General features: G+C 73.3%; 39 protein-coding genes (1 of these 39 running past the window's edge). 22 read left to right on the top strand and 17 right to left on the bottom strand.

What is annotated here, in order from left to right; translation table 11 throughout:
- From CG747_RS27840 to CG747_RS27825, 4 genes are all read left to right on the top strand, one after another.
- Positions 1-242, top strand: partial view of an ABC transporter substrate-binding protein gene (locus CG747_RS27840; protein ID WP_100604711.1) — the final stretch only. 1,093 nt of this gene lie to the left of the window's left edge; the window shows 242 of its 1,335 coding nt (coding positions 1,094-1,335); its start codon lies beyond the left edge, outside the window; it ends in the stop codon at positions 240-242.
- A 61-nt stretch (positions 243-303) separates the two neighbouring features.
- Positions 304-1,728 (top strand): carbohydrate ABC transporter permease, encoded by a 1,425-nt coding sequence (locus CG747_RS27835; protein ID WP_100604598.1) that lies wholly within the window; start codon positions 304-306, stop codon positions 1,726-1,728.
- Positions 1,725-2,660 (top strand): carbohydrate ABC transporter permease, encoded by a 936-nt coding sequence (locus CG747_RS27830; protein ID WP_180985728.1) that lies wholly within the window; start codon positions 1,725-1,727, stop codon positions 2,658-2,660. Before CG747_RS27835 ends, CG747_RS27830 begins: the two co-directional genes overlap by 4 nt.
- 272 nt (positions 2,661-2,932) lie before the next feature.
- The gene (locus CG747_RS27825) at positions 2,933-3,880 is read left to right on the top strand and encodes a class I SAM-dependent methyltransferase (protein ID WP_100604597.1); all 948 of its coding nucleotides are present in this window, start codon (positions 2,933-2,935) and stop codon (positions 3,878-3,880) included.
- A 45-nt stretch (positions 3,881-3,925) separates the two neighbouring features.
- Here the strand turns inward: CG747_RS27825 and CG747_RS27820 are convergent, their stop codons facing one another.
- A complete protein-coding gene (locus CG747_RS27820; protein WP_100604596.1) occupies positions 3,926-4,615 on the bottom strand; it encodes a bifunctional 2-polyprenyl-6-hydroxyphenol methylase/3-demethylubiquinol 3-O-methyltransferase UbiG in 690 nt (229 codons plus the stop codon).
- Between the two features lie 253 nt (positions 4,616-4,868).
- Here CG747_RS27820 and CG747_RS27815 point away from each other — a divergent pair, with 253 nt between their 5' ends.
- The 3 genes from CG747_RS27815 to galE all read left to right on the top strand — a co-directional run bounded on the left by CG747_RS27815 (position 4,869) and on the right by galE (position 11,585).
- Positions 4,869-8,567: a CDP-glycerol glycerophosphotransferase family protein gene (locus tag CG747_RS27815; RefSeq protein ID WP_100604595.1), complete on the top strand. Its 3,699-nt coding sequence runs from the start codon at positions 4,869-4,871 to the stop codon at positions 8,565-8,567.
- 307 nt (positions 8,568-8,874) lie between these two features.
- A complete protein-coding gene (locus CG747_RS27810) occupies positions 8,875-10,554 on the top strand; it encodes a glycosyltransferase family 2 protein (protein ID WP_100604594.1) in 1,680 nt (559 codons plus the stop codon).
- 44 nt (positions 10,555-10,598) lie between these two features.
- Positions 10,599-11,585, top strand: coding sequence for a UDP-glucose 4-epimerase GalE (gene galE, locus CG747_RS27805; RefSeq protein ID WP_100604593.1), 987 nt, complete (start codon positions 10,599-10,601; stop codon positions 11,583-11,585).
- A gap of 90 nt (positions 11,586-11,675) precedes the next feature.
- Here the strand turns inward: galE and CG747_RS27800 are convergent, their stop codons facing one another.
- Positions 11,676-13,304 (bottom strand): CocE/NonD family hydrolase, encoded by a 1,629-nt coding sequence (locus tag CG747_RS27800; protein WP_257980790.1) that lies wholly within the window; start codon positions 13,302-13,304, stop codon positions 11,676-11,678.
- Between the two features lie 104 nt (positions 13,305-13,408).
- Here CG747_RS27800 and CG747_RS27795 point away from each other — a divergent pair, with 104 nt between their 5' ends.
- The gene (locus CG747_RS27795) at positions 13,409-14,119 is read left to right on the top strand and encodes a TetR/AcrR family transcriptional regulator (RefSeq protein WP_100604591.1); all 711 of its coding nucleotides are present in this window, start codon (positions 13,409-13,411) and stop codon (positions 14,117-14,119) included.
- A gap of 53 nt (positions 14,120-14,172) precedes the next feature.
- Here the strand turns inward: CG747_RS27795 and CG747_RS27790 are convergent, their stop codons facing one another.
- Positions 14,173-15,240, bottom strand: a complete 1,068-nt coding sequence (locus CG747_RS27790) for a serine aminopeptidase domain-containing protein (RefSeq protein WP_107490324.1) — start codon at positions 15,238-15,240, stop codon at positions 14,173-14,175.
- Positions 15,241-15,616: 376 nt separating this feature from the next.
- Complete coding sequence (locus CG747_RS27785; RefSeq protein WP_100604589.1) at positions 15,617-17,596, bottom strand: glycosyltransferase; 1,980 nt, start codon at positions 17,594-17,596, stop codon at positions 15,617-15,619.
- A gap of 147 nt (positions 17,597-17,743) precedes the next feature.
- Between CG747_RS27785 and CG747_RS50755 the strand changes: the two genes are divergently transcribed.
- From CG747_RS50755 to CG747_RS27770, 3 genes are all read left to right on the top strand, one after another.
- Positions 17,744-20,425, top strand: a complete 2,682-nt coding sequence (locus tag CG747_RS50755; protein ID WP_100604588.1) for a YfhO family protein — start codon at positions 17,744-17,746, stop codon at positions 20,423-20,425.
- A 61-nt stretch (positions 20,426-20,486) separates the two neighbouring features.
- Positions 20,487-21,473, top strand: coding sequence for a glycosyltransferase family 2 protein (locus CG747_RS27775; RefSeq protein ID WP_100604587.1), 987 nt, complete (start codon positions 20,487-20,489; stop codon positions 21,471-21,473).
- Positions 21,473-21,922 carry a GtrA family protein gene (locus CG747_RS27770; RefSeq protein ID WP_100604586.1) on the top strand — a complete coding sequence of 150 codons (450 nt, stop codon included), beginning with the start codon at positions 21,473-21,475 and terminating at the stop codon, positions 21,920-21,922. The genes CG747_RS27775 and CG747_RS27770 overlap by 1 nt, the downstream gene beginning before the upstream one ends.
- On the opposite strand, the gene CG747_RS27765 is transcribed toward CG747_RS27770, so the two are convergent.
- Positions 21,880-24,051, bottom strand: a complete 2,172-nt coding sequence (locus CG747_RS27765; protein WP_100604585.1) for a PIG-L family deacetylase — start codon at positions 24,049-24,051, stop codon at positions 21,880-21,882. The genes CG747_RS27770 and CG747_RS27765 overlap by 43 nt on opposite strands.
- 305 nt (positions 24,052-24,356) lie before the next feature.
- On the opposite strand from CG747_RS27765, the gene CG747_RS27760 reads away from it, so the two are divergent.
- Entirely contained in the window at positions 24,357-26,030 is a 1,674-nt protein-coding gene (locus CG747_RS27760; RefSeq protein ID WP_100604584.1) for a serine/threonine-protein kinase, read from the top strand.
- A gap of 88 nt (positions 26,031-26,118) precedes the next feature.
- Here the strand turns inward: CG747_RS27760 and CG747_RS27755 are convergent, their stop codons facing one another.
- A complete protein-coding gene (locus tag CG747_RS27755) occupies positions 26,119-26,754 on the bottom strand; it encodes a TetR/AcrR family transcriptional regulator (protein WP_100604583.1) in 636 nt (211 codons plus the stop codon).
- A 159-nt stretch (positions 26,755-26,913) separates the two neighbouring features.
- Between CG747_RS27755 and CG747_RS27750 the strand changes: the two genes are divergently transcribed.
- A complete protein-coding gene (locus CG747_RS27750; RefSeq protein WP_100604582.1) occupies positions 26,914-27,861 on the top strand; it encodes an ABC transporter permease in 948 nt (315 codons plus the stop codon).
- A 4-nt stretch (positions 27,862-27,865) separates the two neighbouring features.
- Positions 27,866-28,666, top strand: a complete 801-nt coding sequence (locus tag CG747_RS27745; protein WP_100604709.1) for an ABC transporter ATP-binding protein — start codon at positions 27,866-27,868, stop codon at positions 28,664-28,666.
- A 205-nt stretch (positions 28,667-28,871) separates the two neighbouring features.
- On the opposite strand, the gene CG747_RS27740 is transcribed toward CG747_RS27745, so the two are convergent.
- The 3 genes from CG747_RS27740 to CG747_RS27730 all read right to left on the bottom strand — a co-directional run bounded on the left by CG747_RS27740 (position 28,872) and on the right by CG747_RS27730 (position 35,568).
- Positions 28,872-33,833, bottom strand: a complete 4,962-nt coding sequence (locus tag CG747_RS27740) for an NAD-glutamate dehydrogenase (RefSeq protein WP_100604581.1) — start codon at positions 33,831-33,833, stop codon at positions 28,872-28,874.
- A gap of 461 nt (positions 33,834-34,294) precedes the next feature.
- Positions 34,295-34,957: an HAD family hydrolase gene (locus CG747_RS27735; protein WP_100604580.1), complete on the bottom strand. Its 663-nt coding sequence runs from the start codon at positions 34,955-34,957 to the stop codon at positions 34,295-34,297.
- 104 nt (positions 34,958-35,061) lie between these two features.
- Positions 35,062-35,568, bottom strand: a complete 507-nt coding sequence (locus CG747_RS27730) for a hypothetical protein (RefSeq protein ID WP_100604579.1) — start codon at positions 35,566-35,568, stop codon at positions 35,062-35,064.
- A gap of 280 nt (positions 35,569-35,848) precedes the next feature.
- On the opposite strand from CG747_RS27730, the gene CG747_RS47460 reads away from it, so the two are divergent.
- Positions 35,849-36,631, top strand: a complete 783-nt coding sequence (locus CG747_RS47460) for an Rv3235 family protein (RefSeq protein ID WP_146022164.1) — start codon at positions 35,849-35,851, stop codon at positions 36,629-36,631.
- 99 nt (positions 36,632-36,730) lie between these two features.
- Here the strand turns inward: CG747_RS47460 and secA are convergent, their stop codons facing one another.
- Positions 36,731-39,571, bottom strand: coding sequence for a preprotein translocase subunit SecA (gene secA / locus CG747_RS27720; protein ID WP_100604578.1), 2,841 nt, complete (start codon positions 39,569-39,571; stop codon positions 36,731-36,733).
- A gap of 320 nt (positions 39,572-39,891) precedes the next feature.
- Here secA and CG747_RS27715 point away from each other — a divergent pair, with 320 nt between their 5' ends.
- Positions 39,892-40,524 (top strand): GNAT family N-acetyltransferase, encoded by a 633-nt coding sequence (locus CG747_RS27715; protein WP_100604577.1) that lies wholly within the window; start codon positions 39,892-39,894, stop codon positions 40,522-40,524.
- Between the two features lie 76 nt (positions 40,525-40,600).
- Positions 40,601-41,854, top strand: coding sequence for a winged helix-turn-helix domain-containing protein (locus tag CG747_RS27710; protein WP_100604576.1), 1,254 nt, complete (start codon positions 40,601-40,603; stop codon positions 41,852-41,854).
- Positions 41,855-41,926: 72 nt separating this feature from the next.
- On the opposite strand, the gene CG747_RS27705 is transcribed toward CG747_RS27710, so the two are convergent.
- From CG747_RS27705 to mtnA, 7 genes are all read right to left on the bottom strand, one after another.
- Positions 41,927-42,685, bottom strand: a complete 759-nt coding sequence (locus CG747_RS27705) for a response regulator transcription factor (protein WP_100604575.1) — start codon at positions 42,683-42,685, stop codon at positions 41,927-41,929.
- Between the two features lie 234 nt (positions 42,686-42,919).
- A complete protein-coding gene (hpf, locus tag CG747_RS27700) occupies positions 42,920-43,615 on the bottom strand; it encodes a ribosome hibernation-promoting factor, HPF/YfiA family (protein ID WP_100604574.1) in 696 nt (231 codons plus the stop codon).
- 692 nt (positions 43,616-44,307) lie between these two features.
- Positions 44,308-44,802, bottom strand: coding sequence for a phosphoribosyltransferase family protein (locus tag CG747_RS27695; protein ID WP_308303805.1), 495 nt, complete (start codon positions 44,800-44,802; stop codon positions 44,308-44,310).
- A 627-nt stretch (positions 44,803-45,429) separates the two neighbouring features.
- On the bottom strand, positions 45,430-47,325 hold the full coding sequence (locus tag CG747_RS27690; RefSeq protein ID WP_100604572.1) for an LpqB family beta-propeller domain-containing protein: 1,896 nt from the start codon (positions 47,323-47,325) through the stop codon (positions 45,430-45,432).
- Positions 47,315-49,447: an MtrAB system histidine kinase MtrB gene (gene mtrB / locus CG747_RS27685; protein ID WP_374701823.1), complete on the bottom strand. Its 2,133-nt coding sequence runs from the start codon at positions 49,445-49,447 to the stop codon at positions 47,315-47,317. Before mtrB ends, CG747_RS27690 begins: the two co-directional genes overlap by 11 nt.
- 1 nt (position 49,448) lies before the next feature.
- Positions 49,449-50,126, bottom strand: coding sequence for a two-component system response regulator MtrA (gene mtrA, locus CG747_RS27680; RefSeq protein WP_018542117.1), 678 nt, complete (start codon positions 50,124-50,126; stop codon positions 49,449-49,451).
- Positions 50,123-51,295: an S-methyl-5-thioribose-1-phosphate isomerase gene (mtnA, locus tag CG747_RS27675; RefSeq protein ID WP_100604570.1), complete on the bottom strand. Its 1,173-nt coding sequence runs from the start codon at positions 51,293-51,295 to the stop codon at positions 50,123-50,125. The genes mtrA and mtnA overlap by 4 nt, the downstream gene beginning before the upstream one ends.
- A gap of 152 nt (positions 51,296-51,447) precedes the next feature.
- Here mtnA and CG747_RS27670 point away from each other — a divergent pair, with 152 nt between their 5' ends.
- From CG747_RS27670 to CG747_RS27650, 5 genes are read left to right on the top strand one after another with little or no spacing between them, the layout of a single operon-like run.
- A complete protein-coding gene (locus CG747_RS27670; RefSeq protein ID WP_100604569.1) occupies positions 51,448-53,073 on the top strand; it encodes a hypothetical protein in 1,626 nt (541 codons plus the stop codon).
- A 4-nt stretch (positions 53,074-53,077) separates the two neighbouring features.
- Positions 53,078-53,770 carry a DUF4129 domain-containing protein gene (locus tag CG747_RS27665; RefSeq protein WP_100604568.1) on the top strand — a complete coding sequence of 231 codons (693 nt, stop codon included), beginning with the start codon at positions 53,078-53,080 and terminating at the stop codon, positions 53,768-53,770.
- Positions 53,767-54,996: a DUF4350 domain-containing protein gene (locus CG747_RS27660; RefSeq protein WP_100604567.1), complete on the top strand. Its 1,230-nt coding sequence runs from the start codon at positions 53,767-53,769 to the stop codon at positions 54,994-54,996. Before CG747_RS27665 ends, CG747_RS27660 begins: the two co-directional genes overlap by 4 nt.
- Positions 54,959-55,942 (top strand): MoxR family ATPase, encoded by a 984-nt coding sequence (locus CG747_RS27655; RefSeq protein ID WP_100604566.1) that lies wholly within the window; start codon positions 54,959-54,961, stop codon positions 55,940-55,942. The genes CG747_RS27660 and CG747_RS27655 overlap by 38 nt, the downstream gene beginning before the upstream one ends.
- A 9-nt stretch (positions 55,943-55,951) precedes the next feature.
- Positions 55,952-57,262 carry a DUF58 domain-containing protein gene (locus CG747_RS27650; RefSeq protein WP_100604565.1) on the top strand — a complete coding sequence of 437 codons (1,311 nt, stop codon included), beginning with the start codon at positions 55,952-55,954 and terminating at the stop codon, positions 57,260-57,262.
- The last annotated feature ends 409 nt before the right edge of the window (positions 57,263-57,671 follow it).

Below are 57,671 nucleotides of genomic sequence, written 5' to 3'. Positions count from 1 at the left end.
CCAACAAGGAGTTGGATCAGGCGGCGTACGCGGATGACGTGATGCGGAAGATCGCCAAGGCGTTGGTCGCGGCGGGTGACGACTTCCGGTTCGACATGTCCGACCAGGCGCCCGCTTCGTTCGGTGGCAAGCCGGGGCAGGGTGAGTGGAAGGACCTGCAGGACTTCCTGAAGAGCCCGGGGGACGTGGCGGGTATCCAGCAGCGGTTGGAGCAGGACGCGGCGAAGGCTTTCGGGCACTGAGGTGTCCGTGCACGACCTCGTTGGGTGAAGTACCTCGATCGGGAGCGGGGGTTCGTCGGCGATGAGCGATGCGGGTGCGGGTGCGGGGGCGGACGCGGGGGCGGTGGTCGCGGCGGAGGGGGGCCCTCCGGTCGGGGGCCCGGCGGTCGGGGGCCCTCCGGTCGGGGGCCCGCCGGTCGGGGGCGGGGCGCGGCGGCGTGCGGTGGCGGGGTCGCGGCGGTGGGTCGCGGTGGTGTTCCTGTTGCCGGCGTTGGTGCTGTTGGGTGCGTTGGTGGTGTATCCCATCGGGTTCTCGGTGTACCGGAGTCTTTTCGACGCGTCCGGGAACGGCTTTGTGGGGCTGGGGAATTACGGGGCGATGTTCTCGGACGAGGGCATTCGGACGGCGTTGAAGAACAACGTGGTGTGGGTGGTGGTGGCGCCTGCGGTGTCCACCGCGCTGGGGTTGATCTTCGCGGTGCTGACCGAGCGGGTGCGGTGGGGTACGGCGTTCAAGCTGGTCGCGTTCATGCCGATGGCGATTTCGATGCTGGCGGCCGGGATCATCTTCCGGTTGGTCTACGACCAGGATCCGCAGCGTGGGGTGGCGGATGCGGTGTGGGTGGCGGTGCATGACACGTTCGCGGAGCCGGCGCCGTTCCCGGGGGCCAAGCCGCGGCCGAACGCGGATCTGCGGGCGTCGGGTGGTGGGGCGTTCACCGGGCGGTCGGTGGTGCGGGCGGGGGTGCCGGTGGATCTGCCGTTGGTGGCGGTGCAGTCGTCGGATGTGCGGGGTGCGCGGCCGGCGGTGGCGGCGCGGCCGCGGGCGGGGCAGGTGACCGGTACGGCGTGGCTGGATTTCACCCGTGGGGGCGGGGGGCGGCCGAATGTGATCGATCCGGGTGAGAAGGCGCTGGCCGGTCTGACGGTGGAGGCGGTGAAGGGCGGCCGGGTGGTGGCGTCGGCGGTGACGGCGGCGGACGGGACGTTCGCGTTGCCGGCGGCGGAGGCGGTCGGGGCGCGGGTGCGGTTGCCGGCGGCGAATTTCGCGGCGGCGTACAACGGGGTGGACTGGCTGGGTCCGGCGTTGGTGACGCCGGCGATCATCGGCAGTTATGTGTGGATGTGGGCCGGTTTCGCGATGGTGCTGATCGCGGCGGGGTTGGCGGGGGTGCCGCGGGAACTGCTGGAGGCGGCGCGGGTGGACGGGGCCGGCGAGTGGCAGGTGTTCCGTCGGATCACGGTGCCGTTGCTGGCGCCGGTGCTGGTGGTGGTGCTGGTCACGCTGATGATCAACGTGCTGAAGATCTTCGACCTGGTGTACATCATCGCGCCGGGGTCCAGTCTGCGGTCGGCGAACGTGCTGGCGTTGCAGTTGTTCCAGTCGTCGTTCGGGACGGATGTGGACGAGGGGCTGGGTAGTGCCATCGCGGTGTTCTTGCTGGTGCTGGTGATGCCGGTGATGTACGTGAATCTGCGCCGGATACGGAAGGAGCGCCGTCGATGACGTCGTCGATGTCGGCCGTGGACGGGGCCGCGGGGCCGGCCGGTCGAGGGGTCCGTGCGCGGGGGCGGCGGGCGGGTGGCGGGCCGTCGGTGGCCGCGCGGCTCGCGGCGCGCACCGGGGGCGGTGCGGTGCGGGTGTTCCTGGTGCTGGTGGCGTTGTTCTGGTTGATGCCGTCGGTGGGGCTGCTGCTGTCGTCGTTGCGCAGTCCGGCGCAGATCGCCGAGTCGGGTTGGTGGCAGGTGTTCACCCGGCCCGCGCAGTTGACGTTCGACAACTACAGCCATTTGCTGTCGAACGGGAAGGTGATGGGGTCGCTGGTGACGACGGCGGCGATCACGGTGCCGGCGACGGTGCTGGTGGTGGTGATCGGGTCGTTGGCGGGTTATGCCTTCGCGTGGCTGGAGTTCCCGGGGCGGGATGCCTGGTTCATGGTGGTGGTGGGGCTGCTGGTGGTGCCGGTGCAGGTGGCGCTGATTCCGGTGGCGAAGCTGTTCGGTGCGGTGGGGTTGTTCGAGACGACGGCCGGGGTGGTGCTGTTCCACACGGCGTTCGGGTTGCCGTTCGCGGTGTTCCTGCTGCGGAACTTCTTCGCGGAGATCCCGCGGGAGCTGCTGGAGGCGGCGCGCCTGGACGGGGCGGGTGAGCTGCGGCTGTTCACGCGGGTGGTGATGCCGCTCGGCGGGCCGGCGATCGCGTCGTTGGGGATCTTCCAGTTCCTGTGGGTGTGGAACGACATGCTGATCGCGTTGATCTTCGCGGACAGCGGGCATCCGCCGATCACGGTGGCGTTGCAGCAGGAGGTGCGGCAGTTCGGCAACAACATCGATGTGCTGGCGCCGGGGGCGTTCCTGTCGATGGTGGTGCCGTTGGTGGTGTTCTTCGCCTTCCAGCGGCAGTTCGTGTCGGGGGTGATGGCGGGCGCGGTGAAGTGACCGCCGTGCTCACCGTAGGGCCGCGGCGCTCGCCGTCCGGCCGCGGCGCTCGCCGTCCGGCCGCCGGGTCCGCCGCGGTGGGACGGCGGAGATGACCGGAGCCGGGGGCGCCGCTCACCTTCCGTTCATGTTGCTGCCCCACGATGGCGCCGCTCCGTGAAACGCATGGTGCGACCGGGGTCCTGCGCGCGCGTGGCCGGATTCCGGTGCCGCGCCGCGCCCTCGTGTCGTATATCGCCCTCGATTCCCGACCGTCTGGAGACGGACCGCACATGACTGCCGTGACCGCAGACCAGAGTGCCGACCACCTGCCGCGCCCGACCCGGTTGTCCGAGGTCAAGGGGTGGTTCTTCACCGCCGATCAGCTGCTCTTCGACTGGTTCCTGCGGCATCAGCAGGACGGTGCGGTGGCGGGTGACCTGCTGGAGCTGGGCGCGTACATGGGGAAGAGCGCGATCTTCCTGGGTGCGCGGCTCCGCCCGGAGGAGCGGTTCACGGTCTGCGACCTGTTCGACTCGCCGGCCGAGGACGCCTCGAACTCCCGGGAGATGGCGAAGTCGTACGCGACCCTGACGCGTCGCGCGTTCGAGGCCAACTACCTCTCGTTCCACGAGGAGTTGCCGGTCATCGTGCAGGGGCTGAGCTCCTCGGTGAGCGAGCATGTCGCGGCGGGCAGTGTGCGGTTCGCGCACATCGACGCGTCGCATCTGTACGAGCACGTGCACGGCGACATCCTGGCGGTGCGGGAGCTGCTGACCGACCGGGGGGTGGTGGTGATGGACGACTACCGGGCCGAGCACTGCCCGGGGGTGGCCGCCGCCACGTGGCAGGCGGTGACGGACCACGGGCTGCGGCCGATCTGCGTCACCGGCACCAAGTTCTACGGCACGTGGGGGGACCCGGAGCCGTACCGGGCGGCGCTGCTGGGGTGGTTGGCGGAGCGCGGTGACGTGTGGCACGAGGTGCAGGAGGTCAACGGTGCGCCGCTGGTGCGGTTGAGTGCCAAGGGTGCGAAGGAGCCGGCGCACCCGGTGTCCCGCCACAAGGCGCCGGAGCGGCCGGCGGGGAAGCCGGCGGCGGCGGCCCGGCCGGCCGCCGCGGGTCCGGCGGCGCGGCCGCCGCGGGGTGTGCTGCGGCGGGTCGCGCGGGACGTGCTGCCGCCGATCGTGACCCGGGCACTGGTGCGGGCGCGTGGGCGCTCGGGGCCGGCGGGTCGCTGATCCGTCGGGCGGGCGGGGCGCCGGGGTGGGCCGGGCCGGGCCGGTTCAGCCCCGGGGCACCTGGCCGACCAGGACGAAGGAGTTCGCGCGCAGGACCCGTCCGGCGGTCCGCGGCAGCGGGTGGGAGTAGGTGCGCCGGACCGCGAGCCCGGCGGCTTCGGCGAAGGCCCGCAGCAGGGTGAAGTCGGTGAAGCGGACGGGTTCCGGGCCGGCGCGGTGGCCGGCCTCCTGGGCGGTGATCAGCAGGACGCCGCCGCCGGGCCGGACATAGGGGACGTAGGCGCGCAGCAGGTCCTCGACCTGTTCGTCGTCGAGGTGTTCCAGGACGTGGGCGGTGAGCAGCGCGTCGAAGGCGCCGGGGCGGGCGTGCGGGCCGGCCAGGAAGGCGTCGGCGGTGTAGGCGGTCAGGCCGCGGGCGCGGCAGTGGGCGACGGACCGCGGGTCGTGGTCGATGCCGACGCTGCCGGGGGCGCAGGCGGCGAGGGTGTCGCCGTCGCCGCAGCCGATCTCCAGGACGCGGCCGGGGCCGATCCGGCGCAGTTGCCGGGCGAACGGGGGCCGGGCGGGCAGCAGTCGGGCCAGGCCGCCGCGTTCGTGGAGGACGGGGAGGCGGACGGTGGAGGCGGCCGGGGCGGTGCCGGCCGGGTGCGGGGTGCGGGCGGCGGGGGTACCGGGTGCGGGGGCCGCGGTGTCGGGGCGGTCGGTGGCGGCGGAGCTGTCGGTTCGGCCGGGCATCGCGGGGCGGTCACCTTCCTGGGCGGCGGGCGGTTGCCGGTGTCCGGTGCGCGGGGCGCCGGGCACGCTGTCCCACGGTCTACGCCATCGCGCGGTCACGGGCCGTTCCGCCGCACCTTCGCCTCACCCTTTCAGCGCAGCGCCGGTGACCGGGTCGCCGATGGACGAGTTGAGGGACGAGTCGGCCGCATCGTCCCGTGTGTGCCCCGGGGTTGGTCCCGTGGTCCGCCAGTCCGGAAAGGCTCGTCCGCCCATGAAGCCTCGGCTCACCGTTGTCGTCCCGGTCCCACCCGGTGCGGGGTCCGCACGCCATGTGGAGGAGTGTCTGGAGTCGGTGGCGGCCCAGACGCTGGCGGAACTGGACGTGGTGCTGGTGGACGACGGGCCGCCGGAGGGGTCGCCGCCGGGCCGGTGGCGGCGGTGGGTGGAGCGGGATCCGCGGTTCCGGGTGGTGCACCACGGCGGCGGGGGCCGGGGCGGGGGGTGGAACGCCGGTGCCCGGCACGTCTTTCCGCATACGGAGTACCTGGCGTTCCTGGCGCCGGACGACGTGCTGCTGCCGCGGGCGTACGAGGATCTGGTGGGGTTGCTGGACAAGTCGGGGGCGGATCTGGCGACCGGGAACGTCTACCGGTTGGGGGTGGCAGGGCGGAGCCAGTCGGTGGACCATCCGGCGGCCCGGGAGACGGTGCTGCGCACCCATATCGGTGAGGATCCGGCGCTGCTCGGTGACCACTTCGTACGGAACAAGGTGTTCCGTCGCTCCTTCTGGGAGCGGCACCGGTTCGCTTTCCCCGAGGGGGAGTTGTGCGACGGTGCGGCGGTGGCGCTGCCCGCGCACGTGCTGGCGGAGGCGGTGGACGTGCTGCACGAGCACGTCTGCTACTGGCGGCTGCCGGAGGGTGCGGGGCGGCACCGGCGGCCGAGTGCGCAGGGGGTGCGGGACCGGTTCGCGGCGGTGGCGCGGATGCGGGCGCTGCTGGCCGATCCGGTGCGCCCGGCGTGCGGGCGGCTGCGGGCGGACTACGACCGGGCGCAGTTGACCGAGGGGCTGGTGGACCTGGTGGCGGCGGCGCCGGGGGCGGCGCCGGAGGTGCGGACGGCGCTTCTGGACTGTGCGCGGGACTTCCTGGCGCGGACCGATCCGCGGCTGTTGCGGGCGTTGCCGGTGGAGCTGCGGATGCGCTGGTATCTGGTGCGGGCCGGGCGGTTGGCGGATCTGGGGACGCTGCTGGCGCACGAGGCGCGCAATCCGGGGGGTTTCGCGGTGGTCGGGCCGCCGCTGCGGCGGCGGGTGGCGCCGCCGGTCGCGTTGCCGGCGGGGGTGGTGCGGCTGGAGCGGGCGGACTTCCCGGTGCGGGCGGAGGTCCGGGAGGCGGTGTGGCGGGGCGGGGTGCTGCTGCTGCGGGGGTGGGCCTACGTGCGGAACCTGCCGGCCGGGTCGCGGCACGGTGCGCTGCGGACGGTGGTGCTGTCGTGCGGGCGGCGGCGGATCGTGCTGCCGCTGCGGACGGTGGCGATGCCGGAGGCGACCGCGGCGTCCGGGCAGGAGCTGCACTGCTACGACTGGTCGGGGTTCGAGCTGCGGCTGGATCCGGCGCGGCTGCGGCGGGGCGGGCGGCCGGCGGACGGCGAGTGGCGGGTGGAGGTGCTGGTGGCGTCGGCGGGGGTGGTGCGGTCCGGGGGGTTGGCGGCGCCGGACAGCGGGTCGGGGGCGGCGCCGGGCGGGTACGAGGGCGCGGACGGGGTGCGGGTGACGCCGCGGTATGTGGACGGGCGGCTGCGGATCGCGGTGTCCTGCGGGGTGCGGCGGTTGGCGGAGCCGCCGCGGGTGGTGGGCGGGGCGCTGGAGTTGGCGGTGGCCGCGCCGGGGCCGGCGCCGGTGGCGCTGCGGTTGACGCACCGGGGGACGGGGACGGTGCTGTCGTTCCCGGTGGAGGGGGCGGCGGAGGGGGATGGCGGGGCGGCCCTGACGATCCCGGCTACCTCGGAGGCCCCGGCAGTGACGGCAGTGACGCCGGTCCCGGAGGCCCCGGATGGCGGGGCCCGCGCGGACGCGGCGGGCCCCGACCGGCACGGGGACGGGGACGGGCAGCGGCACGACAGCGGGGACGGGCACGGGTCCGAGCTCGCCGGGGCCGGTGGCGGGCGGTGCGTCGTCCGGGTGCGGTTGGACGTGCTGGCCGCGGCCCGGCCCGCGCGGGACGGTGAGCCGGCCGCGGTCCCGCCGCCGCACACCGAGACCTGGCTGCCGGAGCTGGTGCTGCCCGGCGGCGGCACCGACCCGGTCGTCTGCCCGCCGGGGTCGGCGCCGGTGGCCCATCCGCTGCCGCACGGCCGGGAGGTGGTGGCGGCCGCGTCGCCGGCCGGGGAACTGGTGCTGCAGGACCGGGTCCCGCAGCCGTACGTGGACCGGGTGGTGTGGCGGACGGACGGGACGCTGCTGCTGGCGGGGACGCTGCCGGACGCCGCGCCGCCCGCCCCGGAGCTGGTCCTCAAGCACACCGCGCACGCCACCGAGGCGGTCTTCCCGGCCGTCCACGACAGCGGGCGGTTCCACTGCGCGCTGCCGCTGGCCGCGCTGCCGTCGCTGGCCGGGGAGGTGCCGCTGCGGGAGGGCCGCTGGACGCTGCACCTGCGGGCGCAGGGGGCGGCGGGGTCGCCGCTGGATGCGCCGGTGCGGTACGCGCCGTCGGTCTTCGACGGGCTGCCGGTGACGCGGACGGTGCGCGGCAAGCCGTTCACGGTGGACCGGGTGCGGTACGACGAGGTGTTCGTGGCGGCCGGGCCGGCGGTGCCGCCGGTCGACCGGGGCCCGTACCGGCGTCGGGTGCTGCGCGAGCAGCACTATCCGCTGCACCGCTCGCGGCCGCTCCGGGACACCGTCCTGTACAGCAGCTTCGGCGGCCGGGCGTACGGGGATTCGCCGCGGGCGGTGCACGAGGAGCTGGTGCGGCGGGGGATGGACGTGGAGCACCTGTGGGCGGTGCGGGACGCGCAGACCGCGGTGCCGCCGTCGGCCCGGCCGGTGGTGGTGGGCAGTGCGGCCTGGCACGGGGTGCTGGCGCACAGCCACTGGATCGTCACCAACACCCATCTGCCGCGCTGGTTCGTGCGGCGGGCCGGGCAGCGGGTGATCCAGACGTGGCACGGGACGCCGCTGAAGCGGATCGGGGCGGACCTGGCGGGGACGCTGTGCGGGGGGCTGGCGCACCTGGCGGCGCGGCCGCGGCTGGGCCGGCAGTGGAGCGTGCTGCTGTCGCCGAACGCGGCGAGCACCCCGGTGCTGCGGTCGGCGCTCGGTTACGCCGGGAAGCTGCTGGAGACCGGGCTGCCGCGGACCGACGCGCTGCACGCCCCGGACCGGGACGAGGTGGCCGCCGCGGTCCGCGCCCACCTGGGTGTGCGGCCGGAGCAGCGGGTGGTGCTGTACGCGCCGACACCGCGCGACGACGTGGCGTACGACGCCTCCCACCACCGGCTGCATCTGCCGCTGGACCTGGACGTGGCGCGGGCGGCGCTGGACGGGGACCACGTGGTGCTGGTGCGCAGCCATCCGCAGGTGCCCGACCGGCTGCCGGCGCACCATGCGCCGTTCGCGGTCGACGTGTCGTCGTATCCGGACGCGACCGAGCTGCTGCTGGCCGCGGACGTGCTGGTCACCGACTACTCGTCGTTGGCCGCGGACTTCGCGGGCACCGGCCGGCCGATGCTGTTCCTCACCCCCGACCTGGCGCACTACCGCGACACGCTGCGGGGATTCAGTGTCGACTTCGAGGCGCGGGTGCCGGGTCCGCTGCTGTCGTCGACGGGCGAGGTGGTGGAGGCGCTGGGGGACCTGCCGGGGGTGGCGCGGGCGAGCGCGGAGGCGTATGAGGAGTTCCGGCGGGCGTTCTGCCATCTGGACGACGGCGGGGCGGCGGGGCGGGTCGCGGACCTGGTCATGGAGTGAGGGGGGTGGGCGGGTGGCGGGGCCGCGCGGGTGGCGGCGCGGGTCGGGCCGGTGTGCGGTGGCCGGATCGGCATCTCCCGGCGCCCGCGTCGTTACAGCATGTGCGGGTGCCCTCGCGGAGCGTCCGCGCGGGTTGACGTGCGGCCTCGTCCCGGGGTCCGGTTGGTTACGAGACGGCAATGAGGCGGAAAAAGTAGGCGGCCGCTGCAACCGCTCGGCGGTTTTCGCCCTCTGACCCTGAAGAACTGGGGCCCGAACCCGCCCGCGCCAAGAGCTGCTGTCGACACGAAATGTAGATTTAGTGCTTGTGAATGACGCCCTTGAGTCAGAGCCTGGGCCCGCCCTCACGCCAACCGCGCAGGTCAGCGTCATCGTCATCGCCTTCAACGATGCCGTGCACGTCGCCGACGCGGTGCGTTCGGCGCTCGCGCAGGGGGACGCGGTCGCCGAGGTGATCGCGGTGGACGACGCCTCCACCGACGGCACCGGTGCCGCGCTGGACGCCGTGGCCCGCACCGAGCCGCGGCTGCGGGTCCTGCACCGCGGCGAGAACAGCGGCGGCTGCGGTTCCCCGCGCAACGACGGGCTGCGGGCCGCCACCGGCCGGTACGTGATGTTCCTCGACAGTGACGACGTGCTGCCGCCGGGCGCGGTGCCGGCCCTGCTGTCCGCGGCGCTGCGGCACCAGGCGCCGGTCGCCGCGGGTGCCTGTGTGCGCCGGGAGCTGCCGGCCCGCCGCGATGTGCCCTGGCAGCCGGCCCTCTACCGCGAGCCGGCCGTGTACGACAGCCCCGAGGCCGCGCCGCAACTGGTCCGCGACACGCTCTGCGTCAACAAGCTCTACGCCCGGGAGTTCCTCACCGGCCACGGCATCGCGTTCCCCGAAGGCCGCTACCACTACGAGGACTTCGTCTTCACCGCGCGGGTGCTGGCCACCGCCCCGAAGATCGCCACGGTTCCCGACACGGTCTACGTGTGGCACGTCCGGCGGGCCGCCGCGAAGCAGTCGATCTCCCTGGACCGCAAGGACGTCGCGAACTGGCGGCAGCGCCTGGAGGCGCACCGCACCGTCCTGCGGATCCTCGGCGACGCCGGCCGGAAGGCGCTGACGCAGGCCGCGGCGACCAAGTTCCTCGACCACGACCTGCGGATGTACGTCCGTGAGCTGCACACCCGGAGCGTGGAGTACCGGGCCGAGTGGTGGCAGCTGACCCGTGACCACCTGGCCTCCTTCGAGGAGGCCGAGCTGGCCGCCGCGCACGCCCCGGCCCGCTGGCTGGCCCGCGTCATCCTGGCCTCCACCGCCCCCCGCGACCTGGACCGGCTGACCCAGCTGGCGGCCCGGCCCGGACGGCTGCTGCCCCCGTACGCGACGGACGGCGACGGGGCCCCGGTGTGGTCGGCGGAGCTGCCCGCGGTGCGGTTGGACGGCCTCGGCGCCTTCGACACGGTGGACGCCGCGGACGAGGACGTGCCGGGCACCGACGCGTCCCCGAGCCTGCCGGTGACCGTCGACGCCGATCCGGTGCTGGGCGCCACCGGCGGGCTGCTGCGGCTGCGCGTCCACGACCTGTACGGCCGGCTGGCCGCGGCCGGTCCGGTCGGTGTCGACATCGCGCTGCACCGCCGCCGCGACGACCGCCCCGGCCCGGTGTACACCGCCGCCCTTGAGCCCACCGCCGACGGCACCGCCTGGACGGCCACGGTGGCGCTGGACCTCGCGCCGCTCACCGAGGTGCCCGGATCCCGCCCCGCCGACCCCGAGCCGTGGGACCTGACGGCCCGGCTGACCTGCACGGACGGCACCGCCATCGGGGTGGGGCTGCGGGCCGTGGGGGCCGGTCTGCGGCGCCGGGTGCTGCCCAGCCGGCGCCGGCTGGTGCTGTTGGCGCAGCCGTACTCGACCACCGGTGGTGCGCTGGCACTGCGGGTGGCGTCCGGGCCGCGCAGCGTATGGCGGATCGCCGCCCGGCGGCTGCGCCACTGACCCGCACCCTGTTGTCCCTCTGTTCCCTGCCTAGGATTGGCGCTATGTCTTACCTGATCACGGGTGGTGCCGGTTACATCGGCTCCCATGTCGTAAGGGCCCTGCGGCAGGCCGGCGAGTCGGTCGTCGTCCTCGACGATCTGACGACGGGCGTCCGCGCCCGGGTCCCCGAGGGCGTGCCGCTGATCGTCGGCTCGACCCTCGACCGCGCGCTGCTCGACGCCACCCTTGCCGAGCACGGCATCACCGACGTCGTCCACCTGGCCGCGAAGAAGCAGGTCGGCGAGTCGGTGGAGATGCCGCTGCACTACTACCGCGAGAACGTCCACGGTCTGCAGACCCTCCTCGAAGCGATGGCCGCCGGCGGGGTGCCGCGGTTCGTCTTCTCCTCGTCGGCGGCCGTCTACGGCATGCCGGACGTGGACCTGGTCACCGAGGACACCCCCTGCGCCCCGATCAACCCGTACGGGGAGACCAAGCTCGTCGGCGAGTGGATGGCGCGTGCCGCCGGCAAGGCCCACGGCATCAGCACCGCCTGCCTGCGCTACTTCAACGTCGCCGGTGCCGCCACACCCGAGCTGGCCGACACCGGGGTCTTCAACATCGTCCCGATGGTCTTCGAGCGGCTCACCCAGGGCGCCGCGCCGCGCATCTTCGGTGACGACTACGACACCCCCGACGGCACCTGCATCCGCGACTACATCCACGTCGCGGACCTCGCCGACGCGCACGTCGCGGCGGCCCGCAAGCTCGCCGAGCCGGGCCCGGTGCGGGATCTGACCCTCAACATCGGCCGGGGCGAGGGTGTTTCGGTCCGCGAGATGGTCGACCTGATCGCCCAGGTCACCGGCCACCAGGGCGTCGTCCCGGAGGTCACGCCGCGCCGTGCCGGCGACCCGGCGCGGGTGGTGGCCGCCGCCGACCGCATCGGCAAGGAGCTGGGCTGGGAGGCCCGCCACGACGTCCGCGACATGATCACGTCGGCGTGGGCGGGCTGGCAGCACCACCACCCCGAGTCCCGCCGGGGCTGACGGCCCCGCGTCCGCCGTCCGGGCCGCCCGCTCCCGTTCCCGGGGGCGGGCGGCCCTGCGTTTGCGGGCCCCGCGGTCGGGGTTCCGCGGTCAGGGCAGCTCCAGCACCGACCCGGGGTGCAGGACGACGCGTACCGGGCCGGCCCCGGCCGGGGGCGCGTACCGCGGGAACGCACCCCCGCTGACCTGCAACCGCACCCGGTGCCCGGCCTCGAACCGGTGCGCCGTGGCGGTCATCGGCACCACCGCCTCCAGCGGTTCCGACGCCCCGCCGGGCACCCGCACCAGCCCGTCGCACACATGCACCGAGCGGCCCTGCGGGTCCACGTCGCACAGCCGCGCGAAGACGTCGAAGGCGGCGCCGGCGGCCCCCGGGCCCCGCTCCCCGGTCACCCGCAGCCGCGCCCCGACCGGCCCCAGTACCTCCAGCGGTCCGGCCAGCTCCGGCCCGGTGAAGGTCAGCACGTCCGCCCTGGCCTCCAGCGGCCGGTTGTCGAGGCGTCCGCCGCCCCGGGCGAGCGGCCCGCCGAGGGACGGGGTCGGGTCGGCCGGGTCGTGGCGGAACTCCCCCACCGGCGCGGGGCCGCCCAGGGCCCGTTCCGCGAGCCGGCCGCCCGCGGACAGGTACCAGGGGACCGCCGCGGCGCCCGGGGGCGGCGGCCAGTCGGGCAGGTCCCGCCACTCGCCCCCGCCGCCGGCACCGACGTGCACCCGTACCGGCGTGGGCCGCAGCCCCGCCCGGTCCCCGCCCAGCTGCGCCCGCAGCCACCCCAGACTCTCCGCGAACACCACGGGCCAGCCCTCCTGGAGTGCCGAGGTGTGCGTCCAGGGGCCGACGAGCAGCGCGGTCTCGGAGTCCGCGCTGCGCAGCCGCCGGTACTGTGCGAGGTTCTGGTCGAGGAAGACGTCCTGCCAGCCGCCGATCAGGCAGGTGGGCACCGTCGGGCGTGCCGCGGCCTCCGCCGTCGACGCCCCGTGCCAGTACGGATCGTCCCGGTCAGTATGGGCCAACGCCTCGGCCAGCCAGGGCAGTTCGGCCGCCGGTCCGGTCGGGTACGGCGGCTGCTCGCGGTGTGCGCCGCGGAGCCAGCGCCGCAGCCGCAGCGCCGCCCGCAGCAACGGGCCGACGCCGCGGTGCTGGTGCGCCATCGCGGTCCCCGTCAGCAGGGCGTCCTCCAGGTGGACCGCGCCTCCCGTGTGGAAGTACGCGTACGGATCGTGCAGCCCGATCTGCACCACCATCGCCCGCAGCTCCGGCGGCGGCTCCAGCGCGAGCGCCCATTGCGTGTATCCGAGGTAGCTGGGTCCGATGGTGGCCAGTGTCCCGTCGAACCACGGCTGCTGCCGCAGCCACACCACCGCGGCCCGGCCGTCCGCCGCTTCGTTCCGCCACAGGTGGAAGTCGCCGCCCGATCCGCCCGTGCCCCGGCAGCTCTGCACCACCACGTGGAAGCCCTGCTCGGCGAAGAGGATCCCGTAGAGCGGTGCCCACGGCACTCCCCGGCCGTAGGGCGAGCGCACCAGGAGTGTCGGGAACTCCCCCGGTCCGCGCGGGAAGTAGTGGTCCGTCACGAGCGGGTCCCCGTCGCCGCCCGGCACCGCCAGCCCCGCTTCGCACCCGACCTCGTACGGTCCCGTCGGCACCTTCCGCCACGTCGCCCGCATCCACCGGGCGCTCCGCGCCGGTCGCCCGCCCGGTGCGGTCCATCGCTTGGTCATCGCCGCCCCTCCCACCGAAGACTCATTCTCGTACTGTGTACGAGAATAGCGGATGCTTGGATGTCCCCGGTGGACCGCCCACCCGCGAGAGGAGACCCGCCGCCGTGCCCGCGCCCGCATCCCCCGACCGCCCCCGCCGCGGCCGCCGGCCCGCCTTCACCCGTGAGGAGATCACCGCCGCGGCCGTCGCCCTCGCCGACGCCGAAGGGCTCGACGCGGTCACCATGCGCGCGGTCGCCGCCCGGGTCGGCGCCGGCGTGATGTCGCTGTACAGCTACGCCCCGGACAAGGAGACGCTGCTGGAGCTGATGGTCGACCAAGTCGGCGGCGAACTCCTGCCCCCCGCCCCGCTCGGCGGCGACTGGCGCGCCGACCTCAAGGCCCTCGCCCGCGACCAGCGCGCGCTGATGCTCCGCCACCCCTGGCTGCCGGCCGCCCTGACCACCCACCGCACCGCCCTCGGCCCGAACACCCTGGCCATGCTGGAGCACGCCCTCACCGCGCTCCGCCCCCTGCCCCTGGACGGCGCCGCGAAGCTGGAGGTCTTCAGCCTCCTCACCGGCTTCGTGGCCTCCCACGTCAGCCACGAACTCACCCGCGCCGCGGCCGCCGACGCCCCCGAACGGGCCGCCGCCGAAGCCCGCCGCCTCGCCGCCGTCGCCGCCGACGGCCACCACCCCGAACTCGCCCGGGCCCTCGCCGCCCCCGGCCGCCCCCTCACCCCCGAGGCCACCTTCACCCGCTTCCTGGACCGCCTGGTGGACGGGCTGGACACGCCCCCGGGGGCGGAGACCGGTACGCCGCAGCACGCCTGAGACGCGCCGGCCCCGCCGGACGGGTCCGACGGGGCCGGGCTGCGGGAGGGGGCTCAGCTCGCCGGGGCCTGCCGCCAGGGGCGGACGAAGGCGTGCAGGGCCCGGCGCGCCGCCGGGGCGATCACCGGGGCGTCGGCCGGGGTCCCGGCGGGGTGCAGCAGATGGTCGATACCGGGCAGGACCCGCAGTCCGGGGCCGGTGGTGCGGGCACCGGCGAGCGCGGACAGCAGCGGCGGCACGGTCCGGCACGGCACGTTGGTGTCCTCCGTACCGCAGGTGACGAGCGTGCGCGTGCCCGGTGCGACGCTCCGGGCCACGGACGGCGGGTAGACGGCGTCGTCGCTGCGGACGAAGGCGGCGTTGACCGGCCCGAACATGCCGTCGAGGGCGGCGGCGACGGAGGGCAGCAGTTTCGAGGTGTCCACCGAGCGCCCGGCCCGGAAGTCGGCGATGGCCCGGGTCACGCCGCGCTTGTCCGCCCGCGCCCGCGCCGCGTCGAGCCGTCCGGCCGCGACCGCCCGGTCCAGGGCGCCCGCCAGCTGGAAGTCGACCATGTCCAGCAGCCGCATGTCCTGCGGGGCCAGCAGCGCGAGCCCGGCGGGCTTGTCCCGCACCGCCCGGTCGACGAGCAGCGCCCGGAGGCCGCCCTCGCTGTGCCCGACCACGAGCAGTGCGCGCGGATCGGCTTCCGGCTGGGCGCGCAGGGTGGCGTACGCGGCGACGGCCTGGCGGGTGTAGGCGGCCATGTCGGGGGCGCTGGGCCGGCCGCCCATGCCGGTCCGCCCGGTGCCGTACTTGTCGAACCGCAGGCTCATCACCCCGTCCTCGCCGAGGGCGCCCGCGAGGAGGGACAGGGTGTGCGGGGCGAACCCGGGCGGCGCGTCGCCGTCGCGGTCGGTCGGGCCGCTGCCGGGGATCAGCAGGGCCGCGGCCAGTCTGCGGCCGGCGCGGTGGGCGGGGATGTGCACCGTGCCGTACGCGGTGGTGCCGTCCGCGGTGAACCGGACCTCGCGGTCCACGGCGGGTACGAGGGCGGCGGCCCGGGGGGCCGCGGCCGCCGCGGCCGCGCCTGGTACCGGCCCGGTGGCGACGGCGACCGCCGCCAGTGCCACGGCACACATCCTGCTACGCCAAAGGGGGCGCGAACGCATCGGTTCTCCCTGCGGGTCGAGGTGGTGAGAGGCGGCAGGGAGGAGTGGAGAGCGGACGGTGGTCTGCCGATCCCCCTGTCGACTTGTTCTAGCTTTTATAGAACAAGTTGGCGCCACGGGGCTACGAGGAATACGACAAGAACGCGCCAAAAGCGCGGCGCGGGGCGGGACTTGGCCGCATCGGCGGCCGCCGGACAGCGGGGCGCCGGCGCCTCCGGGAGGCCCGGACGCGCCGCCCTTTGCCCACAAGTCCCCATGCCACCAGGGCGGTTGGCATGCGTCCAGGGACGGCGCGATGACGGCGCCCCCGGGCGGGCGCCCCGCCCGGGGGTGTTCCGTCAGCCGCTCACCCGGGCACCTTGAGCGTCAGCGGCCCCTTGCCGTCCGCGGACCGGACCGGGATCTCCCGGCGGAGGCCGCCCGCGGTCAGGCGGAGGGCGACCCGCCAGGTGCCCGGGGGGCCGCCGCGGAGGCGGGAGCGGGCGCGGTAGCGGTCGCCGGCGGCGCGTTCGACGGTGGTGCGCAGGGCCACGCAGCGGGTGGCGTCGCGCAGCACGAACTGGAGGTCGGCGTCGGCGGGGCAGCCGGGGAGGGTGAGGCGGGCGTCGACCGTGGCACGGCCGGTGCGGCTGCGGGCGGTGGCGCCCCGGAGGTCGGCACCGAGCGGGCGGCGGGCCCCGTCGTGGTCCAGGTCGAGGTGGAGATGGCGGTGCGGGGAGGAGAGGAAGAGGGCGGCGACGGTGGGGCCGGCGGGGCCGTGGCTGACGACGCGGGGGGCGGTGTCGGTGGCCGACTCGCCGCCTTCGGGGACGAGCCAGGCTTCCCGGCGGAGGGCGCCGGAGGGGGTGGCGTCGGCCGCGTCGGGGGCCGGGCCGGTCGCCGCCCCGTGCGCCGTGACCGCGATCTTCAGGCCCCAGATGCCGTCCGTCAGGGGCTCGCCGAGGGCCGCGGTGGCCGGGTCGAGGGCGGCGTGCCAGGTGTCGTCGGGGCCGTAGGCGGCGGGGACGCGGAGGTGGGCGCCGCTGCGGTGGAGGATCAGCTCGACGCGGTCGGCGCCCACCGCGCGCAGGGTGGCGGTGCCGTGGAGGTGGAGGACGCCGCCGACCCATTGGACGCCGGTGAGGCGCTGGCGCACCGCGATGCGGGAGGTGAGGTCGTAGAGGGCGTCCGGCAGGGGGTGGTCCGGGTCGCGGAAGTGGGGGTAGGCGGCGTAGGCGCGGCCGTCCTCGATGCGGGGCGGGCCGGGCGCCGGGGCGGAACCGGGGCCGGAGTCGGCGCGGACGACGGCGGCCAGTTCGGCGTCGAGGCCGGCGCGGAGGCAGTGGGCGCGGAGCCGGAGGCCGGGCGGGAGGGCGGCGAGCACCCCGTCGGTGAGGTAGCGGTCGACCAGGGGGCGGGCGGCCTCGCGCATCGCGCGGCAGCCGGCCTCGTCCCGGGCGAGGTAGGGGGCCGCGAACGGCATGAGTATCTCGCCGTGGAAGTGGCGGACCATGAGTTTGTCGCGGTCGGGGCCGGGCGGGACCTCGGCGGCGACGCCGGTCAGGACGGTGTCGATGTAGGCGAGGTAGGCGGGCCAGTCCATGTCCTGGCGGGAGGCGTTGCTGTCGTCGTCGCGGCCGTGGAGGTAGTAGCAGTCGTAGTCGGCGAGGACCGAGATGGTCTCGGCGCGCAGCAGGGCGGCGATGCCGAAGGGGAGGTCCTCGGCCAGCAGGCGGCCCTCGACGAAGCGCAGCCGGTGGCGCTCGACGAAGGAGCGGCGGAAGAGCTTGTAGGCGGCCAGGCTCCAGTAGACGGGTGAGTCGAAGACCGAGACGCGGGGGTTGGTGGTGCGCAGGTCCACGGGGGCGCCGCGGCCCTCCGCGCCGACGATCCGGCCGTAGACGACGTCGGAGTGGTGCTCCTCGGCCATGCGGATGAGGCGGGCCAGCGCCTCGGGGCCGAGGTGGTCGTCGGAGTCGAGGAAGAAGACGTAGTCGCCGGTGGCGCGGTCCAGGCCCACGTTGCGGGGGCGGCCGGCGCCGCCGGAGGCGGGCTGGTGGACGACGGTGAGCCGGGGGTGGTCGGCGGCGGCCTCGTCCAGCCAGGCGCCGCTGCCGTCGGTGGAGCCGTCGTCGACCGCGATGATCTCGATGCGGTGCGGGTCGAGGGTCTGGGCGAAGACCGAGCCGAGGCTGCGGTCGAGGTAGCGGCGGGTGTTGTGGACCGGCACGATCACGGTGACGGTCGGGGCGGAGCGGTCCGGGCCGTCGGGGTGCTGCGGGCCGTCGGGGCGGCCGGCGCGAGCGGCGTCGGCGGCACCTGTGGGATCGGTGGGGTTGTCGGACACGGGAACAGTGGCCTCCGTTCCTTTCTGCGGGTCCTCGCCCTACCCCGCCCCCTCCGGGGTAAAACGGACTATCAAGACATCAAGCCATATAAATCGTTCGCTGCCTGTCTGCGCGCGGAGTACCGCGCCGACCTCGGAGGAGCGCCGGTGAGCCCGACACCTTCCGCACCCCAAGAGGGGGTCCGGACCCGCGGGGTTGCCCGGACCTCGCCCGGCGCGACATGCGCCACACCCGCCGGCCGGACCCGATGGCGCCGGTCGGCCGCGCCCGGACTGGCGGCGCTGCTGTCCATGGGGGCGTACTGCCTGGCGCTGGCCGCGCACGGCGGCTACCCGTTCGGGCCGCGCTCCCGTGCCGTCAACGACCTGGGCAACCAGTTCGTGCCCTTCCACGCCCGGCTGTGGGACCTGCTGCACGGCACCGCCCACGGGGACCTGTTCTTCAACTGGGGCAGCGGGTACGGCGTGCCGTTCCTGGCGGACTTCGTCACCTATCTGATGAATCCGTTCTCCGTGCTGGTGGGAGTGTTCCCCCGGGCGCTGGTGGATCTACCGGTGTTCCTGGTGACGCTGCTGAGCATCGGACTGGGCGCGGCGCTGATGACCGTCCTGCTGGGGCGGCTGCGGCCCGGACCGGGCGGGCCGCGGGCGCTCCTGGCGGTGGGGTACGGGCTGTGCGCCTGGGTGCTGAACGACGGGGCCGCCGATCCGATGTGGATGTGGGGGCTGGTCTCGCTGCCCCTGCTGGGGATCGCCGCGGACTGGTGCCTGCGGCGGGTGCGCTGGGTGACCGGGACGCTGCTGGTGGCGCTCGCCTGGGCCGGGAACTTCTACACCGCGGCGATGGCCACACTGGCGACCGGCCTGGTGCTGGCGGTGCGGCTGCTGGTGGACGACGGCGACGACGCTGCTGTCGCCGCACCGGCGGGCGGGCGGCGGCGGGCGGCGGGGCGGGCGGCCGCCATGGCGGCGGTCGGGATCGCGCTGGCCGCGCCGGTGCTGACGGTGACGCTGAAGGCCAGCCGGGCCTCGCAGCCGCCGCCCCCGGCGGTGTACGGGGGGCGACCGCCGCTGCTGGACCAACTGGCGCAGCTGCTGCCGGGCGGCCACGGCGCGGTACCGGCGCCGAACATCTTCGTCGGGGTGCCGGCGCTGCTGCTGGTGGCCGCCTTCCCGTTCGTCCGGGCGGTGCCGGCCCGGGTGCGGATCGGCTGGTCGCTGCTGGCGGCGGGGATCGGCGCCTCGCTCGTCTGGAAGCCGACGATCCTGCTGTGGCACGGGCTGGCGCTGCCCAACGGGAGCCCCTACCGGGCCGCCTTCGTCCTCAGCGGCGTGCTGGTGATGATCGCCTGGCTGGCGCTGGCGCACCGCCCGCGGCCGCGCGAGCTGGCCGCGGGGGCGGGGCTGGTCGCGGTGCTGCTGTGGTGCTGCCGGGACCGCAGCGCGGTGAGCGGCCCGACCTGGATCGTGGTGGCCGGCGGCGGGGCGGTGGTGCTGGCGGCGCTGCTGGCCCCGGCCCGCCTCCGGGCGCGGCCCCTGGGGCGGGCGGCGGTCACCGCGGTGCTGGTCTGCGCGACCACGCTGACCGCCGCGTACACGGCGTTCGCGGTGGCGGCCGCGCGGGACGGCATCCCGTGGTTCCAGCCCAAGCTGACCCTGACCGAGGGGGCGCTGGCCACCCGGCGGGGACTGGCCGCCCGCGACGACTGGCCGCGCTCCCGCACGGATCCGGGCCCGCACGAGTTCGCCGACAACGATCCGCTGCTGCTCGGCGGCGAGGGCGGCGCGTACTACAGCAGCTACGTGCCCGCGGCGACCGCCCGGACACTGCACGGGCTGGGCGCCGGCTGGTACATCCGGGGGCGGCACACGCTCAGCTTCGAGGACCCGGTGGGGCGGGCCCTGATGGGGGTGAGCAGCGCGCAGGTGCAGCCGGTGGCGGGCGGGCCGCGCGGCAGCTACTCCGTGTGGCGCGGCCCGGCGGCGCCGCTGCTGACCGTGCGGCGCGGGCCGCTGCCGGGCCCCGGGACCGGCCCGGACACCGTCTTCGCCCGTCAGGAGCGGCTGCTGGGCGCCCGGGTCTACGAGGTGCCGCGGCTGGTGCCCGGCGCGGGGCCGCCCCCGGAGCGGGCGCCCGGCGGCTGGGTGCTCCCGGACCGGCGGCAGCCCACCGTGCCCCCGGGCGCGGTGGCCCCGCAGGCCGGCGGGACGGTCTTCACCGCCCGGTGCACCCCGGGCGGCGAGGCGCTCTGGTACGCGCCGTGGTTCGCGGGCGAGGTCGGCGGGCCGGGGACGACGACCCAGGCGGTGGGCCGGTGGGACGTCACCGCCGGCCCGCTGCGGCGGCTGGGCACCGTACCGGCGGACGGGACGGTGCCGGTGCGGTTCGCCGGGGAGGGCCGCCAGTACGTGCCGGAGCGGGCGGTGGGCTGCCTGCCCCCGGGCCGGCTGGCCGCGGCGCTGCGGGCCCTGGAGGGGCCGGTCCGGCTGACCGCGGGCGGCCACGGCCTGGTGGCCCGGCTGCGTCCGGGGGCCGCCGGGACCGCGGTGCTCGCCCTGCCGGCGGTGTCCGGCTGGGGTTGTTCGGTGGACGGTGGGCCGGTCCGGGCGCCGGGGACGTTCGGCGGGCTGATGACCGTTCCGCTGGAGCCGGGCGCGGCACGGCTGAGCTGCGCGTACACCCCTCCGGGGCTGGCCGCGGGGGTGGCGGTGAGCGGGGCGGGGGTGCTGGCGGTGGGCGCGGTGGCCAAGGTCGGCGCGGTCCGCCGGCGGCGTCCGCGGCCCACTCCACCCGGCCGCCCAAATAGTGCGTTTCATCAGGATTTGTAAAACTGCTTTTCAGGGGACGGCTGCCTCAGCCGCCCCCTGTCCCCGGCGGAAAGGCCCGCCCATGAAGCTCTCCATCGTCGTCCCCTGCTACAACGAAGAAGCCGTGATAGGTCGCTTCGACGCACAGCTGCGCGCGGTACTGGACGGCCTCGCCGTCCGGTACGAGCTGTGCTACGTGGACGACGGCAGCCGCGACGGGACCCTGCTCCGGTTGCGCACCCTGGTCCACCGGCACCGCGGCACCACCCGCTACCTCTCCTTCAGCCGCAACTTCGGCAAGGAGCCGGCGATGCTGGCCGGGCTCAGGGCGGCCACCGGCGACGCGGTGATCATCATGGACGCCGACCTCCAGCACCCGCCGGAGCTGATCGAGAAGATGCTCGACCTCTACCAGCTCGGCCACGACCAGGTCATCGCCCGGCGCAGCCGGGAAGGCGACCGGCGGCTGCGCACCGTGCTCAGCCGCCTGTACTACCGCGCCGTCAACACCTGGATCGACGTCGAACTGGTCGACGGCGCGGGCGACTTCCGGCTGCTGTCCCGCAAGGCGGTGGACGCACTGGTCTCGCTGCCCGAGTACAACCGCTTCTCCAAGGGCCTGTTCTCCTGGATCGGCTTCGACACCGTCAGCTTCGACTACCGCAACGCGGCCCGGGAGGCCGGGGAGACCAAGTGGCGCTTCGGCTCGCTGGTCAACTACGGCATCGACGGGATGATCTCCTTCAACTGCCGTCCGCTGCGCGCCGCCATCTACACCGGACTGAGCCTGGCGTTGTTCGCCACCCTCTACGCCCTGTGGGTGATCGGCGCCGCCGCCGTCGGCGGGGTCACCGCACCCGGCTACGTGACGCTGGTGGCCATCGTCGTGGGGCTGGGCGGCCTGCAGATGGTGATGCTCGGGCTGATCGGCGAGTACATCGGGCGGATCTACTACGAGACCAAGCGGCGGCCGCACTTCCTGGTCAAGGAGAGCGACGGCGCCGCGCCCGCCCCCGTGCACGCGGCGGCCCCGCCCGGGACCGCCGCCGTCGGCCCGCGGCCCCGCTGATGCGCCGGCCGACCGCGGCGGTCCCCTGGGGGCAGATCGTCCGGTTCACCGTGGTCGGCGGCGTCAACACCGCCACCTTCTACGCCTGCTACCTGCCGCTCCACCGCCTGCTGCCGTACTTCGCGGCCTACACCGCCGGCTTCACCCTCAGCCTGGTCGGCTCGTTCTTCCTGAACACCTACTTCACCTACCGCACCCGCCCCACCTGGAAGAAGTTCCTGCTCTTCCCGCTGACCCAGGTCACCAACTACGCGGTGCAGAGCGCCGGTCTGGTGGCGCTGGTGAGCTGGCTGGGGATGAACAGCGTGGCCGCGCCGCTGGCCGCGGCACTCCTGGCGCTGCCGGTCACCTTCGTCGTCTCCCGGCGAATACTCCGGCCCCCGGCCCGCCGCGGCGGGCCGGGCGGTCAGCCCGAGGCGTCGCCGGTGCGCTCCGGCCGGCCGGTCTGACCCCGCCACCCCAGGAACGGCGCGGTCTGCCCGGCCTTCGCCTGCCGGGCCGCGTACAGCCGGCCGTCGTTGCCGAGGGCGACCAGCACCGCCCGCCCGGCCGCGTCGTGGGCCACCCCGGCGGCCGCCGAGTGCGCCAGCCGGCACCGCTGCCAGGGCTTGGGCGCGGCCTGCGCCATCGCCACCCGGACGTCACCGGCGTCGTCCCGGGCGGCCAGCACCATCCGGTCGCCGCTGCCGGCCGGCGCCAGCGCCACCCGCCCGTAGCCGCCGGCCCGCTCGCACTGCCCGGAGACCCGCCAGCTGCCGATCGCCCGCCGCCGCTCGGCGATCAGCACCCGCGCGGTCTGCGACTGCCGGTAGGCGATCCGCACCACACCGCCGGCCAGGGGGGCGATGCTGATCGGCCCGCCCGGCTCCGGCAGGCCGGTGGCCGCGCCCGGCCGGGGCGTCTCCCCCGGCTCCTTCGACACCCAGTGCTGCACCGTCCGGACGCTGGGCGCGACCACGTGGATCAGCCCCCCGGCGTCCACACAGGCGTCGATCCCGTCGACGATCTGCGGGGACGCCTTGAGGGTGCCGACACCGGCCGGTCCCTCCAGGAGGCCCCAGGGCGACCACTGGGCGCCGTGCGGGCCGCTGCGGTGGCCGATCCCGCCGTCCCAGGTCCGTACGAAGACGTGCACCGTGCCGTCCGGGGCGGCCACCGCGGCCGGGAAGCCGATCTCCAGCGTCCGGACCGGGTCCCGCTCCGGGGAGCCCAGCGACTCCCACTCCCCGAAGGCGGGCACCCCGTCCGGGCCGGTGCCGTTCTGCCGCGCGGTGACCAGCTCGCGGTGGTGGTCGACGCCGGGCGCGGGCAGCACCGTCCGGGACCCGAACAGCTGGAGGGTGCCGTCCGGGTGGCGCACCACGTGCAGCTGCCCCTGGAGCAGGTCCCCGCCGATCCGGTGCGGCGCGCCGAACCGCCCGCTGCCCGCCCGGGTCTCCGCCCAGCCGTACGCGGCGCCGCCCCGCACCGCGAAGGCGGTCAGCCGGCCGTCCCGGGCCGGCCGCACCCAGGCGTTGGAGCCGGGCGCGCGCAGCCGGGTGCTGCGGGTCCAGCTCCGCGGGCTGCCGTTGAGGGCGGAGCCGCCGACCTTCAGGTCGCCGCAGCCCGCCGGGTCGGCGCACCGGCGGTGGTCGGCCCAGCCGTAGATGTCCAGCGTCCCGGCCTTGCGGCGGACGGTCGACGGGTCGAGGTCGCCGGGGAGGACGCCGAGTTCGTAGCCGAGGTAGTTCTCCACGACGGTCGGGGCGGGGCTGCCCTGCCCCCAGTAGCGGGCCAGCGCCGCCTGGGTGAAGTGGGCGGAGGCGGTGTGGTCCTGGTGGTCGAAGTAGCGCAGACCGGCCAGCCGGGGATCGGGGGTGGACAGCGGCCGTTTGCCGGAGTGCACCGCGTTGGGGTCCAGGGTGCGCACGACGGTGGGCCGGACCCAGTCCAGGACCGCCGTCAGGGTGTCGGTGACCTGGTCGCGGGTGTAGCGGAACTGCCGCTGGACGGGGCTGCCCTCGGGCCGCAGCGTGGGGATCGAGTCGACCACCCCCAGCCAGAGGCCGCGCAGGCTGACGGCGCGCGGCTGGTACACCGCGCGGGCCTCGACCAGCTCCACGAAGACCAGCTGGTGCTGGGGCGCGGCGCGCAGCGTCTGGACCTCCACCTGGAAGCCGCGGAGCAGGGTGCGGGCCTCGGCGTCCCAGGTGCTTTCCGGGTCGCCGGTGGCCATCTGGGCGTGCGCGGCGAGCAGTCCGTTGACCCGGGCGCGGGCGAACGCCGGCCGGTCGGGGATCACCCGGTGGTGCAGAGCGCTGCCGCGAGGGGCGTTCCGGCCGTCGGACTCGCCGCCCGTCAGGCAGACCGTGACGGTCCGCGCGCCGCTGCGGATGGCCTGCTCCAGACCCGGGTTCATGAAGAACAGGCCGTCGTCGGGGTGCGCGATGACGTGCAGGAACACCTGATCGTCGGGTTCCTCCGCGGACTCCTGCTCGCGGGCCGGCGAGGCCGGGCGCGAGGTGTCGGGGGAGCGCCAGGCCCACACGCCGGCACCCGCGGTGGCTGCGAGAACGGTACCGACGGCGGCCTGCAGCATCCGGCGGCGCGACGTCGACGGTCCTGAGGGTCCTGACCGGGGCACGTCCTCAGTATTTGCGGGCCCCGGCGATCCCGCGCGCCCGACCCGCCCCGTCGCCGCCCCGCCGGATGCCCTTTCGGGTGAAGGCCCGTCAGCCGATCGGCGGCACCGGACTGTTCGCGGCGGAGCCGGAGTTGACGGGCGGACAGCCCCCGGACAGGTGTACGGATAGCATCCCCCGGTAGTTCTCTACCGGGGGGTGGCTCCACATCAGCACGCACGACGACGTCTTCACGCCCCTGCGCCCCGACGACCCGCGGGAGGTGGCCGGCTACCGGCTGCTGGCCCGCCTGGGCGAGGGCGGCATGGGCACGGTGTACCTCACCCGCACCCGCGGCAACCAGCCCGCCGCACTGAAGGTCATCCGCCGGGAGTTCGGCCGGGACCCGGACTTCCGCGGCCGCTTCGTGCAGGAGGTCCGGGCCGCCCGACGGGTGCAGGGCTACCACGTCGTGCCGGTCCTCGACCACGACACCAGCGGCGAACTCCCCTGGCTGGCCACGGAGTTCATCCCCGGACTGCCGCTCGACGAGGCACTGCGGGACGGCCCGCTGCCCCTGCCGGCGGCCTTCCGGCTGATCGGCGCGATCGCCACCGCCCTGGGCTCGGTGCACGCCGCCGGAATCGTCCACCGCGACCTCAAGCCGAGCAACGTCCTGCTCGGCCCGCAGGGCCCCTACGTCATCGACTTCGGGATCGCCCGGGCCGCCGACGCCACCCAGCTCACCCGCAGCGGCGGCTTCATCGGCACCCCGCAGTACATGTCCCCCGAGCACGCCGGCGGCGAGCAGGTCACACCCGCCGCCGACCTCTTCCCGCTGGGCCTGATCGCGGCGGTCGCGGCCACCGGCCGGCACCCGTACGGGGACAGCGCGGCCCTCACCGTCGCCACCCGGATCGCCAACACCGCGCAGGTCCCCCCGGACCTCACCGGCTACCCGGACGCGCTGCGCCCGCTGCTCACCCGCTGCCTGGCCGCCGACCCCCGGCAGCGGCCGACGCCCGCCGAGGCGGCGGAGCTGTGCCGGGCGGCGTCCGGGCGCGGACCGCGGGACTTCGACGACTGGCTGCCGGCCGCCGTGGCCGCCCGGATCGCCCGGCGGGAGCGCGCCGCCGAGGAGCTCCCGGAGCCGCCGCCGGCCGCCGCCCCGCCACCGCCCGGCCACGCGCCGACGCAGGGCCCGCCCGGCTACACCCCCACCCGGGGAACGGGCCCGCACGCCGCCCCGACCCAGGCCGCCACCGGCCCCGCGCCGACACCCGGCGGCCCGCACACGATGCCCACCGCCGGACCCGGCACACCCGCGGCCGGCCCGCGGCGCAGCCCCTTGCTGCGGGCCGCGCTCGGCGCGGTGGCACTGCTCGCCGTGGTCGGCATCACCTGGACCGTGGCGCGCAGCGACGGCTCCGGCGACCAGGCCACCGGCCGGCACGGCACGCCCGCCCCCGCCCCCACCCCCGCGCACGGGAAGAACGGCTCGTCCGCCGCGCCGCCCGCGACGCCGGACGGGAACGCCGGCTACCAAGTCGTCTTCAAGGACCGCCCGTTCGCCCTGCGCGCGCCCTCCATGGCGGGCTTCAACTACATCGACCTGGACGTCCCCAAGTCGGTGCCCGGCGCGCAGATCGACGAGTCCCCGTACGAGATCACCTACAACGGAGTGTCCGGGATCGGCCTGCAGTTCCACACCCCCATGGGCCGCAGTACCGGCCGGACCGCCCAGGCGTGCCTGGACGGCTCGCACGCGGACGTCCTGCCCGACCAGGTGCGCCGCGAGGAACTGGACAAGGGCCAAACGATCCACGTCGGCACCCTGCTGTGCACGGAGACCACCGACGGCAACCTGGCGATGATCGAGGTCACCGGCATGAGCCCGAACCACGAGAGCGACATGCCGGACTTCGCGACCAAGGTGACGCTCTGGAAGAAGGACTAGAGCCGATCGCCATCTTCCCGTCCGCCCCGCCCGGCATGGCGGGCGGCCGCGGCACGGAAGCCCGCCCGCGCCGCCGCGCCCGCGCCGTCTACTCCGCGCCCAGCGCCGCCGTCACCGACCCGGCCAGCGCGTCGAGGTACCCCGCGGGCACCTCGTCGCGGACCACCAGCAGCCGCCAGTACAGCGGCCCGGTCAGCAGGTCGAGCGCCAGTTGGGGATCGACGTCCGCGGGCAGCTCGCCGCGCTCCACCGCCCGCGCCACCACCGCCGCGGCGACGCCCTCCTGGCTGCCGTGCAGCGCGGACTTCAGCGCCGCGGCCAGCTCCGGGCTGCGCGCCGCCTCGGCCAGCAGGTCCGGGATGATCTGCGAGGCCATCGGGTGCCGCAGCGCGCGGGCCGCGACCTCCAGCACCGTCCGGACGTCGCCGCGCAGCGACCCGGTGTCCGGGGCCGGCAGTCCGGCCGCGGCGACCGCCGAGACCACGTCCAGGACCAGGTGCAGTTTGGAGCGCCAGCGCCGGTAGACGGCGGTCTTGCCGACCCCGGCCCGCCGGGCGATGCCCTCGATGGACATCCGGGCGAAGCCGACCGCGGCCAGCTCCTCGAAGACCGCCGCGCGAATCGCGGCGGTCTTGTCCTCCCGCAGCACGGCGGCGCCGGCCGGGGCCCGGCGCGCACCGGTCGCCGCCGGGCCTCTCTCGCTCTCGGTGCCGTCTTTTGCCATGCCTTGATCCTAGCGGCACGACGCTACGGTTGCGTTTCGACGTCGACTCGTCCTACTGTCGACGTCGCGACGATACGGCCCCGTTCCGTCGTCGTGCCGGACCCTGGCGTCCTCCCGACCGGACTCCGACGGCCCCGTACGAAAGCGAAAGCGGCCCCCATGCCCCAGACCCTCGCTCCCCCGCCCCCCGGCCCGGCCCCGGCCCCCGTCCGGCCGTCCGGATCCGGCGGCGCACCCGACCCGGAGCTGCGCGCCCTGGCCGAACGCCATGGCCTGACGATGAGCGGCGCCCGCCCCTCGCTGCCCGAGTACACCCGGCAGCTGTGGCACCGGCGGCACTTCATCACCTCGTTCGCCACCGCCAAGCTGACCGCGATGTACACCACCTCCAAGCTCGGCCAGCTCTGGCAGGTGATCACCCCGCTGCTCAACGCCGGTGTCTACTACTTGATCTTCGGGGTGCTGATCGGCACGCGGAAGGGCGTCCCGGACTACATCCCGTACCTGGTGACCGGCGTCTTCGTCTTCACCTTCCTGCAGAACTCGGTGATGACCGGCACCCGGGCGATCTCCGGCAGCCTCGGCCTGGTGCGCGCGCTGCACTTCCCGCGCGCCTGCCTGCCGATCTCGTTCTGCCTGGCGCAGCTCCAGCAGCTGCTGTACTCCATGGGCGTACTGGTGATCATCCTGCTGTGCTTCGGGCAGGTGCCGACCTGGTCGTGGCTGCTGGTGGTCCCGGCGCTGACGCTGCAGTTCGTCTTCAACACCGGCCTCGCGATGATCATGGCGCGGCTCGGCGCGCGGACCCCGGACCTGGCGCAGCTGATGCCCTTCATCATGCGGACCTGGATGTACGCGTCCGGCGTGATGTTCAGCATCAGCCTCATCCTCAAGGGCAAGAACCTCCCGCAGATCGTGGTGGTGCTGCTGAACGGCAACCCGGCCGCGGTCTACATCGACCTGATGCGCTTCGCCCTGATCGACAGCTTCAAGGCGCACCAGCTCCCGCCGCACGTATGGGCGTTCGCGGCCGGCTGGGCGCTGCTCGCGGGCGTGGCGGGCTATGTGTACTTCTGGAAGGCCGAGGAGCGGTACGGACGTGGCTGAGTTCATGACGGAAAACGAGGGCGGCACCGGCCCGGCGGCGGACGAGGCCCGCGTCCCGACCGTGATCGCCGACCAACTGCACATCGTCTACCGCGTCTACGGCACCGGCGCCGGCAAGGGCAGCGCCACCGCGGCGCTGGGCCGCATCGTCCGCCGCAAGCCCGCCACCAACGTGCGCGAGGTGCACGCGGTCAAGGGCGTCTCCTTCACCGCCTACAAGGGCGAGTCGATCGGCCTGATCGGCTCCAACGGCTCCGGCAAGTCGACGCTGCTCCAGGCGATCGCCGGACTGCTGCCCGCCGAGCGCGGCAAGGTCTACACCCACGGCCAGCCCTCGCTGCTCGGCGTCAACGCGGCCCTGATGAACGACCTGACCGGCGAGAAGAACGTCATCCTCGGCGGCCTGGCGATGGGCATGAGCCGCGAGGAGGTCCGCGAACGCTACGACGGCATCGTCGACTTCTCCGGCATCAACGAGAAGGGCGACTTCATCTCACTGCCGATGCGGACCTACTCCTCCGGTATGGCGGCCCGGCTGCGGTTCTCCATCGCGGCGGCCAAGGACCACGACGTGCTGCTGATCGACGAGGCCCTGGCCACCGGCGACCGCCGCTTCCAGAAGCGCTCCGAGGCCCGCATCCGCGAACTGCGCGAGGAGGCCGGCACGGTCTTCCTGGTCAGCCACAACAACAACTCCATCCGCGACACCTGCGACCGGGTGCTGTGGCTGGAGAAGGGCGTCCTCCGCATGGACGGACCCACCGAGGACGTCCTCGCCGCCTACGAGGACTTCACCCAGGGCTAGGGGCGACACCCCCGCCCGCAACGCCGCGAGCGCCGGACAGGCCATCTGGCCCGTCCGGCGCTCGCGGCATGCTCCGTGCCCTCCGGCGCCCAGGCCCCCCGGCCCGCCTGGAAGCCCACCGCACGCACAAGCGCCGGACAGGCACAGGCGGCCCGTCCGGCGCTCAAGGGCAAGGGGGCGGCGCCGGGCGCCGCCCCCACCGGCCTCAGCTGTGCGTACGCAGCAGCGTCCGCATGGTCCGCATGGCCACCGAGAGGTTCGCCAGATCGAACCCCTCGGACCCGTGGATCTCCTCCAGCGTGGCCCGCGCCCGCGTCAGGATCGCCGCGTTCGCCTCCTCCCACGCCGAGAACCGCTCCTGCGGCGACGCGGATCCGTCGCCCACCGACAGCACGTCCGAGGTGAGCGCGGCGTGCGCCGCGAAGAGGTCCTCGCGGATGGAGGCGCGGGCCATCGACTGCCAGCGGTCGTTCCGCGGCAGCTCCAGGATCCGGTCCAGGAGCTGGTTGATCCGCAGCCGGTCGCCCAGGTCGTAGTAGACCTCCGCGACGGCCAGCGGCTCCTTGCCCGACCGGTCCGCGATGGCGACGATGTCCAGCGCCGGGAAGACCGACGAGAAGCCGGACACCTGGACGGCCAGCTGCTCGGGCACCCCGGCGTCGGTCAGCTCCTCCAGGATCGTCTGGTACCACTCCAGGTCGCTGCCCTGGAGCAGCTTCGGCAGCTCCGCCCAGACCTGCGCCACCCGCTCCGAGAAGAAGTCGATGGTCCCGGACAGCTCCAGGGGCTGGCGGCGGTTGTTGAGCAGCCAGCGGGTGCCGCGCTCGACCAGCCGGCGCGAGTGCAGCCGGATCCGGGTCTGGACGTCGGCCGCGACGACATTGTCGAGCGCCTCGACGTCGTCCCAGACCTGGTTGAGGCGGAAGATCGCGCGAGCCGCGGTGTGCGCCCGGACGACCTCTTCCAGCGACGCGCCGGTCTCCTCCCGCATCCGGTGCAGGAAGCTCGTACCGCCGGTGTTGACGGTGTCGTTGACCAGCACCGTGGTGACGATCTCGCGGCTCAGCGCGTGCCCGTCGACCTGGCCCGTGAAGTTCTCCCGCAGCGCGGTCGGGAAGTACGCGTGCAACAGGCGCTGGAGGTAGGGGTCGTCCGGCAGCCCCGTCTGGATCAGCTCGTCGGCCACCGTGATCTTGGTGTAGGCGAGCAGGACCGCGGTCTCCGGCTGGGTCAGGCCGCGCCCGGCGTTCAGCCGCTCCCGGATCTGCCGGTCGGTGGGCAGGAACTCCAGCGCCCGGTCCAGGTGCCCGTCGCGCACCAGACGGCGCATGAAGCGCTGCTGGGCGTGGAGCATGCTGGAGGACTGGGCGATGGCCAGCGCCAGTGCGGTGTTCTGCGCGTAGTTGTTGCGCAGCACCAGCGAGCCGACCTCGTCGGTCATCTCCGCCAGGAGCTTGTTCCGCTGCTTGACCGTCATGTCGCCGTCGGCGACGACGGAGTTGAGCAGGATCTTGATGTTGACCTCGTGGTCGGAGGTGTCCACACCGGCGCTGTTGTCGATCGCGTCGGTGTTGATCTTCCCGCCGGCCATGGCGAACTCGATCCGGCCCAGCTGCGTCAGGCCCAGGTTGCCGCCCTCGCCGACGACCTTGACCCGCAGGTCCTCGCCGTTGACCCGGATCGCGTCGTTGGACTTGTCGCCCACGTCGGCGTGCGACTCCGTGGACGCCTTGACGTACGTGCCGATGCCGCCGTTCCACAGCAGGTCGACCGGGGCCTTGAGGATGGCCTGCATCAGGTCGGCCGGCGTCATCTTCTTCACACCGGGTTCGAGGCCCAGCGCGGCCCGCACCTGGGCGTTGATCGGGATGGACTTGGCCGACCGCGGGTGCACCCCGCCGCCCTGCGAGAGCAGGTCGGTGTTGTAGTCCGCCCACGAGGAACGCGGCAGCTCGAACAGCCGGCGGCGCTCGGCGTACGAGGTCGCCGCGTCCGGCTTGGGGTCGAGGAAGATGTGCCGGTGGTCGAAGGCGGCGACCAGCCGGATGTGCTCGCTGAGCAGCATGCCGTTGCCGAACACGTCACCGGACATGTCGCCGACGCCGACGACGGTGAAGTCCTGGGTCTGCGAGTCGTGGCCCAGCTCCCGGAAGTGCCGCTTGACCGACTCCCAGGCGCCGCGGGCGGTGATGCCCATGCCCTTGTGGTCGTAGCCGGCGCTGCCGCCGGAGGCGAACGCGTCGCCCAGCCAGAAGCCGTAGGACTCGGCGACCTCGTTGGCGATGTCGGAGAACGTCGCGGTGCCCTTGTCGGCGGCGACCACCAGGTAGGTGTCGTCCTCGTCGTGCCGGACGACGTCCTTGGGCGGCACGACCTCGCCGCCGACGAGGTTGTCGGTGATGTCCAGCAGACCCGAGATGAAGGTCTTGTAGCAGGCGATGCCCTCGGCCAGCCACGCGTCCCGGTCCTGCGCCGGGTCCGGCAGCTGCTTGCCGACGAAGCCGCCCTTGGCGCCGACCGGCACGATCACGGTGTTCTTGACCATCTGCGCCTTGACCAGGCCGAGGATCTCCGTGCGGAAGTCCTCCCGCCGGTCCGACCAGCGCAGACCACCGCGTGCGACCTTGCCGAACCGCAGGTGGACGCCCTCGACGCGGGGCGAGTACACCCAGATCTCGTACGCCGGGCGGGGCGCCGGCAGATCGGGGATGGCCTGCGGGTCCAGCTTCATCGACAGGTAGGAGTGCGGCCGGCCCGCGCTGTCGCGCTGGTAGTGGTTGGTGCGCAGGGTCGCCTTGATGACGGTGAGGAAGGAGCGCAGGATGCGGTCCTCGTCGAGGGAGGCGACCTGGTCCAGGGCGCCGTCCAGCTCCTCCAGCAGCCCGTCGGTCAGCTCGGTGCCGGCGCTCTGCCGCTCCGGGGACATCCGGGCCTCGAAGAGCGAGACCAGCAGCCGGGTGGTGTGGACGTTGTTGGAGAGGGTGTCCTCCATGTACGTCTGGCTGAAGGTCGAGCCGGCCTGCCGCAGGTACTTGGCGTAGGCGCGGAGCACCATCGCCTGGCGCCAGTCGAGACCGGCCCGCAGCACCAGCTGGTTGAAGTCGTCGCTCTCGGCGGCGCCCGTCCACACCGCGGTGAACGCCTCCTGGAAGCGCTCGCGGGAGTCGTCGCCCGAGACGTAATCGGGCATCCGCAGACCGAAGTCGTAGATCCAGGCGAGGGTGGCGTCGGCGCAGCGCAGCTCGTGCGGGCGCTCGTCGACGACCTCGACGCCCAGGCGGTTGAGGCCGGGCAGCACCTTCGACAGCGAGACCGGCTCACCGCGGCGGTAGATCTTGAAGCGGCGCTCACCGGGGCTGGCGTTGACCGGCTCGTAGAGGCTGACCGCGAAGTCGCGGCCCGGCTCCCCGGTGAGCTTCTCCAGGTGCTGGAGGTCGGCGACCGCGCTGCGCGGGTTGTTGTCGGCCTTGTAGCCCTCGGGGAAGGCGTGGGCGTAGCGGCGCAGCAGTTCGGCGGCGCGCTCCTCGCCGACCTCGGCGGTCAGCGCCTCGGCGAAGCCGTCGGCCCAGGAGCGGGCGGCCTCCACCAGCCGGGCCTCGATGCGGTCCACGTCCGCGTCGGTGAGCTCGGACAGGGCGGTGCCGGGCTCGACCCGGATGAGGAAGTGCAGCCGGGAGAGCACCGACTCGGTGTTCCAGGCGGTGAAGTCGACGCTGGTGCCGCCCAGCTCCTCCTTGAGGATGTCGATCAGCCGCAGCCGGACACCGGTGGTGTAGCGGTCCCGCGGGAGGTAGACGAGCGCGGAGTAGTAGCGGCCGTACTCGTCCTGGCGGAGGTAGAGCCGCAGGCGGCGGCGCTCTTGGAGGTAGAGCACGCTGGTGGCGATGGACCGCAGCTCGTCGGCCGGGGTCTGGAACAGCTCGTCGCGCGGGTAGGTCTCCAGGATCTGGAGCAGGTCGCGGCCGTCGTGGCTGTTCGGGCTGAAGCCGGCGCCCTCCAGGACCTCGGCGACCTTGCGGCGGATCACCGGCACCCGTCGGACGGACTCGGTGTACGCGGCCGAGGAGAAGAGGCCCAGGAAGCGGCGCTCCCCGATGACGTTGCCGTCCTTGTCGAACTTCTTCACCCCGACGTAGTCGAGGTAGGAGGGCCGGTGGACGGTGGCGCGGCTGTTGGCCTTGGTGAGGATCAGCAGCTTGTGCTCGCGGGCCTTGGCGCGGGCGTCCGCGGGCAGCCGGTTGAAGGACGGCGAGACGGGGTGGCCGACGTCGCTCTCGCGGTGCGCCGGGTCGGAGCGCAGGATGCCCAGGCCGGTGCCGGGGATCGCGGTGAGGACGTCCTCCTCGGTGCCGTCCTCGCAGGGCGCGCAGGCGAGCTCGTACTCGCGGTAGCCGAGGAAGGTGAAGTGGTCGTCGGAGAGCCAGCGCAGCAGCTCCCGGGCCTCCTCGACCTCCTCCGCGCGGATGTCGTCGGCGATCGGCTCGGCGGGCAGCTCCTCGGCGATCCGCAGGGAGGCGGAGCGCATCTTGTCCCAGTCCTCGACGGCCTCGCGGACGTCGGAGAGCACCCGCAGCAGATCGGCGGTGATCTGCTTGAGGTCGTCCCGGTCGGTCTCGCGGTCGATCTCGACGTGGATCCAGGACTCGACGACCGCGTCGTGCGGCAGCTCGGCGGTCTTGCGGCCGCCGTTGAGGCCGTGGACGTCGCCGTTGATGTCGAGGACCTCGATCAGCTTGCCGGTGACGTCCCGGCGAACGATCAGCTGCGGGTGGATCACGACATGGATGCCGCGCCCCTGCCGCGAGAGCTCGTTGGTGACCGAGTCGACCAGGAAGGGCATGTCGTCGGTGACCACCTCGACGACGGAGTGGCTGCACGTCCAGCCGTTCTCCTCGACGGTCGGGGTGTGCACCCGCACATTCGCGGTGCCCTGGGGCCGGTGCTCGGCGAGGCGGAAGTGGGAAAGCGCGGCACCGAAGACATCGACCGGGTCGCGGTCGGCGAGGTCCTCCGGGGCGGTGTGCAGGTAGTAGCGCTGGAGGTATCCCGCAAGGGTGTCCGGGTCCAGTCCGCGCACCGGGGTCTTCGCCCCGGCCGGGCTGCTCTCACCTACCCGGGCGGCCCTTGCAAGCAGCTCGTTCTTGGCTTCGTCCAGCTTGGTCTGCATGTCCTCTGGCTCCTGTCGCGCGCCGTTGCGTGACGTTGTGGAAAAACGTGGGAAGGGCTGTGGAAGCCGCACAACGCCACCGCGACGCGGGGTGTCCTGTCGCTGTCGACGCTATGCCGCGATGGGGGAAGGCCGCGCCGCCGTCGACGAGTTTTGACGAAGTCGACATGGATTGGCGGCCGCAACGATCAGCAGTCGCCCGGTCACGGTGGTGTCCCGGGCGCACGCCGGGGGCCTTGCCACCCCCGCGGACTATCGCGCTGATCACGGTGCAAGGCTATCTCTCCCGGCAAGTGCCCCGTTATGCGCCGTGCACGTAAAACCAGACCCTTAACTTGGCCCTTCTGGACAATGGGGAGCCGGGGTGGCGTATGTGTAGGTGTGGCGGCCGGGGCGCCGCAGGCCGCTGCGCGGCGGGCCGACCCGCCCTCCGGGGAACGACGGGACTTCGCGGACCCGGCCTAGGCGACGATGTCCTCCGCGACCTGCACGGCCTCGGCGAGGCTGTCCACCACCGGCACTCCGGCGGCCGTCAGACTGCTCCGGCTGTGCGAACCGCCGGTGTACAGCACCGCGAGGGCTCCCGCGTCACGCGCGGCCACCGCATCGTCCACGGCGTCCCCGATCACCACCGTACGCCCCGGGTCGATGCTCTCCAGAGCCGCCAGATGACCGACCATCTGCGCGCTCTTCGATCCCCCGGACGGCCCCATGCGGCCCTCGACCCGGACGAACCGCGAGGCGATGCCCAGGCCGCTGACCAGCGGTATCAGCTCGTCGTGGCCGAACATGCTGAGGATCGACTGGCTCCGGCCGGCCGCCTGCCAGGAAGCCAGCAGCGTCTCCGCGCCCTCGGCGAGGCCGCACCCCGCCCGGTGCTCGGTGTAGTACCGGTGGAAGGTGGCGTCCATCACCAGCCACTCGGCCTCGGTCGGCAGGCGGCCCATCAGCCGCTCGTAGAACCGCGGCACCGGTACGCAGTACAGCTCGCGGTACCGCTCCAGCGTGATCGGCTCCAGGCCGATCTCCGCGAAGGCGGAGTTGGTCGCCGCGATCACGGCGTCGATGTCGTGGAACAGGGTGCCGTTCCAGTCCCACACGATGTGCGCTGCTGGCTTCCCCATGCCGTCCCCCCGGTCCTTCCCCCACGCGATTGCCATGGGGAAAACCGTACCCGCCGCCACTGACAACGGCGTCGGGCCGACGGCCGGGCCGCCGCGCCGGGGCATCACCCCAGCAACTGCGGAATCTCCTGCACCCCGAACCACATCAGGTCGTGGTCCTCCGCGCCGTCCACCGTGAACTGCGCGTCGTCGTCGCCGAGGTCGGCCGCGCCCAGCGCCGCCGCGGCCGCCGCCACGTCCTCCACCGCGTCCGCGGCGTCCACGTGCACCGCCGCCGCCTTCGACAGCGGCACCGGCCCGGTGATCCGCACCTCGCCCAGCGCGGACTGGTCCAGCCCCCGGTCCGGGTCCACGGCCGCGTTCCGGTCCGGCACGTCCACCGCCACCACGACCCGCCGCCGGGGCGTCTCCGGGTGCCCGGCCAGCAGCCGCAGCGACGCCTGCGCCGCGCGGTTCAGCGCCGCGTACTCCAGCTCCTCGATGTCGTCCGACACGTACCACTCCCGCAGTGCGGGCGTGACGGCGTACGCGAGCAGCGGGCCGGCCCCCAGCTCACCGCTCCGGTGTGCCGCAGCGAGCCCGGAAAGCGTCAGGGGAACGTAGACACGCATAACAGCCGCTCTCGCTAGATCCAGAACAATGCCCCGCCAGCATACGGCCGTGCGTCCCCCATCGTGCCGCCCCCGCACCTCCCGCCACACCCGGCCCGTGACTCTCCGGCGACCCGGCCCCGCCGCATGATCCCGGGCCCGCGCCACGGACGGGTGAAAATCCGCCGCCGTACCCCGGACGGCCGCGCGCCTTGCCGCCCCCGGCGCCCCGCCGACAAGATCCCACACCACAAGCTACCGACCGGTAATCACTCCGGATCCGGCACGAGGGGGCACCGCGATGACCGACACGACCAGCGAGAACACCGCAGCGACCGGCGCCACGACGGACACCCGCCCGGCCCCGGCAGGCCCGGCCCCCCAAGGCCCGCACCCCGGCGCCCCGACACCGGCCACGCCCACCGCCGGCGGCCCGGCGCCCGCCCCGACCGTCCCCCGCCCCCGCCGCTCCCCCACCGACCGCGTCCCCGACGCCCCGAGCGCCCCCGGCACCCCGCCCGAACCGGCGCCGGCGCCCGCCGCACCGCGCCGCACCGCTCCCCCGACCCGCCGCGGCACCCGCCGCCCCACCGGCCCCGCGGGCCGCGGCCCCGGCTCCCCCGGCAACCGCGGCCCCACCCGCACCCCACACCTCACCCGCACCACCACCGAATGCCGCCCCGCCGACCCGACCGCCAGCCGGGGCACCCCACTGCCCACCCCTGGTGCCCGGCGCAGCGCCCACGAGAACCGGCCCCACCTCTGGTTCGCCCACCAGCTCCTGCTCACCCTGAGCGCCCAGCGGCCCGTCCACGCCCTCCTCGGGCACGCCCTGCCCGCCGCCTACGACCAGCTCGCCGAACTCGCCCCGCGCTCACCCCTGCGCCCCTACGTCGCCCCGGGCCTGCGCGCCCCCGTCCCGGCCCTCCACGCATGCGGCCTGTGCCGCCCCCGCGACGGCGTCATCGAGGCGTTCGCCCGCATCACCACCGGCGCCCGCCTGCGCGCCCTGGCGTTCCGCCTGGAACGCGGCACCGACGCCCGCTGGCGCTGCGCCGCCCTCGACATCGGCCCCCTCCCCTAGAGCCCGCCCGACGGGCCGGGCCCGGGCAGCACGAAGGGCGCCCCGGCCGACCACGGCCAGAGCGCCCTCCGCTGCAGTTTCCGCCGCGCGGCCTGCGGCTCACTTCTTGCGGCGGCGGCCCCCGCTCTTCTGCGCCTTGCGCCGCTCCGCACGCGTCAGCCCGTCGGCCTCGGACCGGGCCGGACCGTCGCCCTCCGCATCGCTGACGAAGTCACCCTCGATGACACTTCCGTCACCGTCGACCTTGGGCGCGGTGAAGTGCAGCCGGTCGGGCCGCTGCGGCGCCTCCAGGCCCTTGGCGTGGATCTCCGGACGCCCCGTGCCGGCCGCCGCCGGGACGGCCACCTCGCCGCCCTGGTCCAGCGGGGCGCGCTCGGCGGCCTCCTCCACCGGGACCTCCTCGACCTGCTGCTCCACCTGGACCTCCAGGTTGAACAGGTAGCCGACGGACTCCTCCTTGATGCCCTCCATCATCGCGGTGAACATGTCGAAGCCCTCGCGCTGGTACTCGACCAGCGGGTCCTTCTGGGCCATCGCCCGCAGGCCGATGCCCTCCTGGAGGTAGTCCATCTCGTAGAGGTGCTCACGCCACTTGCGGTCCAGGACGGACAGCACCACGCGGCGCTCCAACTCCCGCATGATCTCCGAGCCCAGCTGCTCCTCGCGGGCGGCGTACTGCTCGTGGATGTCGTCCTTGATGGCGTCGGCGATGAACTCGGCGGTCAGGCCCGCGCGGTCGCCGACCTCCTCCTCCAGCTCGTCGATGGTCGCCTTGACCGGGTAGAGCTGCTTGAACGCGCCCCACAGGCGGTCCAGGTCCCACTCCTCGGCGAAGCCCTCGACGGTCTCCGCCTGGATGTAGGCGTCGATCGTGCCTTCCATGAAGTGCTTGATCTGCTCCTGGAGGTCCTCGCCCTCCAGGACGCGGCGCCGCTCGCCGTAGATGACCTCGCGCTGACGGTTGAGGACCTCGTCGTACTTCAGGACGTTCTTGCGGGTCTCGAAGTTCTGCTGCTCGACCTGCGACTGGGCGGAGGCGATCGCCCGGGTCACCATCTTGTTCTCGATCGGCACGTCGTCGGGCACGTTGGCCATCGCCATGACCCGCTCGACCATCTGCGCCTTGAACAGCCGCATCAGGTCATCGCCCAGGGAGAGGTAGAACCGCGACTCGCCCGGGTCGCCCTGCCGGCCGGAACGACCGCGCAGCTGGTTGTCGATGCGCCGCGACTCGTGCCGCTCGGTGCCCAGGACGTAGAGCCCGCCGAGCTCCTTGACCTCCTCGAACTCCGCCTTGACGGCCGCCTCGGCGCGCTCCAGGGCGGCGGGCAGCGCGGCCGCCCACTCCTCCACGTGCTCGACCGGGTCCAGGCCCGCCTGGCGCAGCTCGGCCTCGGCGAGGGTGTCGGGGTTGCCGCCGAGCTTGATGTCCGTACCGCGGCCGGCCATGTTGGTGGCGACCGTCACCGCGCCCTTGCGGCCCGCCTGGGCGACGATCGACGCCTCCCGGTCGTGCTGCTTGGCGTTGAGCACCTCGTGGGCGATGCCGCGCTTCTTGAGCTGCTGCGAGAGGTACTCGGACTTCTCGACCGAGGTGGTGCCGACCAGGATCGGCTGGCCCTTCTCGTGCTTCTCGGCGATGTCCTCGACGACCGCGTCGAACTTCGCGGGCTCGGTGCGGTAGATCAGGTCCGCCTGGTCCTTGCGGACCATCGGCCGGTTCGTCGGGATCGGGACGACGCCGAGCTTGTAGATCTGGTGGAACTCCGCGGCCTCGGTCATGGCCGTACCGGTCATGCCGGAGAGCTTGCCGTAGAGGCGGAAGAAGTTCTGGAGGGTGATCGTGGCGAGCGTCTGGTTCTCGTCCTTGATCTCCACACCCTCCTTCGCCTCGATGGCCTGGTGCATGCCCTCGTTGTAGCGGCGGCCGGCGAGGATACGGCCGGTGTGCTCGTCGACGATCATGACCTCGCCGTCGATGACGACGTAGTCCTTGTCGAGCTTGAACAGCTCCTTGGCCTTGATCGCGTTGTTGAGGTACCCGACCAGCGGCGTGTTGACCGACTCGTAGAGGTTGTCGATGCCCAGCCAGTCCTCGACCTTGCCGACACCGGACTCGTGGATGCCGACGGTGCGCTTCTTCTCGTCGACGTCGTAGTCGCCGGTCTCCTCGACACCGCGCTGCGGGTTGGCCGCCTCGCCCCGCTTGAGGCGCTGCACCAACTTGGCGAAGTCGCCGTACCACTTGGTGGCCGAGTCCGCCGGACCGGAGATGATCAGCGGCGTACGGGCCTCGTCCACCAGGATCGAGTCGACCTCGTCGACGATCGCGAAGTTGTGGCCCCGCTGGACCAGTTCGTCCTGCGACCACGCCATGTTGTCGCGCAGGTAGTCGAAGCCGAACTCGTTGTTGGTGCCGTAGGTGATGTCGCAGCCGTACTGCTCGCGGCGCTGAGCCGGCGTCATGTCGGCCAGGATGCAGCCCACGGTCAGGCCCAGGAACTTGTGGACCCGGCCCATCATCTCGGAGTCGCGCTCGGCGAGGTAGTCGTTGACCGTGATCAGGTGCACGCCCTTGCCGGACAGCGCGTTCAGATACGCCGGGAGGGTACCCACCAGGGTCTTGCCCTCACCGGTCTTCATCTCCGCGACGTAGCCGAGGTGCAGGGCGGCACCGCCCATCAGCTGGACGTCGTAGTGCCGCTGGCCGAGCACCCGCTTGGCGCCCTCCCGGACCGTGGCGAACGCCTCGGGCAGCAGGTCGTCGAGGCTCTCACCGTCCGCGTAGCGCTGCTTGTACTCGTCGGTGAGCGCCCGCAGCTCGGCGTCGGAGAGGGCCGCGAAGTCCTCCTCGATGGAGTTCACCTGGCCCGCGATGCGGTGCAGCTTGCGCAGGATCTTTCCTTCGCCTGCACGCATGATCTTCGTCAAGACGGACACTTGGGCTGGTCTCCTTGCCGGTCGGGCCTGCACGGTCGAGTGCGCGGGCGCGGCATGTTTCCAAGGGGGCAGGCCCCGCCGCAACGGCCATCGTAAAGGAGGACGCTGTCCGGCCGGGAGGTCCGACGCAGTCGAGCCCGCCGACCCCTCGCCTCGTCAACGCACGAGCCCGGGAGAAGGTGCCGGGGAAGTTTCCGCCGAACCGCCGGAAACTTCCCGCGCATACTCCCGGAACCACTCCCGGCACTCCTTCACCGCAGTGCCCGGAATCATGACGAAAACGGCTCGCGATGCGGTGCACACCACAGCAGACTCACCGCATGAAGCCCGTCGCCCTCACCACCGACCGCCTCCTGCTGCGCCCCTTCGAGCCCTCGGACGTGCCCGCGGTACACGCCGCCTGTCAGGACCCCGACATCCCCCGCTGGACCGCCGTCCCCTCGCCGTACGGCCTCGCCGACGCGGAGGGGTTCGTCGGCACCGTCGCCGCGGAGGGCTGGCGGAACGACACCTCCTACACCTTCGCCGTCGTCACCCGGGCCGGCGGCTCCCTGGTCGGTTCCATGGCGCTGCTCCGCCTCGACCAGCTGCGCACCCTGGAGCGGCAGGCCGAGCTCGGCTACTGGACGGCGAAGGAGCAGCGCGGCCGGGGCTACACCGCGGAAGCCGCCGGCGCCGTGGCCCGCTGGGCCTTCCACGAACTGGGCGTGGAACGCCTGGAATGGCTCGCCGAGGCCGGCAACGAAGGCTCCTGGGCGGTCGCCCGCAAGGTCGGCTTCCACCGGGAGGGCACCCTGCGCGCCAAGCTGGTGCACGACGGCACCCGCCGCGACCTCTGGATCGGCTCCCTCCTCCCGTCCGACCTCCCCCGCGAGCCCGCCCCCGCCGGCCCCACCGGCTCAGCCACCCTCCCGGCCCGGGAACCCACCCCCTACCTCCCCCACCCCCACTGACCCCACCAACAGCCCTGACCTGCGGGAACAACCGAACACCGGGGCATTGTCAGTACCCGCCCCTACGCTGTGCGACATGACCGCAGTGACGCAGCGACAGCCCGCACCACGCCCCGTGACCGCCCTGTCCGCCGACGAGGCCCGGCGGATGGCACTGCGGGCCCAGGGCCTGCTCGGCGCCCCGGACCGCCGGGCCGGCGTCCGCGGGACGCTGCGCCGCCTGGGCGCGGTCCAGCTCGACACGATCTCCGTGCTCGCCCGCTCCCACGAGCTGGTCCCCTACGCCCGGCTCGGCGCGGTCGGCCGCTCCGCCGTGGAGAGCGCCTACTGGTCGGCGAGCCCCGAGGCCGACGCCCCGGCCCGGCCGCACAGCTTCGAGTACTGGTCGCACGCGGCCTGCATCCTGCCCATCGAGGAGTGGCCGCACTTCGCCTTCCGCCGCCGCGCCCGGCGCGCCAAGGGCCACCGCTGGCACGTCATGAAGGACTCCGCGCGCTCCTGCGCCGCCGTCCTGGACCGCCTCAAGGCCGACGGCCCGCTCACCACCTCCCAGCTGGGCGGCGGCCGGAACGGCGGGGAGTGGTGGGACTGGTCCGAAACCAAGATCGCCGTGGAATGGCTGCTGGACACCGGCGACGTGGTCTGCACCGAACGCCGCGGCTGGAAGCGGATCTACGACCTCGCCGAGCGCGCCGTCCCCGATCCGCTGCTCCACGACGACCTCGACGACACCGCGTGCATACGGCGCCTGGTCGCCCAGGCCGGCGCCGCGATGGGTGTGGCCACCCGCGCGGACCTCGCCGACTACCACCGCCTCAAGGGCGAGCAGGTGGACGCCGTCATCGAGGACACCGGGCTGGTGCCGGTGACGGTCGAGGGCTGGGCCAAGCCCGCCTGGGCGGACCCGGAGGCGCTCGCCGCAGCGCCCCGCGGCCGGCACCGCACGACCCTGCTCTCCCCGTTCGACTCCCTCATCTGGGACCGCCCGCGGACGGAACGGATCTTCGGCTTCACCCACCGCCTGGAGGCCTACGTCCCCAAGCCCCGGCGGATACACGGCTACTTCGCCATGCCCCTGCTGGCCGGCGGCAAGCTGGTCGGCCGCGTCGACCCGGCCCGCGAGGGCGGCACCCTGGTCGCCCGCCAGCTCTCGCTCCAGAGTTCCAAGGCCGTCCGCCCCATGGCCGAGGCACTGCGCGAGGCCGCCGCCTGGGTGGGCTGCGACAGCGTCCGCGTCGAGCGCTGCGACGACCCGCGACTGGTCACCGCCCTGCGCGCCGAACTCACCCGCACCGACGAGACCGGCCCCGAGGAGGACACCACGGCCTGACCCGCAAGCCCCGGCACCGGCCGCAAACCACCGACAATCCGACGCCAATCCGGGGGCACCCGGCCCCCGGCTTCACCGGATTTCGAGAATCTTCTCCCGCATCGCATACACCACGGCTTCCATCCGGGAATGCAACTGGAGCTTCTCCAGGATGTTGCGCACGTGGTTCTTGACGGTGTTCTCGGAGATGAACAACTCCTTGGCGATATCGCGGTTGTTCATGCCCGTGGCAACGAGTTTGAGGACCTCCAGCTCCCGATCGGTGAGCCGGGGCGCCGGCACCAGACGACGCTCGTCGGTGCGCTGGATCATCGACTTGAACTCCGTCAGGAGCTTGGACGCCATCGACGGGCTGATCTGCGACTGCCCGTCCGCGACGGCCCGGATCGCGGTGGCCACCTCGTCGGTGGAGATCTCCTTGAGGAGGTAGCCGGTGGCACCCGCCTTGATCGCGTCGTAGAGATCGGCCTCTTCGTCACTGATCGTCAGCATGATGATCTTCGCGCTGGGGGCCACCTCCTTGATGGAGGTACACGCCTCGATCCCACCGCGCCGGGGCATCCGGACGTCCATCAGCACGATGTCGGGCAGCAGGTCGGCGGCCTTGTCGACCGCCTCCGCACCGTCGCCCGCCTCGCCGACGACCTGGATGTCCTCCTCCTGCGCCAGCACGATCTCCAGACCGCGACGGAAGAGCGCATGATCGTCCACGACGAGGACCCGAATCGGCTCCTTGCGCGGCACCCGCGCGGCACCGCCCCCGTCGTCGGCCCCCACACCGCAGACGTCGCCGTCCGCGTCACCCCGCGTGGGCCCGAAACTCTCCCCCATGCTTCCTCCCCGTCAACTACTCGGCCGAAGGGCCAGAGTTTGGATATAAGGCTGGTTGACAACAGCCCATTTCGGCCGGCCCGATCAATGCCATACGACCGTCTCCCCGGTATGTCGCCGTTTCGCGTCCACATACTCCCCGGCTGGCACAAACACTATACGGCTTCAACTCCAGCCTCCTGCAGGCACGATGGTGCCCCCGGGCGTGCGCCGGGGGCACCGAACGGGTGGGGGTCAGCCACCCAGCGCGCCGCCTGCGCCGCCGGGTGATTCCTCTCCGAACGCGTCGGAATTCAAGTGGATGACGCCGTAGTCGTAAGCGTGCCGCCGGTAGACGACACTCGGTTGCTTGGTCTCGGCGTCGACGAAGAGATAGAAGTCGTGTCCGACCAACTCCATCTCGTAGAGCGCCTGGTCAAGCGCCATCGGCGCGGCCGAGTGGGTCTTCTCGCGGACGACCACGGGCCCTTCGCCCTGGATCTCCAGCGATCCCATCCGGGTGGTCGGCACCTTGTCCTGCTGAGCGGCCTCCTCCGCGGCCGTCAGGCCGTGGCCGTTCAGTCGTGCCGCGTCGGGGACGGTCATCGCGACCTCACTCGCCGGGATACGGCCGTTGCCACGGCGCGAATGACGCTTGTCGTGCTGCTTCCGCAGGCGCGCCTCCAGCTTGGCTGTTGCCAGATCCAGCGCGGCGTACGGGTCGGCTGCGGCCGCCTCGGCCCGGACCACCGGGCCACGGGAGCGGAGCGTGATCTCCACTCGGTCGGAACGGTCGGCCTGCCGCGGGTTGGGCTCCTTGGACACCTCGACGTCCAGGCTGATCACCTTGCCGTCGAGCTTCTGGACTTTGTCCAGCTTCAGCTTCTCGGCCACGTGCTTGCGGAACCGCTCGGGCACCTCGGTCTTGCGGCCCTTGACGACGATGTCCACGCAGAACTCCGTTCCCGGATCGCCCCGCTCAGCAAGCGGAGCAGCTCCTTCTTGCACCAGGCTCCGGTGGGTGCCGAAGCCTCGGACTGGCGACTTTCACCTCCTCCTCCCCCAGGGACGAGATCTCCATTCCCACGTTTTCAGAATCGCCGAAAAACCCTGAAAAGCATGCAACACGACATCGGAGGCAAAGCGTCCGCCAAGTCCTCACAACCGAACATAGCTCTACTGGACGGGTGTCGGCACCCCCTCGCCACGACCAGCTCCATTTGAGTGAAATTCGGCGCTCACTACCAGCAACGACTTGCCACCCCACCCGGTTCCCCTTCGCCCGCTTCCCGCAGGGGCGCCCAGACGGCCGCCCGAGGCCCCTCTCCGCCGGTCAACGCCCCGGGACGTCCTTTCCCTCGGACGGCGGCACCGGCCGCCGCCACGGCCCCCCTGGCGCGCCAGGGGGGGCGGTCCGGCCGGTCGATCGATCCATGCATCCGGGCCCCCGTCACGACAGGCCGGTCGAACGATCGACACGTCAGGGTGGACCGCGACGGCCCGGAAGGCGGGCGGCCACCCGCCCGGAGCGGAACACGGCGGCCTGCCCCATCCACAAGAGGCACGGGCACCCTTGCGCCCTGCGACCCTCTGCCTGTCTTGTGGCCGACCACCGTCGCTTCTTTGGCCGGACTCAGGCCCCCTCAGCTTCTGTTGAAAAGGAAAGAACTGCGGGAGGCGGCCACCACCGCGGCACCCGACACCCGGCCACCGGCAGCCCGGACCGCCCGTGCCGCCTCGGCGAGCGTGGCCCCCGTCGTCACCAGATCGTCCACCAGCACCACCGGCAGCCCCGTCAGCAGCCTCCCGACCGCACCCGGCACCTCCAGGGCACCGTCGACGTTCGCGAGGCGCTGCCGGGCATCCAGCCCCGCTTGATCGACCACCGCACGACGCTGCCGCAGCACGCCGACCACCCGTGCGCCGGCACCCACCCGCCGCAGCTCGCCGGAGGCCGCCAACGCGATCCTGCGCACGGGATCATGGCCACGACCGGCCACCGCCCTCCGCGCGGACGGCACCGGCACCAGCAGGAGGGGGCCACCCCCTCCCCCCACCCCCCGCACCGCCCCCGCCAGCACTGCCCCCAGTGGCGCGGCCAGCCGCAGCGCGCCGCGCTCCTTGTGGGCCAGCAGCACGGCGCGAACCTCATCGGCGTACGGCGCACCGGCCCACACCCGCGGCAGCCCCGCCGGCACCGGCCTCGGCCTTACCTCCCCCGCGCCACGCCCATCGCGCCACAGCGCCCGACGACACCCCGTACACAGCTCCGTACGCGGCCGGCCACACCCCGCACAGTCGACCGGCAGCACCAGGCCCGCGAGCTCTCGCCACACCCCCCTCATGACTCCACTGTCGCGTCGTGGGAGCCCGGCCACCACCCCTGTGGATAACTACGCCGAAGCAGCCGACCCCGCGGCCGGAGACACCGCACCCGCGCGCCCTCGCCCCGGCACACGCCTCACCCGGGCACACCCGGGCCTGCCCCGCGCCCCTCCCGAACGAACCAGCGGCACCCGCGCCCGCACCCGGCTCGTGCTGGATCCGAATCCCGACGAACGGTCCACACCCGCCCTCCCGGACAAGCCGACACAGCGCCGTCCCGGAACCCGGCACCTAGGGCCGTCCAGGAGCCCGACACCCGAGGCCGTCCCGATCCGCGCCCCACCAGGCGCTCGGCCACCGCCCCGGCCCTCGCCGGGGCCGACGGACGAACCAACGCCGCCCCGCGCCCGTCCCCGTACAGGCCGTCGCCACACCCGCGCTCACCCCGGATAGACCGGCGCCGTCCCGTCCTTGGCCACCGTCTTCCAGTTGGAGTCCTGCGGCAGCCGGACTATGCCCTCCGCGGCGTCCGCGATCAGCGGGCGGGTCTCGTCCTCCGAGGCCGCCACCGCCTTGACGCCGTTGACCCCGGGCAGGGTCTGTGCGTCGGACGCCGAGCCGTCGGTCTCCATGTACTGCATCTGCTGCACCCCGCCGGCTTCCCGGCCGACGACCACCAGCCGGCTGCCGCCCGCCCAGGACGCCGCCACCACGTCCTCCAACTGGGGTGCGATCGGCCGCAGTTCCTGCACCGACAGCGTCGGATGCACGGAGGTGCCGTCCCGCTCGACCCGGCCAAGCTGGAGCGTCGTCCGGCCCTTGTCCTCCACCAGGATCGCGATCCGTATGCCGTCCGCGGCCACCTTGATCGCCTTGATCCGCCGCCCGCCGAGGCCGGGCACCGAGACCTCCTCGGGGTCGCCCTTGCCCTCGCGCATCCGCAGCAGCCGCGAGCGGTGCGCGTCACGGTCGGCGATCCACAGGTCGCCCAGCCCGTCCCAACTCGGCGCGGTCAGCCCCTCGTCGGCGCTCTTGGCCGTACTGGCGCTGGTCAGCAGCGGCCCCGCGCGTTCGACGCCGTCCTCCAGCCCGGACACGTACAGATACCGGCCGTCGCCCGACACCCCGGCCGCGGTGGTCTCCCCGCGCGAGATGGCGACCGAGCGCAGCGGGGTCTTCCCGGTGCCGAACGGCCCGCGCACCGGCGTCGGTTCGCCGGCAGTGTCCGACATCGCGACGACGCGGTGTTCCGCGTCGATGAAGTACTCCTTGCCGGAGCGGCCGGAGTGGCCGGGTGCGGCGAAGTCCTGCTCGGCCTGGTCCTGGGTCAGCGCGCACAGCGAGTTGCCGTTCGGATCCTGGAGCTCCACCTGGCTGATCCTGGAGGCCCGCGTCATGTCCTGGACGGTGAAGAAGAGCTGAGCCGCCATCCGCTTGCACTGGGCGGTGTCGGTGTTGACCGCCTGCTTGCTGAGCTTGACCTGCAGTGCGTTGGCGTCGTCCAGCGACAGGTCACGGGCGGCGAGCCGGGTGCCGGGCGGGAACGCCGAAGTCGTCACCCGGTCCAGCCAGTCGGTGGGCCCGGTGAGCAGCGCCTCCACACTGGACGTGATCGGCTTTATCCGCTGCCGCAGGTAGACCGGGTCGGCGACGAGCACGTTCTTGCCCGCCTTGGGGTCGTCCGACTCGGACTTGTAGGACGCGAAGTAGTACTTGTTGACGGAGCGATAGATGCGCTGGAAGTCGGACTGCCCCAGCACCAGCCCGTCGGGCAGCCGGTCGATGCGCCACTGGTCCCCCTCCTTGATGAGGTGGATCGTCTCGCGGTACGGCTTCTCCTCGGGGGTGTAGGCGTGGTTGGCGTCCACCTTCGCCACCTGGCTGCCGGCGAGCGTGACGGTGTAGCCGTTGGCGTCCTCGCGGCTGGACTGGGTCTCCGGCTCGGACTTCGGCCGCTCCTGGAGCACATTGGTGGCCAGGAACGGGCGCCAAGTCTGCTTCGCCGATTTGGCCAGGTACATCCTGGCGGTGCGGAAGTCCGCCTCGTCGCTGGTGGTCGCGTCGAGGAAGCTGCGCACGATGTTGGTGGGCTGGGCGCCGTCCTGCGGGGGCACGCCGTAGACCCGCACCTGCGAGTCGCCGTCGGCGCGCGGGGACGGGTCGGCGGCCGTGACGTCGCCGCTGTCCGGCATGGACGCGCAGCCGGCCAGCAGCGCCCCGGCGCAGCCCAGCAGGACGGTGTTGCGTCCCGTGAGTGCGGCGCGGGTGCCCCGGGGCGCGCGCCGGTGGAACCGCGGGGTGCGCGCCGCGCGCTCGTCTCCGTGCTCAGCGCCCACGCCGTCCGCCTTCCCGCTCCGCGCCGCGTTCGTTCTTCTGCTCCGTGCTGTCGGGGGCCGCACCGCCGTGCGCGCCGGGGGCAGCGGGCGTACCCGCGTCCGGGGTGGCGTCGTCGTGGACGCTGTCGCCGCCCGTGCGCGCGGACTTGCGCGCGGTGGCCTGCTGGGGCACCGCACGGGGACTGTCGCCGGGGGGCAGCGCCGCCGGGGGTGTCGTGGATCGGGCCGCGGCGGGCTGTGCGCCGGGGCGGGGCTGTGCCGGGATGGTGGACGCCGCGCGGCCCGTACCGGGGCGGGGCCGTCCGTGCTCGTCCAGGCCGCGGTTGCGCCGTGAGTCCTCGGGCTCCAGGGGGATCGGGGAGCCGCGCAGCGTTTCGCCGGCCGTACGGGGCAGCGTCAGCCGGAACTGGGAGCCGCCGCCCGGCTCGCCCCACGCCTGCAGCCAGCCGCCGTGCAGCCGGGCGTCCTCGATGGCGATGGACAGGCCGAGTCCGGTGCCGCCGGTCGTACGGGCCCGGGCCGGGTCCGCGCGCCAGAAGCGGTTGAAGACCCGGGTCGCCTCGCCGGGCTTGAGGCCGACGCCGTAGTCCCGCACCGCGACGGCGACCGCGCCGTCGCTGCGGCCGCCGGCGGACGCGAGCCGGACCACGACGTCGCGGCCCTCGCCGTGCTCGACGGCGTTGACGACGAGGTTGCGCAGGATCCGCTCCACCCGCCGGGGGTCGGCCTCGGCCATGACGGGGTGTTCGGCGCCGCGCACCACTATGCGGCCGCCCTTGCGTTCGGCGAGCGGTTCGGCGCCTTCGATGACGCGGTGGACCACGTCGCGCAGGTCGACCGGTTCGGCTTCCAGGGCCGCGGCACCCGCGTCGAACCGGCTGATCTCCAGCAGCTCGGCGAGGAGCGACTCGAAGCGGTCGAGCTGGCCGCGCAGCAGTTCCGCGGAGCGCGCGGTGGCGGGGTCGAACTCGTCCCGCACCTCGTGGATGACGTCGGCGGCCATCCGTACGGTCGTGAGCGGGGTGCGGAGCTCGTGCGAGACGTCGGAGACGAACCGCCGCTGCATCCGGGACAGCTCCTCCAACTGCTGGATCTTGACCTGGAGGTTCTGGGCCATCTTGTTGAAGGACTCGCCGAGCCGGGCGATGTCGTCCTCGCCGGTGACCTTCATCCGCTCCTGGAGGAGGCCGGCGGCCAGCCGCTCGGAGATCCCGGCGGCCATCCGTACGGGCGTGACGACCTGCCGCACCACCAGCCAGGCGATGGCGCCGAGCAGGATCACGACGAACACTCCGGCGGTCGCCAGCGTCCCGGTGACGAGCTTGAGGGACTCCTCTTCCTGGCTGAACGGGAAGAGGTAGTAGAGCTGGTACTGGTTGCCGTTGAGGTCGTTGAGCCGCTTGCCGATGATCAACGCGGGGAGGCCGTCGTTGGACCCGATGCGTTTGATCTGGGTGTACTGGCGGAACGTGCCGGACTTGCTGTCCAGCTTCCGCCGCAGTTCGACGGGGACGCTGCGTTCGGGATCGACGTCCCCGGAGGCGCGGGGTCCGCGGGTGCCGGGGGTGGAGTCGCCGAACGGTTCGTCGGTGTCGGAGCTGAGCGCGACGACCGAGAACACGCCCTGCCCGCCGCTGGCGAGCTGCTCGACCAGGCCGGTCAGCCAGGTCGCCGAGTCCTGGGTGCCGCGACTGGCGGTGCGGCTGTTGTCGTCGGTGTGGTTGTCGTCGCCGCCGTCGGCCAGTTTCCGGGCGACCTCGAAGCCGCCGACGGCCTGGCTCTGGGCGGCCTGTGCCTTGGCGGTGAGCAGGCCGTTGCGGACCTGCCCGACGACCACGACGCCGAGCAGCAGCACCACGGCCAGCGACATCAGCAGGGTGGTGGCGACCACCCGCAGCTGGATGTTGCGTCGCCACAGGCGCAGCGCGGGCAGCAGCGGCCGCCGCACCCACCGGCTGAAGAGCCGCAGCAGGGGATGGACCGGCCCGCTCACCGCGCCGTCGGGCAGCAGCTGCCCGCCGCGCAGCAAGCGTGCCGCTACACGATCCGAAAAGGACATTTCGCTCGCCGGGCCGACGGTGCGCCCCCGCTGTCCCTCGGGGGCCGAACCGTCCCGGGGCATCTCAGCTGGGCCCGGCCTTGTAGCCGACGCCGCGTACGGTCACCACGATCTCCGGCCGCTCCGGGTCCCGCTCGACCTTGGAGCGCAGCCGCTGCACGTGGACGTTGACGAGCCGGGTGTCCGCGGCGTGCCGGTAGCCCCAGACCTGCTCCAGGAGCACCTCGCGGGTGAACACCTGCCACGGTTTGCGCGCCAGCGCCACCAGCAGGTCGAACTCCAGCGGGGTCAGCGCGATCGACTGACCGTCCCGCTTCACGGAGTGCCCCGCCACGTCGATGACCAGGTCCCCGATCGCCAGCTGCTCGGGGGCCGGCTCCTCCGAGCGCCGCAGCCTGGCCCGGATCCGGGCCACCAGTTCCTTGGGCTTGAACGGCTTGACGACGTAGTCGTCCGCGCCCGATTCGAGGCCGACCACGACGTCCACCGTGTCGCTTTTGGCGGTCAGCATGACGATCGGCACACCCGACTCGGCACGGATCAGCCGACACACCTCGATACCGTCCCGTCCGGGCAGCATCAGGTCGAGCAGTACAAGATCGGGCTTGGTCTCGCGGAACGCAGCGAGCGCCTTGTCGCCGTCCGACACGAACGACGGTTCAAAGCCCTCGCCGCGCAGCACGATGCCGAGCATCTCTGCCAGTGCGGTGTCGTCGTCGACGACCAGGACGCGTCCCTTCATTCGGCCATCATCCCATTACCTGATCGTGACTTTCTCCATCGTGAGGCGGAACACACGTCCGCCAGCCGCTCGCGGTTCACCGGCGACACCACTCCGGCCTCCGTCACGATCGCCGTCACCAACTCGGCGGGCGTGACGTCGAAGGCCGGGTTGTAGGCCAGCGAGCCCAGCGGGGCCACCGGAATCCCGGCGCCTGCCACCGCCCCGGTGCCCTGCAGATGCGGCAACGAGAACTCCGTCACTTCATGGCCCGGCCGCTGCTCCACCTCGATACCGGCCCCGTCCACCGTCTCCAGGTCCACCGTGCTGGTCGGGGCCACCACCACGAACGGAACGTGGTGGTGACGGGCGAGCACCGCCAGCGGATAGCTGCCGATCTTGTTGGCGACCGCGCCGTCCGCCGCGATCCGGTCCGCCCCGATGAGCACCGCATCCACCTCACCGGCCGCGAACAGCGAGCCCGCGGCGCCGTCCGCCAGCACCGTGTACGCCATTCCGGCCCGCGCCGCCTCGTAAGCGGTCAGCCGCGCCCCCTGCAACAGTGGCCGGGTCTCGTCCACCCACAGTCGCCGCAGCTCACCGGCCCGGTGCGCCGCCAGCGCCACGGCCAGGGCGGTCCCCTCTCCCCCGGAGACCAGGGCGCCCGTGTTGCAGTGCGTGAGAATGCGGTGCCCGCCGCCTGGCAGCAGCTCACCCAGAAGTTCCAGACCGTGCTCCGCCATGCGCGCACTGGCCTCGATGTCCTCAGCGTGGACGGCCCGCGCCTCGGCCAGCGCGGCCGCCGCCGCATCCTGCGCGCCGGCACCGGCGGCCGCAGCCCTGCGGTACGCCTCGGCCGCGCGCCGGACGCCGTAGCCGAGGTTGACCGCGGTCGGCCGGGCATTGGCCAGTGCGTCCGCCGCCTCCTCGACGTCGAATCCACGCGCCGCGGCCAGCGCAACGCCGTACGCACCCGCGATGCCCAACAGCGGCGCCCCGCGCACGGCCAGCGTCTGGATAGCCCGCACCAACGCCGGTACGTCCGTACAAACCAGCTCGACCTCCTCCGCCGGGAGCCGGGTCTGGTCGAGCAAGACCACCACCGGACCCTCGGGCAACTCCCCCCAGCGCAACGACGGGACCGCGAGCGACTCGACGCCCGCCTCCGATACCTCGTGCCGATCAGCCATCCCCTCAGTCTGCCGCCGACCACCCACCGAACAGAAGGTCCCCTTCCTCGAAGGGCACGGGTACAGAGCGCCACCGGCCATGACACGATGAACGACACCGCGGACCCCGGACCCCGCCCGCCCCGGCGGACGGGCAGCAAGAAGGAGCGACGATGAACAACTCTCCGGGCTGGGCCTCGCCCGGATCCTCTCCCTCCGACGAGCCGGGCCGCGGCACCTCGGAGCAGCCCACCCAGCCGCCCGCCCCGGAAGACCGCCCCGACGCGGCCCAGCAGCCGGCCCCGCCGAACTGGTCCAGCAACCAGCCGCCTGCCGGCCAGTGGACGGCCCCCGCCGGCATCCCCGGCCAGGGCGGACCGGGCGCCCAGGGCGCCGGGGACCGCACCCGCGCCTCGTCCGGCTCCGCCCCGGGCGGCTGGGCCACCCCGCCGGGGCCCGGCAATCAGGGTGCCTGGGGCAACGGCCCCAGTTGGGGCGGCATACCGGCCGCCGCCAAGCCGGGCGTCATTCCGCTCCGCCCGCTCGGCGTGGGTGAGATCCTCGACGGCGCCATCACCACCATGCGCGCCCACTGGCGCACCGTGCTCGGCATCTCGCTGGTCGTCGCACTCGTCTCGCAGACCGCGATCACGCTCGTCACCGGCCTGTGGCTCCCCGGCTCCAACCGTCAACTGAGTCCCGAAGACGGTGCCGCACCCCCGTTGCGCCAGGTCATGGGCGAATTGGCCGACTCCCTCACGGGCTCCGCCATCACCACGCTCATCGGACTGCTCGCCACGATCATCGCCACCGGCATGCTGACCATGATCATCAGCCGGGCGGTCCTGGGCCGCTCGGTGACCGCCGGAGAAGCTTGGAGCGATGCCCGCGGCCAACTCCCGCGCCTGCTCGGCCTGCTCGTCCTGCTTCCTCTGATCGTCTTCGCCGTCTTCGCGGCCGCTCTGGCCCCGGGCCTCATCGTCACCAGCTACGGCTCGAGCAACGTCGGTCTCCTCCTCACCATGCTCGGCGTGCTCACCGCCACCGTCGTGAGCATCTGGCTGTGGGTCCGCTACAGCCTCGCCTCCCCGGCCCTGATGCTGGAGAAGCAGGGCGTCGCGGCCTCCATGCGGCGCTCCGCCAAGCTCGTCCGCGGCGCCTGGTGGCGGGTGCTGGGCATCCAGCTCCTCGCCTACCTGCTGATCGTCATCGTCGAGTTCATCGTCCAGATCCCGGCCACCTTCATCGCCTTCCTGATAGGCGGCGAGAACCTCATGGACTGGGCGAACGGCACCAGCGACTCCACCGGCTGGCCGTTCCTCATCGTGCTGGGCATCGGCGCGGTCATCAGCTCGGCGGTCACCTTCCCGATCAGCGCCGGCGTCACCGCGCTTCTCTACGTCGACCAGCGCATCCGCCGCGAGGCACTCGACCTCGAACTCGCCCGCGCCGCCGGCCTCCCCGGCTACACCCCCGAAGCGCCCGCCACACCCCCGGCCGCCGGCGGCACCCCGGCCCCCAGGACCGCTCCTGACGCAGCCTCTGCCGCTCAGCCCGCCGCCGACGCCCCGTCCACCCAGCCCCCCGCCGAGCCGGCAGAGCCGACGGACGCTCAGCCGACAGACCTTCAGTCGACGAAGATTCAGCTGACGAAGACCCAGGACGCCGAGGCGGAGAGCGCAGCGCCGGACAAGACCGAGCCTGCCACCACCGAGAAGCCCGACACTCCTGGCACGCCCACGGAGGCCACTCCCGGCATCCCCGGACCGCGCCCGACCGACACCGCACCGGGAAGCTGATGCGGTGACCACAGGGGGGAAGATCACCGCGCTCGCCGGCCTCATCGCACGCTCCGACGACGGCATACCCGTAGGGATCTCGCGCGACGCCGCCCGTGAGGCGGCGGAACGCGAGCTGTCCGATCCCCGGTACCACCAGCACGACCCCAATCTGCTCCAGCGCGCCCTGGATTGGCTCTGGGACCGCATCGGCGAGCTCTTCAATGAGGCCTCCGGGGCCACCCCGGGCGGCTGGGCCGGTCTCATCGCCATCGCCGTGTTCGTGCTGCTACTGATCGTCGCCCTCCGGCTGCGGCTCGGTGCGGTACGCCGCACTCCGACCACACGGAGCACCCTCTTCACCGATACGCCCCGCACCGCCGCCGAACACCGTGCGGCCGCCGACCGGCACGCGACCGAGGGCCACTGGAACGAGGCGATCCAGGACCGGATGCGCGCCATCGTCCTGGCCCTCGAAGAGCGCGCCCTGCTCACGCCCGGCCCCGGCCGCACCGCCGACGAGGCCGCCACCGAAGCCGGCCTGGTCCTCCCCGCGAACGCCGGACAACTCCGCACAGCGGCCCGCACCTTCGACGACGTCGCATACGGCGGCCGCCCCGGCACCGAACGGGCATACGCCCTCCTGGCCGACCTCGACACCGAGCTGCAGCGCGCCAAGCCCCAACTGGCCGCCACCCCGACCAGGAGCCGCGGATGACCACGGCCACCACCACCGCCGTCCCCGGTCGCAGCGCACGCCGCCTGTGGGCCCGCTCCCGGGGCGTGCTGCTGGGACTGCTGCTGCTCGTCATCGGCGGACTGACCCTCGCCGCCCTGCAGTCCGGCGAGCACAACGGCCGGCTCGACCCGCGCTCCGCGGACCGGACCGGAAGCCGGGCGCTCGCCCAACTCCTCACCGCCCACGGCATCACCACCCAGGTCGTGACCACCGCCGAGGAGGCCGCAGCCGCAGCCGGCCCGCACTCCACACTCCTCGTCACCGCCCCCGACGTGCTGACCTCCGATCAGCTGACTGGTCTCCACGCGGCGACTACGCACACCCCCGGCCGCACCATCCTCCTCTCGCCCGGCTTCGCGTCGCTCCAGGTCTTCGCGCCCGGCGTCCGATCCGAGCCCCAGATCGGCAACGCGCCACGGGAGCCGGCCTGTTCGCTGCCCGCCGCCCGTCGCGCGGGCGACGTCCTCCTGGGCGGCATCCGCTACACCACATCCGCCACCGCCGCCGACCGCTGCTACGACGCCGGCGGCTACCCCTCCCTGCTGCGCCTCCCGGCCGCCCACAAGGCTCGCGACACCGTCCTCCTCGGCTCCGCCGATTTCCTCTACAACTACCGCCTCGCCGAGCGAGGCAACGCCTCGCTGGCCCTCCAACTCCTCGGTGCGCACAAGCATCTGGTCTGGTACCTCCCCTCCGTCAGCGATCCGTCCTCCGCCGCCCCGGACGCGCAGCCGGGCTTCTTCGGCCTCATTCCCTCCGGCTGGCGCTGGGCCCTTCTCCAGCTCGCCCTCGCCGCCGGCTGCGCGGCCCTGTGGCGTGCCCGCCGGCTCGGCCCGCTGGTGCCGGAGCGTCTCCCGGTCACCGTCCCGGCCGCCGAGACCACCGAGGGCCATGCCCGTCTCTACGAACAGGCCCACGCCCGCGACCGGGCCTCAGCCGTCCTGCGCTCCGCAACCCGCACCCGGCTCGCCCCCCTCATCGGCGTGCCCCCCACGCACGCCCACACCCCCGACCTCCTTCTCCCGGCCATCCGCACCCACTTGGCCGCCGCCCCCCTGGCCACGACCGACCTCCACGCTCTGCTCTTCGGTCCCACCCCGGCGGACGACAAAGCCCTGGTGCACCTGGCCGACCAACTCGACACACTTGAGAACTCGATCGTTTCCCATGAGAGGCACGCACCCCGTGAGCACCCCGACCGCTGACAGCGCCCGAGCCTCACTTGAAGAACTGCGCACCGAGATAGCCAAGGCCGTGGTAGGTCAGGACCCCGCCGTCACCGGTCTGGTCGTCGCGCTGCTCTGCCGCGGTCACGTACTCCTCGAAGGAGTCCCCGGCGTCGCCAAGACCCTGCTCGTACGCGCCCTGTCCACGGTCCTCGAACTCGACACCAAGCGCGTCCAGTTCACCCCCGACCTGATGCCCAGTGACGTCACCGGCTCGCTGGTCTACGACACCCGCAACGCCGAGTTCTCCTTCCAGCCCGGCCCGGTCTTCACCAACCTCCTGCTCGCCGACGAAATCAACCGCACGCCACCCAAGACCCAGGCGTCCCTGCTCGAGGCGATGGAAGAACGCCAGGTGACCGTCGACGGCACTCCCCGTCCGCTCCCCGAGCCGTTCCTCGTCGCCGCCACGCAGAACCCCATGGAATACGAGGGCACTTACCCTCTCCCCGAAGCCCAGCTCGACCGCTTCCTCCTGAAGCTGACGGTGCCCCTGCCCGCCCGGCAGGACGAGATCGACATCCTCAACCGTCACGCGGCCGGCTTCAGCCCGCGCGACCTGAACGCGGCAGGTCTCCGCCCGGTCGCTTCCGCCGCCGACCTCGAAGCCGCCCGGACCGCGGTCGCCAAGACCGCCGTCTCTCCCGAAGTCACCGGCTACATCGTCGATATCTGCCGTGCCACTCGCGAATCCCCCTCGCTGTCTCTCGGCGTCTCCCCCCGAGGAGCCACCGCCCTGCTCTCCACCTCACGTGCCTGGGCCTGGCTCACCGGCCGTGACTACGTCACGCCCGACGACGTCAAGGCCCTGGCCCTCCCCACGCTCCGGCACCGCGTGCACCTTCGGCCCGAGGCCGAGATGGAAGGAGTCACCGCTGACTCCGTGATCAACGCCGTGCTCGCTCATCTCCCCGTCCCCCGCTGAGGCAAGACCGTGGCCCTCACCGGACGCACCGCTCTCGTCTCCGCGCTCGGAGCCCTGGTCGTGGGCTTCGTACTGCCCAGCTGGCTCGGGATCCTCACCGTTCAACTCGCCTTGCTGATAGCAATCTTGTGCGATCTGGCGCTCGCCGCGCCAGTGCGAAAGCTTCATTTCACCCGAACCGGTGACACAAGCGTTCGACTAACGGGCGAAGCCCACATCCACCTCACCCTCACCAACCCCAACCGCCGTCCCCTGCGCGCCCAGATCCGCGACGCCTGGCCCCCCAGTTCGTTCCAGCCCGGCAACGACATCCCCTCCTCCCGCCACACCCTCCGCGTCCCCAGTGGTGAACGCCGCCGCCTGACCACCACCCTCCACCCCACCCGCCGCGGCGACCACCACGCCGTCCGCGTCACGGTCCGCTCCTACGGCCCCCTCGGCCTGGCCGCCCGCCAAGGCAGCCATCACGTCCCCTGGACCCTGCGCGTCCTGCCCCCCTTCACCAGCCGCAAGCACCTCCCCGCAAAGCTCGCCCGACTCCGCGAACTCGACGGCCGCACCAGCATCCTGACCCGCGGCGAAGGCACCGAATTCGACAGCCTCCGCGACTACACCCCGGGCGACGACACCCGCTCCATCGACTGGCGCGCCACCGCCCGACGGCAGACCGTCGCAGTCCGCACCTGGCGCCCCGAGCGCGACCGGCGCATCCTCCTCGTCCTGGAAACCGGCCGCACCTCTGCCGGCCGCGTCGGCGACACCCCTCGCCTCGACGCCTCCATGGACGCCGCGCTGCTCCTCGCCGCTCTCGCCGCCCGCGCCGGCGATCACGTCGACCTGCTCGCCTACGACCGCCGGGTACGCGCCTCCGTACAAGGCCGCACCGCCCGCGACCTCCTTCCGGCCCTCACCGACGCCCTCGCCCCCCTCGAACCCGAGCTGGTCGAAGCGGACGCCCGCAGCCTGGCGGCGACAATCCACCGCCACACCGGACGCCGTTCCCTCATCGTGCTCTTCACCGGCCTCGACACGGCCCCCATGGAGGAAGCACTGCTGCCCCTCCTCCCCACCCTCACTCAGCGGAACGAACTGATCGTCGCGGCGGTCGCCGATCCCCGCATCGACAAACTGGCCGACGGCCGCCACACCCCGCAGGCCGTATACGCGGCCGCCGCCGCGGAGCAGACCCGCGCCGCCCGCCGCCGCACCGCCGACCGCCTCCGCCGCCACGGCATCACGGTCATCGACTCCACGCCGGCCCACCTGGCCCCCGACCTCGCCGACGCCTACCTCTCCCTGAAGTCCGCCGGTCGGCTGTAAAAGCCCATCCGGACAGACTTCAGGCTGCAAAGACCAGCGCAAGCACCGGGCCACGCCAGCATCTACGAGGAAGCAGCCATGCCCCTCAGGCGGCAGAGCCGGCCGCGCCCTCCAAGACGCCGAGACTTCATACGGACTCCCCGCGCCGTCCCTGTCCCTCTCCACGCGGACGCTCACAACTCCTACATGCCATCCGGGCACACCCGCATGGCTCACGAAACAACCCCCGTACAGCCCAAGGCCAAGCCCCGCCGCACCCGCTGGCCATGGCACTGCCTATGCCTATGTCCATGGACACGGGTCGGTCCGCCGGCCGACCATGTCACAACAAAAACAAAAAGGGCCCCGTCCCCAAGCCCAGATCACACTGGCTTGGGAAACGAAGCCCAAAACAGACAGGCCCCGCACC

The organism is Streptomyces sp. CB02959, assembly GCF_002803155.1.
In the GTDB taxonomy this organism is placed as follows: Bacteria; Actinomycetota; Actinomycetes; order Streptomycetales; family Streptomycetaceae; genus Streptomyces.
The sequence above is the reverse complement of the archived record's forward strand: the minus strand, read 5'-3'. Positions and strand labels throughout refer to the sequence as shown.

Coding starts and splice junctions, on each gene's coding strand:
- CG747_RS27740 (WP_100604581.1), bottom strand. CDS start 33,833: ATGCAGACCAAGCTGGACGAAGCCAAGAACGAGCTGCTTGCAAGGGCC.
- CG747_RS27715 (WP_100604577.1), top strand. CDS start 39,892: ATGAAGCCCGTCGCCCTCACCACCGACCGCCTCCTGCTGCGCCCCTTC.
- CG747_RS27660 (WP_100604567.1), top strand. CDS start 53,767: ATGACCACGGCCACCACCACCGCCGTCCCCGGTCGCAGCGCACGCCGC.
- CG747_RS27835 (WP_100604598.1), top strand. CDS start 304: ATGAGCGATGCGGGTGCGGGTGCGGGGGCGGACGCGGGGGCGGTGGTC.
- CG747_RS27710 (WP_100604576.1), top strand. CDS start 40,601: ATGACCGCAGTGACGCAGCGACAGCCCGCACCACGCCCCGTGACCGCC.
- CG747_RS27775 (WP_100604587.1), top strand. CDS start 20,487: ATGAAGCTCTCCATCGTCGTCCCCTGCTACAACGAAGAAGCCGTGATA.
- mtrA (WP_018542117.1), bottom strand. CDS start 50,126: ATGAAGGGACGCGTCCTGGTCGTCGACGACGACACCGCACTGGCAGAG.
- CG747_RS27815 (WP_100604595.1), top strand. CDS start 4,869: ATGAAGCCTCGGCTCACCGTTGTCGTCCCGGTCCCACCCGGTGCGGGG.
- CG747_RS27735 (WP_100604580.1), bottom strand. CDS start 34,957: ATGGGGAAGCCAGCAGCGCACATCGTGTGGGACTGGAACGGCACCCTG.
- CG747_RS27800 (WP_257980790.1), bottom strand. CDS start 13,304: ATGACCAAGCGATGGACCGCACCGGGCGGGCGACCGGCGCGGAGCGCC.
- CG747_RS47460 (WP_146022164.1), top strand. CDS start 35,849: ATGACCGACACGACCAGCGAGAACACCGCAGCGACCGGCGCCACGACG.
- CG747_RS27820 (WP_100604596.1), bottom strand. CDS start 4,615: ATGCCCGGCCGAACCGACAGCTCCGCCGCCACCGACCGCCCCGACACC.
- mtnA (WP_100604570.1), bottom strand. CDS start 51,295: ATGGCTGATCGGCACGAGGTATCGGAGGCGGGCGTCGAGTCGCTCGCG.
- CG747_RS27765 (WP_100604585.1), bottom strand. CDS start 24,051: ATGCTGCAGGCCGCCGTCGGTACCGTTCTCGCAGCCACCGCGGGTGCC.
- CG747_RS27790 (WP_107490324.1), bottom strand. CDS start 15,240: ATGTGTGCCGTGGCACTGGCGGCGGTCGCCGTCGCCACCGGGCCGGTA.
- CG747_RS27830 (WP_180985728.1), top strand. CDS start 1,725: ATGACGTCGTCGATGTCGGCCGTGGACGGGGCCGCGGGGCCGGCCGGT.
- CG747_RS27745 (WP_100604709.1), top strand. CDS start 27,866: ATGACGGAAAACGAGGGCGGCACCGGCCCGGCGGCGGACGAGGCCCGC.
- CG747_RS27705 (WP_100604575.1), bottom strand. CDS start 42,685: ATGGGGGAGAGTTTCGGGCCCACGCGGGGTGACGCGGACGGCGACGTC.
- CG747_RS27670 (WP_100604569.1), top strand. CDS start 51,448: ATGAACAACTCTCCGGGCTGGGCCTCGCCCGGATCCTCTCCCTCCGAC.
- galE (WP_100604593.1), top strand. CDS start 10,599: ATGTCTTACCTGATCACGGGTGGTGCCGGTTACATCGGCTCCCATGTC.
- CG747_RS27770 (WP_100604586.1), top strand. CDS start 21,473: ATGCGCCGGCCGACCGCGGCGGTCCCCTGGGGGCAGATCGTCCGGTTC.
- mtrB (WP_374701823.1), bottom strand. CDS start 49,447: ATGCCCCGGGACGGTTCGGCCCCCGAGGGACAGCGGGGGCGCACCGTC.
- CG747_RS27655 (WP_100604566.1), top strand. CDS start 54,959: ATGAGAGGCACGCACCCCGTGAGCACCCCGACCGCTGACAGCGCCCGA.
- CG747_RS27755 (WP_100604583.1), bottom strand. CDS start 26,754: ATGGCAAAAGACGGCACCGAGAGCGAGAGAGGCCCGGCGGCGACCGGT.
- CG747_RS27730 (WP_100604579.1), bottom strand. CDS start 35,568: ATGCGTGTCTACGTTCCCCTGACGCTTTCCGGGCTCGCTGCGGCACAC.
- CG747_RS27750 (WP_100604582.1), top strand. CDS start 26,914: ATGCCCCAGACCCTCGCTCCCCCGCCCCCCGGCCCGGCCCCGGCCCCC.
- CG747_RS27825 (WP_100604597.1), top strand. CDS start 2,933: ATGACTGCCGTGACCGCAGACCAGAGTGCCGACCACCTGCCGCGCCCG.